We start from the raw sequence: 40,841 nt of genomic DNA, 5'->3' as shown, positions 1-40,841 counted from the left end.
CCGACGTTCCCCGCTCGCAGCAGCGCCAGTGGCCTGGTTTTGCGCCGCCCAATGGCCGGTTTTTGCTCCGCCGTTGACAGCTTCCGGGCTTCCCGCGATCGGCTTTAGCCGCTGCCCTGGTGTCAACGAGTTGATCGTCGACGGCGTTAATGGCTTTCTTGCCGAAGAGAGCAGCGCCTCCTCGCTCGCCAAGACCTTGCGGCGGGCGCTCGAAGACGAGCAACGCCTTGCCCAACTCGGCAAAAATGCCGCGGAGATAGCGGAAACTTACTCTGTCGAGACGTCACTTCAGAAATGGCGCCAGGCCTTGGAAGATCTGCTTAACCCACAGCCAAATAGGCTGTGGGGCTACCTCAGTCAGATATGGCGCCGCCTGAACTTGTTCTTCCCGGCGTTTCGCACGAGGGCCTAGGCGCGGCGGCGGCGGGGCACAATGAAGCGGGGCGTCACGGATCCAACGGCGTCTTGCTTCCCACATCCCGCCAGGGTTGGCCTAAACGACTCTCAAAGCGATCACGGAGCGCCCACATCAAAGGTATGCGTCGGAAGGCAATACCTGGTAGGCTTAGAGGATCGAGACCCGTCCAGGGATAGAATGGGTTCCTTCGGCCATAGGCCCAGATCTCCACGCGGCGGCTGGGCCTAGTTGCCGGCCCCCGTGCATGAAACCTCCCGGTATCCGCCACTACAAGAGTGTTGGCAGGAACGGCCAGAGCGCGAGGTCCAGGCAAGCCCAGTGCCGAAATTTCTGCGCGAGTGATCCGCATAGACCCTCGGGCAGACAATCGATCCATGGCCTGCGCACCCTGCAGGCTACGTTCTCGTTCCCATTCGATGCGTTCGCGGGTCAAGCGGTGGGAGCCGGGGACATAAACGAAGGGACCGTCCTCCTCCGTCACGTCATCCAGAAAATACCACGCCTTCACACAGGGGTGAAACGTATCCGCATGAAGATGGGTCTGTGGATCGACCTCTTCGTCGCGATGGGTGAGGATAGTCTGAATGTAGTAAAGCGGCTCGCTGGCATAGCTGCCCACATAACGCATCAGCCCCCGCCACCGGGGCGAGGAGAGAAGGTGCCGGACGGACGGCACGGCCGTGCAATAGGCCGCATCGAGCGCAATCCGCCGCGTGATCGTACCGCCCTGCACCATTTCGCGAGCCGGAGCCGAACGCCCAAGCAGCATCGCCCGCAACTGCGCAAATTCGGCATTCGGTAGAAAATTCCGAATGGCGACAAAACCCTGTGCGTCGAACTGGGTCCGATCCGGTTCGGAAACCAGTTTCTCGAGCCGCCGCCGTCGCTGCCAGGCGAGGCCGTGCGCCAGCTTCATCCGCCCGACATGCAAGCCAAGATGGTTGAGCGTGGACGAGCCGATAAGAGGATTGTCCAGAAAGGATTTGGCACCTGTGCCGAGTTGCGCTGCCCAATACATATATTGGACCGGCGCGAGGAGAGAGGCGATTTTCATTCAGCGCCTCCTCCGCAGGATCGAACCCGGTCGCGCGAGAGCAATCCCGTCATGATGCCGACCGTCCGCATGATCCTATGATGCTACCGTTGCGGCCATATCGTCGATCGCCATAGAGAGGTTCCCTTTTCCACAATATGCCCGTCACAGCTCTGCCAACCATCGATCCACGACGACGAAATGCCCCCCCCAGCTGGGCGGGACATAATCTAGCAGCCGCCGGAGCTGCGCCGCCCGCAGGCTGCTGTCCCACAAAGCATAATCGAGAATGATGTTCCGCCAAGCCAGGCCGTCGAGCGGGTCCGCATAATGCGGTATTCCAAGGCCGACATCCCGAAAAACACCGATATCGCTTGCAATTACAGGAAGGCCCGCGGCCAGCGCCTCAACGAGAGGCATGCCGAAACCCTCGACAAAGGACGGAAAGAGCAGGGCCCGCGCATGCCGCATATAATGGCGGACCACATCATCACCGGCACCTCCAAGCTCCACGACATGCCCGCGCAGCATCTCACAGCGATCCAACATGTCGACAGCCTGCTCGCATTCCCAGCCGCGCTGGCCGATGATGACCAACGCCGGCGCAGAATCCCCCATGTCCGCGATCATCGAACGCCATAGGGCAAGCATCAATGCGTGGTTCTTGCGGCCCTCGATCGTTCCCAGCATGAGGAAATAAGGCTTTGCCAGCGGCGGATCGCAATCCCCACCAGCCGCAAGGGCACCGGTAACCGGATCATCCGCCCCGAGCGCGACGGCGAGCGCCGGGGGCATGGAAAGCTGCCTGCTTCCGGCAAAGCGAGCGAGCGCCACCAGCGTATCATCCGAGTTCCCCAGGATGGCCGTTCCTGCTTGCAGCACATTCATCATCCGGCGGACGTGGCGCTCCTTTTCGCCGGCGCGACAATATTCAGGATGCGTGATCGGGATAAGATCGTGGACCATGAACACCGGCCGGACATCCAATCGGGCAAGCCACGCGGGTAGATCCTCAAGCTCAAGCCCGGTATGGCCGACATTGAGATAGAGCCGATTTCGTCCTTCCTGCCCGCCCAGAAGGCTTGGTGCCGCTCGCAATGCGAGGGCGCCGGCACGGCGGACGAAATCCCCCCCCCCTTCCAGCAGGAGCGAGAACAATTCGGTAGAGATCGCCGGAGGCAATATCCGTCGAAACCCCCGGCGTTGGACAACCGCCTGCGCACGATCGCCATAATGCGCCACATAGGCCATGCAGACGCGATCTATGCCCGTCGGCCGCCCACCGCGCGCGACGCGCCAGATCAAACGGCTCACATCAAGCAAGATCTCGCGGTGGGCGATCACGTCGGCCAATAGCTCTGCTCAGTTGTTGCTGACCGCATTGTCTACCGCCACGAGCGGGAGGATCGTCTGCGCGACGATGGTTACGAATTTCTGCAGTTCCGCAAACGGCGCCGTGGAAACGTAAAGCACGTCCTTGTTCCGCACCGGAAAATTCTGGGCAATGAAGAAGGTCTTGGGGTCCTTGAAATCGAGCCGGTAGATAACCGGCACCTTGCCATCCGGCGTAGTGCGCAACGGGGCATCCGTGGGATAGCCCAGCGCGGCAGGATCCTCGAACCGGAAGATGAAGACGCCCCGTGGGTTGGCACGTTGATTCTGGAGACCACCCACACGCCCGATGGCCTGCATGAGCGTGATGCCCTGCGCCTCGAAATTGACCTCCGCATTGCGCCCCGCGGCGCCCAGCACCGTGAATGCATAAGGCTGGAACAAGGCGGTCAGCACATCATTCGGCTGGAGAATGATGTTCTGCCTCGGATCCTTGATCACCTGTTCAAGCGACATCGTGCGGACGAGATTGCCGCGCGTCAATTGAACCGTCGTCTTGCTTACTGATTGCGGCGCGGCGGCAGTTGCCGACAGGACATCCAGAATGCGTTCGCCCTTGGGGGTCAGGGGCACGCGCGCGCTCCCCCCCCCCTCGCTCACCACTGTCGCCGTGGCCGACTGATTGCGCGCAATCCGCACGATCACCTGGGGTTGATGCGCCTTGCCCTGAAGCCGCTGAGCGATATCGGCGGCGACCTGCTGGGGGGATCGCCCGGCGGCCCTTACCGCACCAAGAAAGGGGATCCTTATATTGCCTTCCGGGTCGACGACCTGTTCGGGCAGGGCCGATTGGGTCATCCCTCCAGGCAAACCTACCATCGGCGCCATCGCCGCAGCGCCGAACAGAGCAGCCGGCGGCGCCTCCCATATCGCGACATCCAGCACGTCACCCGATCCCACTATGGTAGCCACCGGATGCCCATCCCCGAAAGTTTCGGAAAACAGGCTCGTCCGATCGAGCGACTTGATCCGCCGCGCCACTGCATCGTCGACATCGATCAGCTTGAGGCCGTAGGTGTCCTCCGCGGCCGAAGCTGCAACGGCATTCACCGTTCGGGAGGAGGGCCCGTCCGATCCCATCATGGAGCACCCCCCCAGCAGCGAGGCCAGCGCCATGCCCCCGAAAATGCCAGTGCGGCGCAACATCACCCGATCAAGACGCCATTCGGGCACCGCTCGACCTTCCATGTATTTCAATCCCTCTATCCTGGATGGCCGCGCGGCCCGCCAATCTACGATACACCGCCACCGTCCCCGCGACGCAATGCGCCCAGTCATACGTGCGGGCAACGGCTAATCCACGGATTATAGCGCCTTTGCGCCAAGCTTCGTCGATAAGGCCTTGCTCGATCGCTACCATGAATCCCGCTATGTCGTCCGGCTCCACAAGCATGGCCGCACCCTGCGTTACTTCCGGCAGGCAGGAGGCGCTTGCTACCAGCGCGGGTACGCCAGATGCCATAGCCTCGACGGGCGGCAGGCCAAAGCCCTCATATGTCGAAGGGTAAATGAACAATCGCGCACCGGCATATAAAGCCGGCAGCATATCTTCCGGCACATAACCCAGATAACGAACCCAGCCTTCGCGTTCCCCGATCGCGATAACATCGCGCAGGGCACCATTCAGCCATCCGCTGCCACCCGCCAGTATCAGCGGCCAACGCGAGCGCAAGCCAACCGGCAGGGCACCCCAGGCTTCCAGAAGACGGCCGATCTTCTTGCGAGGTTCCAATGTAGAAACACATAACGCGTATGCATCGGGCATGAGACCGAAGCGGGCCAGCAACGGTGCGAGATCCCCCGAGGTTCGCGGATGAAACGCATCGGCTACGCCGAGCGGCACAGCCGTGACCCTATCCTCCGGCAAGCCCGCGAAAGCCATCAGCTCCGCCCGCACCGTCTCGCTGTCGGTGATGACATGAGCCACACGTGCCATCGAACTGGCGAATTCTCGTTCGAACTGCGCGATCCTCGCGGCGGGATGTGTTTCTGGAAACCGGAAAACCGACAGGTCATGCACGGTGACTATGCCGCCTTCGACTTCCGGCGGAAGAAAGAAATTGGGGCCATGGAACAAGCTGTCGCGCAGCCTGCGGCCATGCTGGCGCCCGTGCCACCAGCGCATGAGCCGACCGCGACGGCGCGGAGATGAGGGCGCATCCGCCTCCAACAGCCGGGCTGGGTCCGATATCCACTGCCGTGCCCGATAATAATGCAGTTCATCGATCTCGGGACATGATTTCAGTCCTTTGCAGAGTTCCCAAGTATAGCGGCCGATACCGGAAAGATCAGGCGCGAGCGCCTCCACGCCCAAAATGACGCGCACAGCTACGCCTCCAGCATCCAGCGTAACGTCTCTTCGAATGGAGGCATGGAGACAGATCCGACAACCGCCTCCAGCCGAGCGCGGCTGCCGCATAGCGATTTAACCTCGTTCGCCCGCACGTAGGCCGGGTTGACCCTCACCTCCATCCGATGCCCAGAAATCTCCTCAAGCATTTCGAGAATTTCCGTCAACGATCGCGCGCGCCCGGAACAGATATTGAGCGTCCCGTTCGGCCCCGGCACGTCAAGCAGCCGCATATAAATATCCGCCACGCCCCGGACATCGGAAAAGTCGCGTGCCACGTCGAGATTACCCAGTTCAATGAAAGGCGCCCGTCGACGGACATGGTCGACGATCTTGGGCACGAGAAAATCAAGCGACTGTCCCCTTCCCGTATAGTTGAAAGGCCGAACGACGGTAATAGGCAGCCGCCCCTCATAAAGACGGGCGACATATTCCATGGCGAGCTTGCTCACGCCATAATCGTTCGCGGGGGCTGCTGGCGCCGCCTCATCCAATACGCCTTCGGTGCGATTGCCATATATGTTAGCGCTGCTTGCAAGCAGCACAGATCCGGGCTGGCCATCGCGATTCGCCAGGGCTTCAAGCAGATTGCGCGTTCCCAGAATATTGGTGCGATACATACCGTCGACATCGCCGTGCGCCACGAAGGCAATAGCGGCCAGATGGATGACCCGCTCGGGCGCGAGAGCCTCGACGATCCGATGCACGGCTTGGCGATCGCCAAGATCGACGATGTGGGCCATCCACCCTGCACCGGACGGCGGGGTATGCTCCGCTGCATGGATCAAGCCGTGCACCTCATGGCCGGCCGCAATCAGCCTGCTGGTGACATAGCTTCCTGTGAAACCGGAAGCACCGCTGACAAGCACCCGACTCACCGACACATCCTCCGCCATGAACGAGCCGGACCGATAGACCCGCCATAGTGCGTCGCCACATCGGCAACACTCAAAATGAGCCGCCTCCGGCATTTCGCCGCATATCGGCCTCCACCATCATATAGCAGAGCTCCTCCAGGTTGGTCCTGGGCTGCCAACCGAGCTGGTCGCGCGCCTTGGTCGCATCGCCAATTAGCAGATCCACCTCGGCGGGACGATGGAACTGGGGATTAATGCGCATCACCACTCGACCCGACGCCTTATCTACGGCTACCTCGTCATTACCTTCGCCTTCGAAGGCGATATCGAATTCCGCAGCCCGAAACGCCATTCTCACGAAATCGCGTACGGTTTCCGTCCGCCCCGTTGCTAGGACATAGGTATCCGGCCTGTCCGCCTGCAACATCTGCCACATCCCCTGCACATATTCCCGTGCAAAACCCCAATCGCGCCGAGCATCGATATTACCAAGCTCGAGGCAGGCGAGTTGGCCAAGCCGAATCTTGGCCACTCCGTCCGTGATCTTCCGTGTAACGAACTCACGCCCCCGCAAAGGGCTTTCATGGTTGAACAGCACTCCGCTGCATCCAAAAATACCGTGGCTTTCCCTATAATTAACCGTCATCCAATGTGCGTAGAGCTTGGCGACACCATAAGGGCTCCGCGGGTAAAAGGGTGTCTCCTCGGTCTGCGGCACCGCCTGCACTTTTCCGAACATCTCCGAAGTGCTTGCCTGATAGAAGCGGATCGAAGGATCGACGATGCGAATTGCCTCGAGAAGGTGGACCGCGCCCAAGCCGGTGATCTGTGCGGTTGTCATTGGCTGATCGAAGGAGACCCCAACGAAGCTTTGCGCCGCAAGGTTATAGACCTCCTTCGCCTGCGTCTTGTGCAGCATACGGATGCTTGCCGAAGGATCGGTCAGATCATATTCTAGAAGGTGTAGATTCGGGTGACCAAGAACCCCCAACTCCCCCAATCTCCAAAAATTGACGGAACTCGTCCGGCGATATGTCCCGTAGACTACATACCCCTTCGAAAGAAGGAGTTCAGTGAGATACGCGCCATCCTGCCCCGTCACCCCGGTTACTATAGCCGCAATCATGTTAATTCACCTTAGTATATATCCAACAATCACACCATTACGGCCGAGCTATCGCCATTACTTCAGAATATTTTTCCCGCCAGCTTGAGCCAAAGGTTTTATTAACGAAACCCAGAAAGGAATCGGTTTCGCTCTCGGAAAGAGAAATTTCCCATGGGGTGCATAGAACTTCCAAAAGAATGGAGAGATATTCTTCCGGCTCTCTATCCAGGCGTACCGCACCAATCATGGTAGGAACCTGCGTCGAATGGAGCTTGGTGTCAGGCCACAGGTAGAAAAGATAATAGGAGCCACGATTCCTGTGCTTGTGGCGTTCATAGGTACAGAGATTGAGATCATGCATCGCAACCCAGTCACCTCGTCGAAGCACTGATAGAACACTGATCATGTCGATCGTCGCCCAAGGATGCATGTGATGCCCGTCGATGAAAGCAAAATCGCATCGGCCGACATCACTGATCGCCTCATAAGCCGGCCTTCCGGTAAGCAGACGATAATGCGGCAATAATTCGGGCAAGAGGTCATCCACGACGCGTCCGGTAGGGATCGAGCCATCGAGATAGAATGTTTCGGAAAGATCGATCCCGGAGAGACGAAAATCGTCTTTCCGAGCAGCCAGCGCCTTCAGAGTAACGGCCGAACTCCACCCGCTAGCCACACCAATTTCCGTGACATGGCGAGCACCGACCAAATGCACCAGCCCTGCAAGAAAGCGGACGTCATGAGCAGAAATCGCCCCCCCTGCCCATTGTGGCCTGGAGGCGACAAATGAACGGGGACACAGGTCAGCGCCGACCACTTCCACATCGGCACTCGACCAGCCGACAGCCGCAGATTCTGTCGTCACCCTCTTCTCCCGCAAGGAAATGCCGTCAATCCAGCCATTCTGGATCAGCCCTCTCGCACAAACAAAATATTCACCGCATCGCGCCAACTGGCAGATCTAAATTTCTTCGCTTCTTCGCAAATTTTAGTTAGTGCGGACTCATCTGCGATCAGTTTTAATATTGCCTCTCGCCACTCAATATGATCATCCGCAGGCAAGCGGATCAATCCTTTGCTATTCACCTCTTCAGCGGATGGTATTATGTCGGATACTATGCAGGCTTTGCCAAAATACAGGCTTTCGACAGGAGGCATACCCCATCCCTCGGCCCGAGGTGGGTAAACCGTAAACATCGTATTTCTGTATAGATAGGCAAGCTCTCGCGACGAGATATCATTGAGGACCGATATGCCCTCTTCCCGAAGATCGTTCTTGAAAGAGTCTTCGCCATAGCGCTCAAAACCGCGCTGGGCTGTGCCGACGAATATCAGGCCGACATCCGAATACCCACCCCGTTCTGCAAGATCGCCCCGCACATCGCGCCACACTTCGCGGATGAAATCATGCCGCTTTCGGGCGTTCATGGAGGACACATACAGAATATATCGGGACGGAATTGCGAACGCAGGTGGCGTTGGGTCCGCCTCGACAAGCTCCTCATTTGGACCCAACCGTATCCGTTTTGTCTTGACCGATATTCCGCAGAGGGCAGTGAAACATGCTATGTCCCTGGCGGCCTGATCTGATATCGTGATTACCGTATCGGCGATTCCCAATAGCCTGGTCACATTCTCCCTAAAGCGTCCTCTGGTAGCTTCATCAAAGGAAGTTCTGTCAGTTACATACAGAATATCGGGAACATGCGCCCATAATAAAAGTCCGTTTGCGCGAACCAACGCCGAGAGATCGGAAAGCATGCGCGCGTTCGATATCCAAGGCTGCCCCAACAGCAGCAATCGCGTGCCGGGCTCCAGTTCCGGCCACGGGCGCACGGAATCCGCCGTCAAGCTCGAGGCAACCGCAAATCGCTTACGTGCAGGTGAAGGAACGGCCACGGCTCCACCGATGCCGAGCCTCTTCCTCAACCCCCTGGGCAGAAGGGTTCGGGGATTTTTAGCCATATGACGAAGCTTGCGTCCAAGCCTGCGCCAAATCCGGGCTTTTACAGGGCGTGCCACGATCGCAACTTGCGCTTGCACCGCCCTGGAATAGCATCCGTCTGGTAGACGGTCCGACTTGGCGACGTTCGCGATCGAACCGTTCGCCACGTCCTGGATCAAGCAGGGCACATAGGCCCGGTGCACGGAATTCCACACGATTACCGGCGTATCCGGCCGGGTTTCCGCCACAGCCTTGAGGACGCTGTACTCGACAGCGGTAACGCCCGTGAGGTGCTGCCCGTTCGCGAGTTGGTGGGCAAGATGGGTCGCGTCGACCACTATCGAAGACTCGGCAGGCATCTCTAGCGGTTTGGCGTCCACATCCCGCAAGACCCTGGCATAAAGATTCAGAGTGTCGCGCGTGTGGCGCGAGATGTCGTATCGTGCCACCGCAAATGCCGAGCGTTCGGCACGTTGAGCTTCCGGCTCCGGGCAGTCGATTTTCGCCTTTACCAGAGTTGCCAGCCCGGAAACGTCGCAGGGGTGGACATAATCAGCGAACGAGCCGAAATATTCCCGTTCCGATGCCATGTTCGACAGGATCAGCGGCGTGCCGGCGGCGGCGGCTTCCAAGGCGGCAAGAGGAGCCCCTTCGGCCCAGCTATTGAGAATGAAGCATGCCGCGGCCTTATAGGCGGATGCGAGCAATTGCCGATCCTCGATCCTGTCTATGTGGATGAAGTTAGAGCCGGCCCACTTCCTTACCTGATTGAAATAATCTGGATGCCCGACATGCCCGATGCAGACCAACGGAATCTTCAGGTCGCGGAGAGCCAGCGCGAGTATGGCCTGATTCTTCCGGGGTTCTATCCGCCCCACTGACAGAATGAAGCGATCAAGGCCGAATTTCTCCCGAAAGAGCGAGGCATCGCCATCCGCCATGGTTTGCGCGTCGACGCCGTTTCGAACGATTGACAAGGCCGCCGGTCGACAGCCCACCGCCTCGAGAAAGGCTTTTTCATACTCGCTGAGGCAAATGATATGGTCGGCCAACGCCACACCGCGCCGCAGAGCATCGAAATGCCCGGGCACGCCCTCTATCAGCGGCTCGGCCGAGTCAGCCGAGAAGGGCGGCGTGAGTGCCCTTATTTCAGCAATCCCCTGCTTAGCATCGGCAACATGCTCCGCCTCGTGCAATATTTGGGGAAGCGCCTGCTGATAGAAGTTCATCGCGCTGAGATTGAGCGCGATCGGCGAATATACCGTCCGGATACCGCGGCGCTTCGCACCGATGAGTTGCTCGATCGCCGAGTGGAGCGGCCACGAGTTGAAGATGTGGGCGATATCGGGGGAAACGGGCTCGCAAACCGAATCGATACCGAAGCCCTGGATGATATCCTCACCCATATCCGCCGCAGTCGCGACGATATTCGCCACGCGCGAGGTAGGCCCGCCCTTCGCCGATCGTTCCGAGCCATGGATGACGATTGCGGCCCTGTAGGTCGCATGCGTCACCGCGACGGACGTCCTCGTCCCGTGCCAGATGCGATCGAACAATTCGTCATGGCTAGCAGCCCAGCCCTGCCAATTGCGTTCCTCCACGAACCGCCGCGATTCCCGACGCTGTGCGACAAGGTCTTCCAAAACGAGGCGAAGCGACGCTGCATTACCATTATCGAACTTAATATGGGGAAAATCCTCCATCCACCCCACATCGGAAGCGATGACCGGAATGCCGCAGGCCAGCGCTTCGAGCACGCACATCGGCCCGCCTTCATAAAGGGCCGGGACGAGCACATAATCGAGGTCATTATAGAAATTCGCCATGTCTCCGTCGGGCACGTGGACCGATGGCCCTGGCCACCCCCGCCCGGTGAACCGCCATTCGATCCCGGGCACATCCATCACGGCGGCCACCAGCGCTTCGCCCTTCCGGCCGGTATGGTATGTGCGTCCAACCACGCCGATGCGAACCTTCGGAACGAAATGATCCAGGTCCACGCCCGGGGAAATGGTCGTTATATCGCCAAAGCCGGCCTGGACGAGCTCATGCTCATAGCGTCGTGACATGCACACCCGATGGTCCACTTCGGATGCGACATCGAAATATCGCTGGCGAGCGGCTTCCTCCCGCTCGGAATGGGTGAAGAAAGCCAATTCTATCGGGCTCACCCGCTGACGGCGAGCCGAATAATTCATATAATATTGGATATAAGCACGCGGATCGTCTTCCAGACCATATGTTATGCCTTTGCATCGCGAAGATATTTCCCGAGCACATTTTTCAAGGATCCAACCGTTATCGGCGATCTTGATGTGGACTCTAGGCCGCATTCGAGATTCCATGCAGCGGAATAGCTTCGTTCCGCCGCCCCGTTGCCGGCGATGATGTGGCTGACAAGGCATTGGCAAGCCGGCGCGCCGCCTGATCCCACCCTTCCCCTACACCGACGGTGCAGGCTCCGGGCACTTCGATCCAATCCATTATCGTCTTTGCAAGGGCTGCGGGCGAGTCGTTAGTAAAATAGGTCACCCGAGATCCACCGATCTCGCGAAATACCGGAAGATCGCGCGCCAGGACCGGCCGACCAATGCGGAGGGCTTCCACAACCGGCAGGCCATAACCTTCACCCAGGCTGGTGATCAGCAGGCCTTCGCAACGGCCATAACAGCGCGCCAGGACAGCATCGTCAGCGTCGGCCAACCAGAACAGCCGCCGGCCGGCTTCAGGATGCCGATGCAGGCGCGACTGCAATTCTTCGGTCTTCCAGCCTGACCGTCCGACGATCACAAGATTCGGCGCGTCTTTCTCATAGACCGACCAAACGCGCTCGAAGGCATCGAGCGCGCGATCATAGGCCTTTCGCGGCTCGATCGTTCCGACCATTAGTATATAAGGCTTGGCAATCGAATCCTCCGGCAACGCCTCGATTCCATGGCCGGATACGGGAACGGGAATATCGGTTCCCATCGGCAACCGGCCGATGGACATATGCGCGGAAGCATTTGGATGATGCTGTGCCAACCAGCCGCGCAGGCGATGCTCCACATCCGCGGATATGCAAAGTGCCGAATCCGCTTCCCAAGCCAGAAAATGCAGCCATTGCCGGAAATTGCGCGTCATCCGTTCGCTGAACCAATCCGGGCGCAGGACGGGTAATAGATCGTAGACGACGAGTTGCATGGTCACGCCCCGCCGCCGCCAAGCCCGCAACCGGCGACGGTGGCGAGGCAATATGTGGGCGCAGAGATCGAGCCCGAAGAAGATGTCTCCCGATCGCGGCCGAAGCGGCTCCCCAGGGTCAAGTCGCTGGCCGGGCTTTCGCCAGAGAAAGTCGGGATCGGCATAACGATAAGAGCGCGTTTTCGTGGCATAGACCGGGCGCACGCGAAAACCGGGGGGCGCATTCTCCCCCAGCGCAAGCAGCAGGGAACGGACCACCCGCTGTATACCGGTTCCGGCATCCTGCTGGTACAGGACCGAAACGTCCACCAGCAGCTCCGCCAGCCGCCCCGCGTGGCCGCCGACAGCGAGGCCGCTAAATCTGCCGAGCCAATGCAGCAGCGACCGCATAGCTATGCGACCGATCTGCCGTAGAACTCGTAGGCCTCATCGACATCGTCGAATGCGGTCATCACGCCGTCGATAAGGACCGCAGCCTTGTCGCAATGGCGTTTCACATATTCGCGATTATGGGAAACGATGATCATGGCGCGGTCGCCGCGCTTTTCGAACAGTTCCGTATGACATCTTTCCCGGAAGCGGCTGTCGCCAACAGCGACCACCTCGTCGATCAGAAAGCAATCGAACTCGATCGCCATGGAAATGGCGAAAGCAAGCCGGGCGCGCATGCCGGCCGAATATGTGCGAAGCGGCTCCCGAAGGTATATGCCAAGTTCGGAAAAATCCTCCACGGCGGCAATCTTGTCTTCGGCATCGACACCGTAGATGCGGCAGATGAACCGCAGATTGTCCAGACCCGTAAGGGCATTCTGAAAGGCACCGCCGAATGCCAGCGGCCAGGAAACACTCATCTTCCGTTCGATACGGCCCGCGCTGGGCTGCTCGGCCCCGCTTATCAGGCGCACCATCGTGGACTTACCAGCTCCGTTGCGCCCGAGTATGCCCACCTTCTCATGCCGCTCGATCCGCAGCGAGGCATTGCGCAGCACCGTGCGCGCGCCTTGGCGGGTCTCATAGACCTTGGTCACATTCTGAATATCAATCATTCGGGCACCACAGCGCGGCCGATCTTCCGCAGTTGCGCCAATCCCAGCAAGGTCAATCCCAAGCAGACCAAAGTCATATAGGCGATATCGTGATGCGCGGTGAACTGGGATCCGAAATAGCCATCCCGCAGATACTCGATCCCGTGCACCATCGGCAGCAGCAGCACGATATTCTGCATGGGAGGCGGAAGAGCGTCGACGAGAAATGCAGCGCCGGACATCGGAAAGAGCAGATAGGACAACGGATGCCAAAGCTTGTCGACCAGCTCATATTCTTCCGACAGCGAGCCCATGAGCAGCGCCAGGGCGGCACCGAACCAGGCGAGCATGAGCCAGCCGCCCACGACCTTGAGCAGGTCCTCCGGCATCTGGATCCATCCTATCGACAGAAAAACGATGGACAGCACGACGAAGGATACCGTCGCCCCTGATGCCTCGAGCAGGATGCGGGCAATGTAGATATCCATTGCCTTGACCTGGCGGTGAAACATCAGGGACAGATTCGGCTGAAGCGCCCCGATGCAACGGGCGGGCATGTTCCGCCACAACAGCACACTGGAATAGCCGGTGATGGCGAAAGTTACGATCGAGAGCGACGAACCATGGAGCGACTTGGTGGCCGTCCACAGCGCGGTAACCCCTAGCGTGAACAGCATCGGTTCGACGAACAACCACAAAAAGCCGATATTATGGCGACCGAAGCGGGTGAGCACCTCACGCAAAAACAGCGCACCAATAACCCTCCGCTGGATCACCCAGGCTTCCCGAAGAGCTGCGACTGAATCCATCATTCCACCCTTAGTCGCGATGCTCGCGCACGCCAGCCAGAAGCATCGTCAAAATCCCCCAGGCGACGAGACCCAGCACGAATGTGGCCGCGATCGACCGCAGGCGGCGGGGCTCCAATGCCTCGTCGGGCAGATTCGGCTGCACGACACGATCCAGATAAACCTGTTTCCTGCGCGCTTCGTTCCGCGCCTGTTCAAGCGAGGCCATGGCGCCCGCCAACATCTGATCGGCAAAGCGACTGTCGAGCAACAAGCGCTGATAGCGTGCCGCAGCTCCCGCCAGCGATCCATTGTCACCTGCGATTTTGCCGGTTTCGACTGCCACCTCGCGCCGCAGGCCCTCAGCGCGACTTTCGAGGACCGCGATCTGAGGATTGTCTGGCGTGAATGCCCGAAGCTGACGCAACTGGGCACGTGTCGATATCAGCTCATCCTGCAGCTTGGACACGAGCTGCAACTGTAGCGACGCTTGCTGTTCCGGATCGACCAGCCCTTCCTTGTTCCGATATGCCGAAAGAGCGAAGGCGGCATTGCGGGCCTGGCGTTCGGCATCTTCCACCTCAGCGGTGGCGAAACGGATCAAATCCTGCCGACCGCGCTCATTAAGGCGATTGACCAGTGCCTCGCTGAGCTCCAGCAACCGGTTGTTGATATGATAGGCGTCTGCTGGCGCATATGCCCGAACCACCAAACCTGTGACAGCCGTGGTTGTATCATATTCGATCGAAACCTTGCCGCCATAATATCTGTAGAGCGCTTCGAAACTGCCATCGTAACCAACAGGATTGAATCTATCGAAGATATTGACCTTATGATGCCTATATATATTTTTGATATAATCATTCTTGTTCAGCTCGCGGAGCGCATCGCGCGACGCCGCATAGGTCTGGACAGCATGAACCTCGCTGCTGGCCGTCGAGAACCCGGAAGAGATAGTTGCAGACTTGAGAAGCGCGCTCAGTCCGACGGATTCCGATTTACCTGCGCTGCGAACGACAAACCTAGACTCAGATATATATACGTCCGACGCGAGAAAGCCGAAATAGACAATAGAGAGCAATGTCGGAACGATAACTGTAAGCAGAAAAAGCCGATCAACGCTCTTAATACGATTAATCAAATCAACCACCATATTAAAAGCGCATGTTCATCAGTATTTTCGGCAACATCGTACACCTTGATCCGATAGCGATGATTTCCATTGGAATCCGCCCCTGCCCCGTCCGCACGTCGACGCCCGTCATAGCCGTCAGATTGCCCGGTGCACCGCTGGAAGGAGCTTGGCAATGGCAGGCTCCTTATGTTTCCATCGGTCTTCGGTCAGCAACCGCTCAATAATCGACGAAACGAGCGTATCCGTCGCCGACTTGCTGGCGAGACCACCGCGCACGAGACAGCGATCATGCAGCACGCGACGGAAGGCATCGTAAATTTCCGGATCAGGAGGCTGCGGTTTTGTCCAGAACTGATCGAGTGGGCCCTGATGGGTGATGCCGGCGATATCGTAAATGGCGCGTCCCAGCACGATCACCGGCGTACCCGCGGCAAGCGCCATCGTGGCGGAGGTGCTGTTGGCACAGATCATGCCTCGGGATCCGGCCGAGAGCATGCCGAGATCGCCGCCGTCGATATGCAGGATCCGATCGTCCACCCCGAAAGCCCTGGCGCGGCGGCGCAGATATTTCTTCCAGTCGAGAAAGCCCGAATAGAGGGGATGCTCTTTAACCAGCAACCGGCTTCCTGCGGGCGCATGCCGCACGAAACTTTCGATCACATAGTCCACCGCCGTCTGCATATCGGCAAAGGGCGAATGGGCGCGAATCTGATAATCGGAGCTTAGCTGAAGCGGGAACAGGAAATAATCCGTGCCGGCGATGCGCTGAAGCGCCCCTTCCGCGTCCCGGGCACGGCGATGGCGGCGGAAATATTTGCGCACCCATCCGAAGCCTTCAACGATGATCGAACCCGGACGATGCGCCCGATAATAAGGAAAACGCAGCTGGCCGGTCACGACATGATGATAATAGCGGTAGGAATCGCGGACGCGACGCCGGAAGCTGGCCGTGATCGGCGGAAGCGACGGCAAGGGAGGCAAGGTGCGCGCTTCGGCGAGGAACCATTCCGCATCGCGCGAGAGCGTGGAGTGACCGTTCACGCCGTCCCGCTCCAGCGTCATCCAGTCCGGCCGGATATAGCCTTCCTCCAGTACATGGGTGGGAATGTTGCGGAGCTTGGCCATGCCATGCGCAGCCCGATGCATCGGCCGGCAGTCCCCGAACAGCAGCACATCGGTGATGCGGTGATCACGCAAGAAGCGATCGAAGAACAGCGGCCATTCGGCATGAGCACCTCGATAATCCGTGGCCGGGCCAGGCCAGTCGCCGCGATCCCCGCCGTTGAGGTTGATGCGATGCACCTCCCAGCCGCGAGCGGCCATTTCCTCGCCCAGCATAAAGAATAGCGGCCCGGGAGGGCCCTGGAGGAAGACGAAGCGCCGTTGCCGGCCGAGCGGAGTGATCATCGTGTTCCCCGCCCTTCTGTCCACCGCCGCATCACCCTTCCCTGAAGGCGCCGCATGCCCACTATCCAGGGATTTCCGAAATCGATGTTGCCCGCAAGATGCCGAACCAGAATTTCAGGCGGACAGGGCAATCGAGTCACCGGATCAAGATAGCGCGGATAAAGCAGGAGCACTGCCGCGACAAGTTCGTCAATAGTCCGCGGCACGCCTCTTCGGGACGGCACAATTCCGAGGTCTGTCGTCAAGCCCCAGCCGGCATAGAAGGGCACACCGTGCGTCGTTACCGCCTTACCACGGAGCAATGCCTCAAAGCCTGCCAATGACGTGAGGACATGGACACCATCGACCATCGCGAGCAGCGCCGAAATCGGAACGTCCCGCACAACCCTGTCGGCATGGGCCAGCGCATCGCGATCCTGCACATGGCCCTTGCGATGCCCCGCTTCGACATCGGGATGGGGCTTATAGAGGATGAAGGCATCCGGTTCGTGGAGGCGTACGCGACGCAGGAGGTCGAGATTGCCCCCCACATCGCCACCACCGCACTGAACGGAGCGATCATCCTCCACCTGGCCGGTCACAAGGATGTGGCGTCGCTCGCCGCCGGGGCGATCCAACGCACCGCCGCCCGCGCCATATTTGCCAATGCCGGATTCGACGATCCGGGACCGGAGACGCGCGGCCCGCTCCAGTAGCGCTGGCGGGAAACCTCCCGCTCGCAGCATGTTCTCCAATTCGGTCGGGCCGGCGGGATCGAAATGGGCGCCCAGGGCATCGACGACGATAGAAAGCGGCGGCACGCAATCCGCCCCGAGACCGGCGGACCGGATGAAGCCATCCTCCACATCCCGCGCGACCAGCCCGGCCCGGTCCATTTCCTCGATCAGGGAGGGTGATGCCTTTGATCGCCACAAGGCCACGGCGCTTCCCGCCGGCAGCCGCCGCAGCATCGCGGGATCGGACACGAACGGGATGTCGCCGCCGCCCCAGAGAAGGGGCGCCACCGCAGCCCGTTTCCAGAAAGCGAATCCGACCGCCGCCCGCAGCGGGCGATTAGCATCGATCAGCCGGCGCCAGAAAGCGAGAAGCTCGATCGCTTCGACCAGCGGGATATCATCGCCCGTAAAAGGGTTGCGATAGGCGAAACCAGCGATGAGGTGGGTGGAGACGGCATCTTCAAGATCACCTGACGCTTGCGCGGTTCCGAGTGCTCCGAAACGCCCCTCCCCGAAGCAGACGACCTGTCGACCGGCCATACGCGCCAACAAGGCAAGTTCGTCGCCCGCATCGCACCATAGCATATCCGCCTGATCGAACAGGTACCATGGATCGCTGGCGTCATCGATCTTGGGAATATCGGCGGCAATGGTTGAACGGGCTGCCCTCATCGGCCCGTTGAGCCAGATGGCAGCCTCATGTTGCAGCCCCATGTCCTTGACCCGCGCGAGCATCAGGCGCACCTGGGCGACGGTGGCGGGCCTCAGCAGGAGCGACCGGCCGGCCAATGCCGGCTGCGCGCCCCAGAAGCAGCCGCCCACACGGCCAGCACGTACGGCCTCGATACACGATTGCGCCATATCGTCGGAATGCGAGGGAGCCGCCGCCCGATCAACCACCGGCACAGCAAGCGGCAAGGTCCGCGCGCCCGGAAAGGGCGGTATGCACAACAGGGCCGGCGCAGCGGAACCCGCCGGAAGATTCCGCCATGCTCTAATGCCCGACATCGCCTATCGTCACCTGCGGAACGAGCCATGACGGCCGATTGCAAGCCGTCCGCAATCCTTTTGGAAGCAAGAACGATGTTGGACGGAGCCGGTTGCGTCGTCTGGCATCGAAACGGCGTCAGGCAATGCCCCGCTCCATCAGAACGGCCTCAATAGGCTGGAGATCGGTGGGATTGTTAAGTTCGATCACGTCCCACGCGGGGGAAGGGGCTCGCACGACATGGACCGGAATGCCATGCGTAAGGAAACGAAGCTGCTCCAGTCCCTCAAGAACCTCCAATTCACAGGGACCGAGCACAGCATAGCGACGCAACGCCGCACGACGATAGGCATAGAGGCCGAGATGAAGCCAGACCGGCGGATCGCCTTCTTCCTCCGATCCGGGCAGGATGTGGGGCAGAACGCGCTTGGAGAAATAGAGCGCACGACTGTCGACGCCCAAGACGACGGTCGTGCCCCCGCTGCGTCCGGCCGTCTGATCCGAGATGAGGTGACGATAGGCACTTGCCGAACAACGCACGGCCACCGTCGCCACCTCGCAGGCGGGATCTGCACGCATATGGTCGAGCAGCGCTTCCACTAGATCGGGCGGGGTCAGCAGAGCATCGCCCTGGAAATTGACGAGGACGTCGATGTCGTCGGCCAGTTCGCTGGCTGCCTCAGCCAACCTTTCCGTCCCGTTCGCGCAAGCCGGCGAGGTCATTATCACATCGACATCCAGCGCGCGCACGGCTTCCGCGATGCGAGAATCGTCGGTCGCCACATACAGGCTGTCGACTCCCGCCACCTGTCGCGCGGCATCGATGCTGCGGGCGATCAACGGACGCGCCGCGCCCGATGCGCCACGAACAGGGGCGAGCGGCTTGCCCGGATAACGCGTGGACGCATAGCGCGCCGGAATGACGATCGCGGCGCGGCAATGCACGCCAACCCCCTGAGCCACGCGCCGCCTCAGACGGCCATCGCCAGGTCATGGATATGAACGAGCCCGATCGGCTTGCGCGGCCGAGCCGGATCCATGACGAAGACGACCGTGATCTTGGCATCCTTCATCAACTCTAGCACGCTTTCGATCAGCGTTCCGCTGAGGACGACATAGGGGTCGCTCGTCATGATATCGCCGGCGACAGCCGTGAGAACACGGTCGAAGGCACGCCGCACATCGCCGTCGGTGACGATGCCGATCAAATCGCCTTCCGCATCAACCACCCCGGCGACACCCTTGCCGGTCGACGTCATCTCGAAGACGAGGTCACGCATACTGGTTTCGGGCGTTACCAGGGGAAGCTGCGCATCCCGGCGCAGAAGCTGGTCGACCAGCTGATTGCGCCAGCCGATCGCGCCGCCGGGATGCCATTGCACAAGATCGGCGCGGGTGACGCCTCGTGCCTGCATCGCCGCGATCGCGAGGGCATCGCCCAAGGCGAGCATCATCGTCGTCGTCGTCGTCGGTGCGATCTGTTCCGGACAGGCCTCACGGACAAGCGGAAGCCGGATGCGGATACCGGCCTGCCACATCAGCGGCGAATCGGCCTTGGATGCCACGCCGATGATGGGAATCCCCAGCCGCTTCGCATAAAGAATGATCGGCCGCAGTTCCGCGCTGGCGCCGGAATTCGAAAGAATCAGCAGCGCATCCCCGGAACATAGCATGCCCAGGTCGCCATGCGCAGCCTCGCCGGCATGGACAAAGAAGGCCGGCGTTCCCGTAGCGGAAAAGGTCGCCGCGATCTTACGGCCGATGTGACCCGACTTTCCGACACCGGTCACGACGATGCGGCCTTGTGTGGCGACGATCTGCTCGACAGCCTCCTCAAAGCTGTCCCCCAAATGCTCACCCAATTGCAGCAGCGCCTGCGCTTCCTGCCAGATGACCGACCGGCCTGTCGCCAAACGCGTCGTCGCATCGGCCAACGCCGTTGATTTCACCAAGCGCGTCAACTCACCCCTCGCACCCAAGCACCCCATGGCCGCCCGACCGATGCTCCCCGACGCATCAGCCCACCATCCAATACACCCGTTCACTGCTTGCGAAAAAGCCGTTCTATCGAAATCCATAGGGCATAATGCTTCAACTCGTCGCAAGCAGCTGAAGGATAGCCCCGGTTATCACGAGGAATTTGCCCCTGCCAATTATTTTCCTGTGCATCGCAAAAACTCTTTCGTCCCCAATATTGGGGCCGGACGATGGTTGAAGATGGCATCGCGGCATGGGCGGCGAAACGCCGAACCTTCCTGACGCACCCGGTTGTCCTTCACCCCACCCGATACGGCACCACGTCCCGCACGTCGGGGTCGACCTGGATGGCGCGGTCGGAGGGGGGGAAGGCGCGCTGGTCGCAATCGGGGCGGGGGCAGAGGCGGCAGGATATGCCGATCGGCGTGGCGGCGGCGGCGCGCGCGGTGTCGAGGCCGTCGGCATAGATGAACTCGGCGGCGTGATCGGCCTCGCAGCCCAGCGCCACGGCGTAGCGGCGGGGCGAGCGGGCATAGCTGCCCGACGGCTTCACCAGCCCCTTGGCCATCTGGACATAGCGCACGCCATCGGGCGTCTCGGCGAGCTGGACGAGGATGCGGTCCGGGATCGCCACCGCCTCGTGCACGATCCACAAGGGGCAGGCGCCGCCGAAACGGGCGAATTGCAGGCGGGTGGCGGAATGGCGCTTGGTGATGTTGCCGGCCATGTCCACCCGGCAGAAGAAGAAGGGGATGCCGCGCGCGCCGGCGCGCTGCAAAGTGGACAGCCGGTGGCAGGCCTGTTCGAAGCTGACGCCGAAGCGCTGGCACAGCCGGTCGATATCGTGGCGGAGCGCGCGCGCCGTCTCGCGGAAGCGGGCATAGGGCATCAGCAGCGCGCCGGCAGCATAATTGGCGAGGCCGACCGAAAGCAATGTCTTCGCCTCGCCGGTGCGGAGATCGGTCGCCCCGGCGACGGCGGCGATGGCATCGCGGAATTCGAGCAGGGCGAGCTGGTGGGCCAGCGCGAACCGCCGGGTTTCGGGCGGGAGGGCGCGGCCGAGGGTGAGGAGGCCGCGCGCGCGATCGAAGCGCCGCATCGCCGCCGCCTCATCGCCGGAGGACAGGACGTCGACGCCGTGGCGCTGCTTCAGGATATGGGCGATCAGCCCCTCGCCCAGCGGCTGGGCGTCCAGCTCCTGCGCCAGCCCCTCGGCCGCGCGATCGATGCTGTCGACATAATTGCCGGCGAGGTGGAACCAGTCGCGCACCTCCTCCCACGGCAACCGCCCGCCCCGCGCGGTGCCCGCGCCGATCGCCTCGTCCGCCATCTGGAGCCGTTCCTCCGCGCGGCGCCAGGCGGCGTGGAGGCGCAGGAAGCGATCGGCGAGGTCGGGCTGCTGCTCCACCGCGCGGTGGAGCGCATCGGGCGGGCCGAGATCGGCGAACAGCGGATCGGCCATCGCCTCGCGCATCGCCACCTGGCGCGTGCCCGCGGCATCGGCCTGCTCCGTCCAGTCCAGCGGGAAGATGCGGGCCAGCGCATCGGCCACCGGCCGCGTCACCGGGCGGTCATCATTTTCCAGCTGGGAGAGATAGCTCACCGAAATGCCGAGCCGTTCGGCCATCGCCGCCTGCCCCAGCCCGTGCCGCCGGCGGAGGCCGCGCAGCTCGCCCCCGGCGAACAGGCGCGCGCGGAGAGGCCGCCTTTCCGCTGCGTCCGCCATGCGCGCCCTCCTCCTCTTTCGCCGGCATTTGCAAAATCCGGCTTCGCAATTTCGCAAATTCACATTTGCCATGGCGCGCCAAGCTTGGAAAGGGAAGCCTCGAAAGCCCATTCGAACGAAGCGAGGAACGATGCTGGCGATTTTGCAGAAGCTCGAGGAGAAGCGCGCCGCCGCGCGGATGGGCGGCGGCCAGGCGCGGATCGACGCGCAGCACAAGAAGGGCCGGCTGACCGCGCGCGAACGGATCGAGGTGCTGCTGGACGAGGGGTCGTTCGAGGAAGTCGACACCTATGTCGAGCATAATTGCGTCGATTTCGGCATGGCCGACCAGAAGATCCCCGGCGACGGCGTCGTCACCGGATCGGGCACGATCAACGGCCGCCTCGTCTTCGTGTTCAGCCAGGATTTCACCGTGTTCGGCGGATCGCTTTCCGAACGGCACGCGCAGAAGATCTGCAAGATCATGGATATGGCGCTGAAGGTCGGCGCGCCGGTGATCGGCCTTAACGATTCGGGCGGCGCCCGCATCCAGGAAGGCGTCGCCTCGCTGGGCGGCTATGCCGAGGTGTTCCAGAGGAACGTGCTGGCTTCCGGCGTGGTGCCGCAGATCAGCGTCATCATGGGGCCGTGCGCGGGTGGCGCCGTCTATTCCCCGGCGATGACCGACTTCATCTTCATGGTGAAGGATTCGTCCTACATGTTCGTCACCGGGCCGGACGTGGTGAAGACCGTGACCAACGAGGTGGTGACGCAGGAGGAACTGGGCGGCGCCGTCACCCACACCGCCAAGTCGGGCGTTGCCGACGTCGCGTTCGATAATGATATCGAGGCGCTGCTCGCCACCCGCGACTTCTTCGATTTCCTGCCGCTGTCCAATCGCGAGCATGTGCCGGTGCGGCCGAGCGACGACCCCTGGGACCGGATCGAGGAGAGCCTGGACACGCTGATCCCGGACAGCGCCAACAAGCCCTATGACATGAAGGAGCTGATCGCGAAGGTCGTCGACGAGGGCGACTTCTTCGAGGTCCAGCCCACCCATGCCGCCAACATCATCACCGGTTTCGGCCGGATCGAGGGCCGCACCGTGGGCATCGTCGCCAACCAGCCGATGGTGCTGGCGGGCTGCCTGGACATCAATTCCTCGAAGAAGGCCGGCCGCTTCGTCCGCTTCTGCGACGCCTTCGACATCCCGATCGTCACCTTCGTCGACGTGCCCGGCTTCCTGCCCGGCACCGCGCAGGAGCATAACGGCATCATTAAGCACGGCGCCAAGCTGCTGTTCGCTTATGCCGAGGCGACCGTGCCGAAGATCACCGTCATCACCCGCAAGGCCTATGGCGGCGCCTATGACGTCATGTCGTCCAAGCATCTGCGCGGCGATTATAATTATGCCTGGCCCACCGCCGAAATCGCGGTGATGGGCGCCAAGGGCGCGGTGGAGATCATCTTCCGCAAGGATATCGGCGAGCCCGAGAAGATCGCCCAGCGCACCAAGGAATATGAGGACCAGTTCGCCAACCCCTTCGTGGCCGCGAGCAAGGGCTTCATCGACGAGGTGATCATGCCGCATTCGACGCGGCGGCGGATCGCGCTGGGCCTCCGCAAGCTCCGCAACAAGAGCCTCGAAAATCCCTGGAAGAAGCACGACAATATTCCGCTGTGACGGCCGTCGAGCCGTCATCCTGACCAAAGTCGGGATGACGGGCGGCTCGACGACCGGCCATTCTCCCTGTCGCGGGAGATGCCGGCCTTCGCTGGCATGACGATTGAAGGATCGGAAGTGATGAAACTCGGCCGTTTGAACCATGTCGGCGTCGCCACGCCGTCGATCGAGGCGGCGATCGCCTATTGGCGCGACGTGATGGGTGCCGTGAAGATTCACGAGCCGTTCGACATGCCGAGCCAGGGCGTGAAGGTGTGCTTCGTCGACACGCCGGGCGAGAACGGCACCGCCGGCACCCAGATCGAGCTGATCGAGCCGCTGGGCGCCGACAGCCCGATCCACGGCTTCCTCGCCAAGAACCCGGCCGGCGGCCAGCACCATATGTGCTACGAGGTGCCGGACATCCACGCCGCGCGCGCGGAATTCCTGGCGATGGGCAAGAAGGTGCTGGGCGAACCCCGCATCGGCGCGCACGGCACGCTCATCTTCTTCGTCCACCCCAGGGACATGGGCGGGGTGCTGACCGAGATCATGGAAACGCCGAAGGGCGACGGCACGCATTGAGATGAATATATCCGCTTATCCTGAGGAAAGGCTGAGCGGTTCGGGGAGCAGCACATGACCTACGCCACCATCCGCTACGACCTGGCCGACAAGGTCGCGACGATCACCCTCGACCGGCCCGACCGGCTGAACGCGATCTCGCTCAAGCTGTTCGAGGAGGTATCGGACGCGCTGGACAAGGCGCTGGCCGAAGGCGCGCGCGCCATCCTGCTGACCGGCGAGGGCCGGGCCTTCTGCTCGGGTGCGGACCTGCAGGATGCGGGCGGCCTGCCGGAGGACCCGGGCGAGCTGCTCGACAGCCATTATAATCCGCTGGCGGAAAAGTTCGCGAGCCTGCCGATCCCGGTGGTGACGGCGGTCAACGGCCTCGCCGCCGGCGCCGGCTGCTCGGTGGCCTTGTGGGGCGATTATGTGCTGGCGGCGCGATCGGCCTATTTCCTGCTGGCCTTCGTCAATATCGGCCTCGTCCCCGATGCCGGCGCGACCTGGCTGGTGGCCCGCGCCGTCGGCCGCGCCCGCGCGCTGGAGATGATGCTGCTGGGCGAGCGCGTGCCCGCCGAGAAGGCCGAGGCCTGGGGCCTGATCAACCGCGCGGTGGACGACGAGGCGCTGCTGGGCGAGGCCCGCGCCGTCGCCACCCGCCTCGCCAACGGGCCGACCAAGGCGATCAGCCTGATCCGCAACAGCGTGCGCCGCGCGCTGGGCGAGGACCTGACCGACGTGCTGGCCCGCGAACGGGCGGACCAGAAGACGGCCGGCCAGTCCGCCGATTTCAAGGAGGGCGTCGCCGCCTTCCTCGAAAAGCGCCCGGCCCGATATGAAGGCAAGTGAGATGACCGACAGCAAGCCGACCCTGGCCGACTGGCAGGCCGCCGCCGCCAAGGAAGTGAAGGGCAAGGACCTCATCTGGGCGACGCCCGAGGGGATCGACGTCAAGCCGCTCTACACGGCCGAGGACGTGGCCGGAATCGACCCCGGCCTGCCCGGCTTCGCGCCCTTCACCCGCGGCGTGCGCGCATCCATGTATGCCGGCCGGCCGTGGACGATCCGCCAATATGCGGGCTTTTCCACCGCCGAGGAATCCAACGCCTTCTACCACCGCAACCTGAAGGCCGGGCAGAAGGGCCTGTCCGTCGCCTTCGATCTTGCCACCCACCGCGGCTATGACAGCGATCATCCGCGCGTGACGGGCGATGTCGGCAAGGCGGGCGTCGCGATCGATTCGGTCGAGGACATGAAGATCCTGTTCGACGGCATTCCGCTCGATCAGATGTCCGTTTCGATGACGATGAACGGCGCGGTGATCCCGATCCTCGCCTTCTTCATCGTCGCGGGCGAGGAGCAGGGCGTGCCGCAGGCCCAGCTCGACGGGACCATCCAGAACGACATCCTCAAGGAGTTCATGGTCCGCAACACCTATATCTACCCACCCGAGCCATCGATGCGGATCATCTCGGACATCTTCGCCTATACGTCGGCGAACATGCCCAAATTCAACAGCATATCCATCTCCGGCTACCATATGCAGGAAGCCGGGGCGACGCAGGTGCAGGAGCTGGCCTTCACCATCGCCGACGGCATGGAATATGTGAAATATGGCGTGGCCTCCGGCCTCGACATCGACAAGTTCGCCGGCCGTCTCAGCTTCTTCTTCGCGATCGGCATGAACTTCTTCATGGAGATCGCCAAGCTGCGCGCCGCGCGCGTGCTGTGGCACCGGGTGATGACGAAGCTGGGCGCGAAGGACGAACGGTCCAAGATGCTGCGCACCCATTGCCAGACGTCGGGCGTCTCGCTGACCGAGCAGGACCCCTATAACAACGTGATGCGCACGACGATCGAGGCGATGGCGGCGATGCTGGGCGGCACCCAGTCGCTCCACACCAACGCGCTCGACGAGGCGATCGCGCTGCCCACCGATTTCTCCGCCCGGATCGCGCGCAACACCCAGATCGTGATCCAGGAAGAGACGGGGATGACCAAGGTGGTCGATCCGCTCGGCGGCTCTTATTATGTCGAGGCGCTGACCCAGGAGCTGGTCGACCGCGCGTGGGAGATCATCGAGCGCGTCGATGCCGAGGGCGGCATGGCCAAGGCGGTCGCCGCCGGCTGGCCCAAGGCGATGATCGAGGAAGCCGCCGCCGCCAAGGCCGCGCGGATCGACCGCAAGGAAGAGATCATCGTCGGCGTCAACAAATACCGGCTGGCCGACGAGGAGCCGATCGACATCCTCGAGGTGGACAATCACGCGGTGCGCGAGGCGCAGATCGCCCGCATCAACCGCGTGAAGGCCGCCCGCGACGAAGCCGCCGCCCAGGCCGCGCTGGATGCGCTGCGCAAGGGTGCCGCGGCCAAGGAGAATCTGCTGGCGCTGGCGGTGGAGGCCGCGCGCAAGCGGGCGACGCTGGGCGAGATTTCCGCCGCGATGGAGGATGTGTTCGGCCGCTACGGCACCAGCCCGACGCCGGTGAAGGGCGTCTATGGCGGGGCCTATGGCGACGATGCGCGCTGGGCGCAGCTGGTGGACGGCGTGGCCGCCGTCGGCCGCCGCAAGGGGCGCCGCCCGCGCATGCTGGTCGCCAAGATGGGCCAGGACGGGCATGATCGCGGCGCCAATCTCGTCTCCTCGGCCTTCGGCGACCTCGGTTTCGAGGTGGTCGCGGGGCCGCTGTTCCAGACGCCCCAGGAAGCCGCCGACCTCGCCATCAAGTCCGACGTGGACGTGGTGGGCGCCTCCAGCCTCGCGGCCGGGCACAAGACGCTGATCCCCGAGCTGATCGGCCTCCTCAGGCAGGCAGGCCGGTCGGACATCAAGGTCGTCGCCGGCGGCGTCATCCCGGCGCAGGACTATCAGTTCCTCCGCGACGCGGGCGTGCAGGGCATTTTCGGCCCCGGCACCAACCTGGTCGACGCGGCGGGCGAGGTGCTGCGCCTGCTGGGCCACAACATCCCGCCCGAGGGCATAGAGGAAGCCGCCGAATGACCGCGCACCGGCCCGAGACGCTGGCGATCCACGCCGGAACCGCGCCCGATCCCACCACCAAGGCGCGGATCACGCCGATCTACCAGACCAGTTCCTACGTGTTCGACGATGTCGATCACGCGGCGGGGCTGTTCAACCTGGAGGTCGCCGGCAACATCTATACCCGGCTGATGAACCCCACCAACGGCGCGCTGGAAGGCAAGATCGCCGCGCTGGAGGGGGGCGCCGCCGCGCTCGCCACCGCATCGGGCCATGCCGCGCAGTTCCTGGCCTTCCACACGCTGATGGAACCGGGCTGCCAAATCGTCGCGGCCAAGCGGCTCTATGGCGGCTCGCTCAACCAGATCGGCCACAGCTTCCGCAAGATGGACTGGCATGCGAGCTTCGTCGATGCCGACGATCCCGCCAATGTCGCCGCCGCCATCACGCCGCAGACGCGCGCGGTGTTCATCGAGAGCCTCGCCAATCCCGGCGGCGTGGTGCAGGATATCGCCGCCATCGCCGATGTGGCCCATGCCGCGGGCGTGCCGCTGATCGTCGACAACACCATGGCGACGCCGCTGCTCTGCCGCCCGATCGATCATGGCGCCGACATCGTCGTCCATTCGGTAACGAAATTCCTGAACGGCCACGGCAATTCGCTGGGCGGCGTGATCGTCGACGCCGGCCGGTTCGACTGGGCGGCATCGGGCAACTATCCCTATCTCAGCCAGCCCAACCCGTCCTATCACGGCAAGGTCTTCACCGAGGCGTTCGGCAACGTCGCCTTCATCCTGGCGTGCCGGGCGCTGGGCCTGCGCGATCTCGGCCCCGCCATGGCGCCGATGAACGCCTTCCTGACGCTGACCGGCATGGAGACGCTGGCGCTGCGCATGGAGCGCCACTGCGCCAACGCGCTGGCGCTCGCCACCTGGCTGAAGGCGCATCCCAAGGTGGACTGGGTGTCCTATGCGGGCCTCGCCGACGATCCCTATCACCCGCTGGCCCAGCGCTATCTGGGCGGCAAGGGCGGCGCGGTGTTCACCTTTGGCCTCAAGGGCGGCTATGAGGCGGGCGTCAAGCTCGTCTCGGCGGTGAAGCTGTTCAGCCATCTGGCGAACATCGGCGATACGCGTTCGCTCATCATCCACCCCAGCTCCACCACCCACCGGCAACTGGCGGTGGCGGACCAGGAGCAGGCGGGTGCGGGGCCGAACGTGGTGCGCGTCTCCGTCGGGATCGAGCATATCGACGACATCATCGCCGACATGGCGCAGGCGTTGGAGGCCGCATGACCGATTACCGTACCGACTGGACGCGCGAGGAAATCGCCGACCTGTTCGACCTTCCCTTCATGGACCTCGTGTTCCGCGCCGCCGAGGTGCATCGCGCCCACCACGACGCCAATGCCGTCCAGCTTTCGACGCTCCTGTCGATCAAGACCGGCGGCTGCGTGGAGGATTGCGGCTATTGCAGCCAGTCCGCCCATCATGAGACGGGCCTGAAGGCAAGCAAGCTGATGGACCCGCGCGCCGTGCTGCAGGCGGCCGCGCAGGCCAAGGATCACGGTTCCTCCCGCTTCTGCATGGGCGCCGCCTGGCGCGAGCCCAAGGACCGCGACATGCCCGCCATCATCGAGATGGTGAAGGGCGTCCGCGCGATGGGCATGGAAACCTGCATGACGCTGGGCATGCTGACCGAGAAGCAGGCCCGGCAGCTCGCCGAGGCCGGCCTCGATTATTACAACCACAATATCGATACCTCGCCGGAAAACTACGCGAACGTCATCTCGACGCGCAGCTTCCAGGATCGCATCGACACGCTCGATCATGTCCGGTCGGCGGGCATCAACGTCTGCTGCGGCGGCATCGTCGGCATGGGCGAAAAGCGCGAGGACCGGGTGGGCTTCCTCCACGCGCTGGCGACGATGGAACATCCCGAAAGCGTGCCGATCAACGCGCTCGTGCCGGTGAAGGGAACGGTGCTGGGCGACATGCTGGCCGATACCCCGCTGGCGAAGATCGACGAGATCGAGTTCGTCCGCACCGTCGCCGTCGCCCGCATCGCCATGCCGCGATCGATGGTGCGCCTGTCCGCCGGCCGCGAGAGCATGTCGGAAAGCACGCAGGCACTCTGCTTCCTCGCCGGCGCCAATTCGATCTTCACCGGCGACAAGCTGCTGACCGCGCCCAATGCCGGCGACGACAGCGACGCGGCCCTGTTCGCCAGGCTGGGCATCCGCGCCATGGATGCCGAGGCACCGCGCGTGGCGGTCGCCGCCGAATGATCGCGGCGGCCTTTCTGCTGCTGGCGGCACAGGCCACGGCTTCGCCATCCCCGGCGAAGCCCGCGCCCGCGCCGTCGCCGGTGGAAAAGCTGAAGACGATCGACAGCGCCATGGCGATCGAGACCTTCAAGGCGACCTGCTGGGCGGGTTTCCGCGACCCGGAGATATTCCACGCCGCCATCGCCATGGCGCCGGTGCCGCTGGCCCTCCAGCCGCGCGGCCCCGGCCAGCCGGGCGAAAGCTACAAGGCGGATGAGGCGCTGCTGACCTATCTGGCCGACGACCGGCTGCCCGCCAACATCCCGGCGCGCCAGTGCACCTTGCGCGTGCGGCTTTCGGGCGCCGCCGATCAGCTGGCGCTCGCCGCCCGCATCCAGCAGGCGCTGGCGCTCGGCCCCGGCCGGACGCGGACCAGCCCGGCCTCCTCGCAGACCGAATGGAACGTGGCGGGCGCCGGCGCCCGCACCACGCGCCTGTTCGCATCCACCCGCGCCGCGCCCGGCGGCACCACGGAGCTGCGGCTGGCCGCCCTGCTCCTCGCGTAGAAATAGACGGAGAGACGACGACCCCATGTTCAAGAAGATCCTGATCGCCAATCGCGGTGAAATCGCCTGCCGCGTGATCCGCACCGCCCGCGCGATGGGCATCAAGACGGTGGCCGTCTATTCCGACGCGGATGCCCGCGCCAAGCATGTCGAGCTGGCCGACGAGGCCGTCCGCCTCGGCCCGCCGCCGGCATCGGAAAGCTATCTGCTGGCCGACGCGATCATCGCCGCCTGCAAGCAGACCGGCGCCGAGGCGGTGCATCCGGGCTATGGCTTCCTGTCCGAACGCACCAGCTTCGCCGAGGCGCTGGAAGCGGCCGGCATCGCCTTCATCGGCCCGCCGCCGAACGCGATCGCCGCGATGGGCGACAAGATCGAATCGAAGAAGCTGGCCAAGCAGGCCGGCGTCAACGTCGTGCCCGGCTTCGTGGGCGAGATCACCTCCACCGACCATGCCGTCGAGATCGCGAACGGCATCGGCTATCCGGTGATGATGAAGGCGTCCGCCGGCGGCGGCGGCAAGGGCATGCGCCTCGCTTTCTCCGAAAAGGACGTGCGCGAGAATTTCGAAAGCGTGAAGCGCGAGGGCCTCGCCAGCTTCGGCGACGACCGCGTGTTCATCGAGAAGTTCATCGAAAGCCCGCGCCACATCGAGATCCAGGTGCTCGGCGACAAGCATGGCAACATCGTCTATCTGGGCGAGCGCGAATGTTCCGTCCAGCGCCGCCACCAGAAGGTGGTGGAGGAAGCGCCCTCCCCCTTCGTGACGCCGGAGATGCGCAAGGCGATGGGCGAGCAGGCCGTGGCCCTTGCCCGCGCCGTCGGCTATCATTCGGCCGGCACGGTGGAGCTGATCGTTTCCGGCGCCGACACCACCGGCCAGGGATTCTACTTCCTGGAGATGAACACCCGCCTGCAGGTGGAACATCCCGTCACCGAATATGTGACCGGGCTGGACCTGGTCGAGCAGATGATCCGCGTCGCTTATGGCGAGAAGCTGGCCTTCACCCAGGACGACGTGAAGCTCACCGGCTGGGCGATCGAGAACCGCGTCTATGCCGAGGATCCCTATCGCGGCTTCCTGCCGTCCACCGGCCGCCTCGTCCGCTATCGCCCGCCGGCGGCGTCGGAGAATGTGCGCATCGACGACGGCGTGACCGAAGGCGCCGAGATATCGATGTTCTACGATCCGATGATCGCCAAGCTGATCACCTATGGCGACACGCGCGAGGCGGCGATCGACCGGCAGATCGACGCGCTCGACCGGTTCGAGATCGACGGCATCGGCCATAATGTCGATTTCCTGTCGGCGCTGATGCAGCATCCGCGCTTCCGCGAAGGGCGGCTGACCACGGGCTTCATCGCCGAGGAATATCCCGAAGGCTTCACCGGCGCGCCGACCGGCGAGGGGCTGACCGCGCGGCTCGCCGCCGTGGCGGCGCTGATCGCCACCGAGGATGCCACCCGCGCGCACGCGATCGACGGCCAGCTCAACGGGCGGACGCCCGCCCCCACCCGCTGGGTGGTGAAGCTGGACGGCGCCGAGCATCAGGTGGAAGTGGCCGGCGACGCGGTGACGGTGGACGGCACGGCCGTGGTGGTCGACGCCCCCTATATTCCCGGCCAGCGGCTGGTGGAGGCGATCGTCGACGGCGAGGAGCTGGCCATCCGGGTGGAACGCCGCCGCACCGGCGCCTGGCGCTTCACCACGCGCGGCGCCAGCCATGCGCTGTCGGTGCTGCCGCCGCGCATCGCCGATCTTTCGCACCATATGATCGAGAAGGTGCCGCCGGATCTTTCCCGCTTCCTGCTCTGCCCGATGCCGGGCCTGATCACCGCCATCCATGTGAAGGCGGGCGATCGTGTCGAGGCCGGCCAGCCGCTCGCGGTGGTGGAGGCGATGAAGATGGAGAATATCCTGCGCGCCGAAAAGGCGGCCACGGTGGCACGCGTCGCCGCCGCGCCGGGCGAGAGCCTGGCGGTTGACGCGGTGATCCTCGAGTTCGAATAAGCCGCCCGGCCGCCCGCCCCGATGGTCCGGGGCGGGCGGGAGGGATGAAAGGATTTCCATGCTGTCGCGCCTGTTCGCGCCGCTGGCCCCGGTCTGGTCGCCGCTGGGGCGGCTCGGCTGGCTGCGCGCCTGCCTGGGCGCGCTGATCGGTATCCTCGTCACCGGCACGGTCTGCCGGCTGTGGCTGGGGGCGGATTCGGCGCTGCCGATCCTGATCGCGCCGATGGGCGCATCGGCCGTATTGCTGTTCGCGGTGCCGGCCAGCCCGCTCGCCCAGCCATGGTCGGTGATCGGCGGCAACGTTATCTCCGCGCTCATGGGCGTGGCGGCGGCCAGGCTGCTGCACGATCCGGTGCCGGCGGCGGGCCTGGGCGTGGCCGCCGCGATCGGGGCGATGAGCCTCGCCCGCTGCCTCCACCCACCCGGCGGCGCGGTGGCGTTGACGGCGGTGATCGGCGGCCCGGCCATCTGGGCGGCCGGATGGTCGTTCGCGCTGGTGCCGGTGGGCCTCAATTCCGCGATCCTGCTGGCGATCGCCTGGGCCTTCAACAACGCCACCCGCCACCGCTACCCCCATCGCGTGGCGCCGCCTTCGCGCAATACCCACGGCACCGCCGATCCGCCGCCGCAGGAGCGCGTGGGCTATACCGCCGCCGATATCGATGTCGTGCTCGCCCGCTATGACGAGCTGCTGGACGTGAGCCGCGACGATCTCGACGCGCTGTTCCGCCAGGTCGAGGCGCAGGCGCACCGCCGGCTCCATGGCGAGATCGTCTGCGGGCGCATCATGTCCCGAGACGTGGTGCAGGCGCGGCCCGGCGAAGGCGTGGGCCAGGCGCGCGACCGGCTGCTGGAACGGCGGCTGGCGGCGATGCCGGTGGTGGACGAGGACGGCCGCGTGACCGGCATCGTCGGCCATGCCGAGCTGCTCGCGGGCGCGGGCCGCACGGTAAGCGAGGTGATGGCGCGCGACCTGTGCCTCGTCGCCCCCGAAACCCCGATCGACGAGCTGCTGCCCGCGCTTTCCGGCGGGCTCCACCACATGGCGATCGTCGCCGACGGCGACGGCCGCCTGATCGGCCTCATCAGCCAGACCGACCTGCTCGCCGCCCTGTGGCGCGGCCATGTCGCGGAGCGGGTGGCCGGCGCGCTGGGCTGAAAGGGCGCGCGCGCCCGTCGCTACGGATTCGCCGTCAGGTCCAGGCGCCACGTCTCGCCCTGGACCGGCTCGCCGAACGCATGGTGGACCTCCGTTGCGATCCGTTCGAAGCCGTGGCGCGCATAAATGCGGCGCGCGGCATCGAGCACGGTGTGCGTCCAGAGCATGATTTCCGCATAGCCATTTTCCCGCGCGAAGCCGATGCACTGGCGCACCAGCGCGTCGCCGATGCCGCGCCGGCGGGCGAACGGCTCGACATGGAGCAGGCGGAGGCGCGCCGTGCCATTATCTTCGTCCGTCAGGAACACCGCGCCCGCCGTCACGCCTTCGATCTCGGCGATCCAGCACTGCTCGCGCCCCGGCTTGAAATTGCGGAGGAAGGCGGCGACCGTTTCCGCCTCCACCAGCTCGAGCCCGTGGCCCCAGCTATGGCTGGCGGCGTAGAGGATCGACTGGCGCGCGGCGATATGGCTGACATCGCCGGTCCGGAACGTCCGGATGCGGAAATCGGCGCCGGCATCGGGATCGAGCAGCAGCCGCGCCTTGGCGAGCGCCTGGACCAGATCGTCCCGCTCGACGGGATCGAGCCGGGCGAGATCCGCCGCGACCGCCGATCGCTGCCTTTCGTCCAGCATCTCGAACGCCGCGCGCCCCGATGATGTGAGGCGGATCGGCCGGGCGCGGGCATCGCCTTCCACCCGATCGCGCCTGATCCAGCCCCGATCCTCGAACCGGGCGACCATGCGGCTGAGATAGCCGCGATCGAGGTCCAGCGCGTCCTGCAGCCCGCTCGCCATCACCGGCTCGCGCATCGCGATCTCGAACAGCAATCGCGCTTCCGGCAAATTGACGTCCATATCGAGGAAGCGCGCGTCGATCGCGCCGACATGGCGGGTGAAGAAGCGGTTGAAGCCGCGGATCGTCTGGATGGCCTGTTCCATAGTTGACAGGGACAACATATAATGTTGCCTTAGTCAACTATATGCGGCGGGCACCCGGTCAGTGCATCGCCACCGGCGCCACCATGCCGTCACGCGAGGGCGCCCGGCCCCGCGTGCCGCTGGCGGCGAAGAGCAGGATGCCGGCATAGGCGATGGCGGGCAGCAGGAAGGTGGCGCCGATATTGCCAGTGGCGTCGGCGACATGGCCCGACATCCACGGCAGCAGCGCGCCGCCGACGATCGCCATGCACAGCAGGCCCGACACCGAGGCGTGCGACGCCTTCGACCGTTCGAAGGTGATGGTGAAGATCGTCGGGAACATGATCGAGTTGAACAGGCCGACGCCGAGCGCGGCATAAGCGGCGGCCGGGCCGCTGAGCAGGAAGGCGGCGGCGGTGAGGCCGGTCGCGGCCAGCGCGGCGATGGTGAGCAGGTAGCTCGCGCGGATGCGGGTGAGCAAGGCGCTGCCGATGAAGCGGCCGGCCAGCGCCCCGCCCCAATAGAACCAGGTGAGATAGAATTCGCCCGCCTCGCGCAGCGAGACGCCGAGCACGTCGGGCCGGTTGAGGAAGTTGATCATGACGCTGCCGATCGTCACTTCCGCGCCGACATAGAGGAAGATGGCGAGCGCGCCGAACAGCGCCCAGCCCGAACGCAGCGCCTGCAACGGCGATCCGCTTTCGACGGCGCTGTCGGTGGCGGCATCCTCGATCCGGCGGCGGAAGGCGAAGATCAGCACCGCCAGCGCCGCGATCGCCACCGCGATCAGCACGAAGGCATGGTCCACCACGCCCAGCGCGGTCGCGCGCGAAACGCCTTCGGCGACATGGCCGCCGGGCGCGAACACATCCTCGCTCAGCATGATGCGCGATCCGATGGCGGTGCCCAGCACCACGCCCAGCGAATTGAACGCCTGCGCGAAGGTGAGGCGGAAATGGCTGGTTTCGGCGGCCCCCATCGACGCCACCAGCGGGTTGGCCGCCACCTGCAGCGCGGTGATGCCGCTGGCCATCACGAACAGGGCGACCAGCACCATGGCATAGGTTTCGAAGCGGGAGGCGACCAGCACCAGCAGGCAGGCGCCCACCATCACCAGCAGCGCGGCGATGATGGTGCGGGCGTGGCCCAGCCGGGCGAGCAGGCCGGCGGCCGGCAGGGACATCACGAAATAGGCAAGGAAGAAGGCGAACTGGGTGAGCATGCCTTCGGCGACGTTGAGCGTGTAGATGCCGCGCAGCGCCGCGATCAGCGGATCGTTGTTCGAGGTGATGAAGCCCCACATGAAATAGAGGCACGTCACCACCACGAAGGCGGCCCGCGTGCCGCCATTTGCCTTGCCGGTCATCCTTCTTCCTCTCCGTCGGCCCGCTTGTTCGATCGGGGCCCGCCGCGTTAGATCACGCTTTGACCAACGTTATCAATCCCGATTTTTCGCGAAAATCGATCGAATCCGGGGAAGACGGAAAGATGGGGCGACGGGCACCCCCGCAGCGCGTTCAGCGCGGCGCGGGGCCGGTCGACTGGCGCGGGATCAGCGTGAAGGGGTGATCCACCACGTCGGGATAGGGGTTCTTCTCCAGCATCGCCAGCAGCGTGTCCGTGGCCGATCGGGCCATGTCGAACACCGGCTGGTGGATGGTGGTGATGCGCGGCCAGACAATGTTGGCGATGGCGCTGTCGTCGAAGCCGGCGATCGAAAGCTCGCCCGGCACGTCGATGCCCAGATCGTGCGCGGCCATGATCGCGCCGGCGGCCATGTCGTCATTCTGCGCGAAGATCGCGGTCGGCCGGTCCTTGCGCGCCAGCAGGCGGCGGGCCGCCTCGAACCCGCTTTCGAAGGTGAACATGCCCTGATCAATATCGTCGAGCCTGGGGGGCAGGTGCGCCGATGCCAGCGCGAGCGAGAAGCCCAGCAGCCGCGCCTCGCTGGACGGGTGGCTGGGATCGCCCTTGATCACGCCGATCCGCCGGTGGCCCAGCGATATCAGATATTCGGTCATCGCCCGTGCGGCGGCGACGTCGTCGGTGATGTTGCGCGGCTGGATCTCGGGCGATCGGGTGGGCGCGATCCGCACGAAGGGAAAGCGCGCCGCGCTCAGATGCTCGAGGATCGCGGGATGGTCCGATGCCGGCGGGGTCAGGATGATGCCGTCGAGCGCGGCGGAGCGGACGAAGGACAGGATATTGTCCGCCACCTGCGCCACCTGCTCCACCGGCAGCACGATGAGGCGATAACGCTCGCCGCGCAGCCGGTCGACAGCGCCGCGCTGCAGCTCCACCACATAATTGGGGCTGGGATTTTCGTAGAACAGGCCGAGCAGGTAGGACCGCCGCCCCACCAGCCCCTGCGCCACCACGTTCGGCTGGTAATTCAGCGCGGTGGCGGCCTTGACCACGCGGTCGCGCGTGTGCGGGCGAACGTTCGGCGCGTCATTGAAGACACGCGAAACGGTCTTGATCGAAACTTCCGCCTCTCGGGCGACATCGACGATTGTTGCGCGACGACCGGCATCCATGCGGCCCCCGCTAGCATGACCGGAGGAACATGGGTAGTAGATGATAACGTTGGTCATCCGCGGAAGGTTGCGGGCCGCCGATCACGCGCCCTCGGGCCGCCGACCGGCTTGTCCCGCCCGCCCCCGGATATGGCCGCAGGGGACAAGAAGCATCCGGGGGCGGCGGCATCCCGGAACCGTGGGGGACGGTATGGCGATGGAGGGGCTCCGCAAGGGCCGGATCGGGATGGCGGCCGCACCGGCAATCGTCGGCGCGAAGCCGCTGGATTCGCGGCAATGCCTCCCCGCCTTGGCCGGCTGCTTGTCCCGCGCGGGGCGGGCGGCGGCAGGCCCTATGTCCCGTCCCCGCGCAAAGCCATCGCCCGCCGGCGCCGGGGCCTTGCGGCGCCCGGCCCGGCAGCGGCCTCCGCGCCGCGCCGCCATTTCATGACAACGCTGGAATATCCGATCGAACCATGCCCGGCGGCGATGGATCGCCCGGCAACCGACAGGGGGGAATAGCAGCCACATGCACACGGCCATGAGCACGACCGAAATCTTCCTGATCGCGATGCTGATCATCTTCACTGTGCCCTATCTGGTCTGGCGGATCGGCCGGACCGATCATTATGCGCCGCTCGTCGTGGTGCAGATCGTCGGCGGCATCCTGCTGGGGCCGGGCATATTGGGCGCGGCCTTCCCCGAATATTACCGCTTCGTCTTCAATCCCCAGGTGGTGACGGCGCTGAACGGCATCGCCTGGTGGGCGGTGATGATGTTCGTCTGGGTGGCGGGCATCGAGCTGGACCTGCGCGAAACCTGGCGGCGGCGGCGCGAAACCGGGGTCACGGCCGGTCTCGCCCTTGCCGTGCCGTTGCTGTTCGGCAGCCTGGCGGCGATGCTGATGCTGCGCTTCGATGGCTGGGCCGGGCCAAACGGCCAGCCCTGGCAGGTGATCCTGGGCATCGGCATGGCCTGCGCGGTCACGGCGCTGCCCATCCTCGTCCTGCTGATGGAGAAGCTGGACATCCTGCGCCAGCCGATCGGCCAGCGGATCCTGCGCTATGCCAGCATGGACGATGTGGCGATCTGGGGCGTGCTCGCCTGCATCCTGCTCGACTGGGACCGGATGGGCCGCCAGCTCGGCTTCCTCGCGGGCTTCGCGATCGCCGCCTTCGCCATCCGCAGGATCATGACGCGCATCCCCGCGTCGGACCGCTGGTATGTCGGGCTGATCTGGCTCGCCGCCTGCGGCTTCGCCGCGGACTGGGCGGGCCTGCACTTCATGGTGGGCGCCTTCCTTTCGGGCGCGGTGATCGATGCCGACTGGTTCGACCAGAAGCAGATGGACGAGTTCCGCGGCAACATCCTGCTCGCGGTGATGCCGGTCTTCTTCCTCAGCACGGGCCTGCGCACCAACTGGGACGTGGGCGGGCTGGCCGTGTTCGGCGCCGCCGCGCTGCTGCTGGTGGCGGCGGTTGCCGGCAAGCTCGCCGGCATCCACCTCGCCGGCCGCCTGCTCGGCTGGGAGAAGGGGGAGGCATCGATCGTCGGCTGGCTGTTGCAGACCAAGGCGCTGATCATGATCATCTTCGCCAACATCCTGCTCGACAAGCAGATCATCACCAACGAGACCTTCACCGCCCTGCTGCTGATGGCGGTGGGCAGCACGATGCTGACCATCCCGGTGGTGAAGCCCCGGCTGGCGCGGCTGGCGCACCTCCGCGACAAGAAGGGCTGACGGACAGGCGCCGCTCCGCCGGGGAGCGGCGTCGCCATCTCAAGCTGGCAGGGGAAGGCGGGAAGGGCCGGCTGCTCCTTCAGCGGAGCCGCCTGCCCTGTTCCTCATTTCGAATGGTGCGGTCGAGAAGACTCGAACTTCCACGGCCTTTCGGCCACAACGACCTCAACGTTGCGCGTCTACCAGTTCCGCCACGACCGCACATCGAGAAGGGCCCCGAGAGCGGGGCGCTGGCAGGCGCGTGCCTCTAGCAAAGCAATACGGGGGTGGCAACGGGCGAAATCGCTTTTCTGCACGGAATCTGCCACGCCTCAATTCTTGAGCCAGAGGGGCAGCCCGGCGACCACCAGCGCAACCCTGTCGGTGGCGGCGGCAACGGCCTGGTTGAGCCAGCCCGCCCGATCGCGGAACGCCCGGCCCAGCGGGGTTTCCGGAACGATGCCGAAGCCCACCTCATTGCTCACCAGCACCAGCCGGGCGGCCGGGCAGGCCCCGATCGCCGCCACCAGCGCGCGCGCCTCGGCATCCAGATCCGCGCCGGCCAGCATGCGGTTGGAAAGCCAGAGCGTCAGGCAATCGACCAGCATCGTCGCGCCGGGATCGACCCCCGCGATCGCCGCCGCCAGATCGTGCGGCGCCTCCCGCGTCGTCCAGCGCGGACCCCGATCGGCCTGGTGGCGGGCGATGCGATCGGCCATCTCGCCATCCAGCGCCTCGGCGGTGGCGACATAGACGAGCGGCCCCGATTCGGCCTCCGCCAGCGCCTGGGCAAAGCGGCTCTTGCCCGATCGCGCGCCCCCGATCACCAGCGTCGAAACCCGCATGCCACGCCCCTTTTCCCGTCCTTCCGGCGAGGCCGCCATGCCCCGCGCACGCGCGCCGCGCAACATCGCTCCGCCGGGGTTGCAGAAGCCGAAAGCCTCGTCTATCAGGCGCCCTCCCGCGCCGTGGCGCAGGGTTCCCGGCACGCCAACCACGTGCACAAATGACGGGAAAACGCGCCATCGCGATGGTGTGGACAGGTGGCCGAGTGGTTAAAGGCAGCAGACTGTAAATCTGCCCGCGTGAGCGTACGCTGGTTCGAATCCAGCCCTGTCCACCACCGGCTCCTAAGTCCTTGAAGGGCTTAGAAAACATTGAAAGATAAGGACATTTCACCGGTCGTCTGTTACATCCGTAACAGTATGGAACAGCCCATGTCCTATCTCTCCAAGCGCGGTGCGACCTACTATTTCCGCAGGGTCATTCCCGATGAGTTGCAGCCCGTCATAGGTCGGCGGGAGTTCATGGTTTCCCTTCGGACCAAGGACAAGGAGGAAGCCAAGCGGCTCATCCCTCATCACGTCATTGCCAGCGACAAGAGGTTGCAGGAGGCGCGGCAGGCTCTGGCAGCGGCATCCGTCCCCAAGCCGAAAGCCTATGTGCCCAGCCGTGCGGAAGTCGAGCAAGAGGAAGCGCAGGCCGAGCATGATGCACAGGCCGAGGCAGAGCTAGAGGCGCTTGAGCCGATCATGGAGGCCATTGAGGCGGGGACGGTGCCCGATGCCCCTGCCGTTGATCTCGTCCGCGCTGGGCAGCTTCTAGCACGCCATGAGCGGCAGATGGCTGCGATCCAGCTAGAGGAACAGGCCAACGCCCGGATTGCCCGCTATGCCCCCAAGGCCGAAGCTGTGGAAAACTCACAGATGCCGAAGGCGGGAGCCGCCCCGGTCCTCCTTGCGCCCGGCATCTTCGATCAGTGGAAGGCCGAAGGGAACAAGCGCGCCAAGACTATCGCCATGGTGGAGAAAACCGCCGAATGGTTCCATGCCCGTGTCGGCAAGCTGCCGGTGCAGGACATCACCAAGGCCCATGTCCTTGACTTCAAGAACAAGCTGATTGCCGAAGGGCAGTCCGTCGCCAACATCAATGTTCGGCTGTCGCATATCAGCCTGTTGCTGGGCTGGGCTGCCCGGAATGCGATAGTGCCCGACAACGTGGCGAAGGGGACGGCGATCCCTGATCCGCAGGCGAAGAAGAAGCGGCGCAAGCCGTTCGATCTTGCTGCGCTCAAGGCGATCTTTGGTGGCCCGGTTCATGCGAAGGGCGACAGGCCCGAGGGCGGGAAGGGCGAGGCAGCATACTGGTTGCCCGTGCTGGCGCTCTACACCGGGGCGCGGGTTCGGGAGCTTGCTCAGCTACGGCGCAGCGATGTTCGGGAAATGGAATACCCCGATGCCGAAGGCGAAATGCACAAGGGATGGTTCCTCAACATCACGGAGGATGAGGACGACGAGGGCCTTGCCAACGCGATCAAGAATGACGGGAGCGAACGCCTTGTGCCGGTGCATCCGAAACTGATCGAACTAGGGTCGGGACCCATAAACAGGATTCCCTTGGCGTCGGGAATGTGATTCATATGTGGACGCCCCCTTGGCAAGGGCAT

33 protein-coding genes and 2 tRNA genes are annotated in these 40,841 nt (G+C 63.9%); 13 read left to right on the top strand and 22 right to left on the bottom strand.

Going from position 1 to position 40,841, the window contains the following annotated elements; all coding sequences use genetic code 11:
- The coding region (locus CV103_RS20280) for a glycosyltransferase (RefSeq protein WP_146163464.1) at positions 1-412 on the top strand (412 nt) is incomplete at its 5' end.
- Between the two features lie 34 nt (positions 413-446).
- On the opposite strand, the gene CV103_RS20275 is transcribed toward CV103_RS20280, so the two are convergent.
- The 17 genes from CV103_RS20275 to CV103_RS20195 all read right to left on the bottom strand — a co-directional run bounded on the left by CV103_RS20275 (position 447) and on the right by CV103_RS20195 (position 22,048).
- Positions 447-1,472 carry a phytanoyl-CoA dioxygenase family protein gene (locus CV103_RS20275; protein WP_107396002.1) on the bottom strand — a complete coding sequence of 342 codons (1,026 nt, stop codon included), beginning with the start codon at positions 1,470-1,472 and terminating at the stop codon, positions 447-449.
- A gap of 144 nt (positions 1,473-1,616) precedes the next feature.
- Entirely contained in the window at positions 1,617-2,795 is a 1,179-nt protein-coding gene (locus tag CV103_RS20270) for a glycosyltransferase family 4 protein (RefSeq protein ID WP_211314435.1), read from the bottom strand.
- 18 nt (positions 2,796-2,813) lie between these two features.
- Positions 2,814-4,031: a polysaccharide biosynthesis/export family protein gene (locus tag CV103_RS20265; RefSeq protein WP_245896985.1), complete on the bottom strand. Its 1,218-nt coding sequence runs from the start codon at positions 4,029-4,031 to the stop codon at positions 2,814-2,816.
- Positions 3,997-5,169 (bottom strand): glycosyltransferase family 4 protein, encoded by a 1,173-nt coding sequence (locus CV103_RS20260; protein ID WP_107396000.1) that lies wholly within the window; start codon positions 5,167-5,169, stop codon positions 3,997-3,999. Before CV103_RS20260 ends, CV103_RS20265 begins: the two co-directional genes overlap by 35 nt.
- Before the next feature lie 2 nt (positions 5,170-5,171).
- Entirely contained in the window at positions 5,172-6,089 is a 918-nt protein-coding gene (locus tag CV103_RS20255) for an NAD-dependent epimerase/dehydratase family protein (protein WP_245896984.1), read from the bottom strand.
- A 52-nt stretch (positions 6,090-6,141) separates the two neighbouring features.
- Positions 6,142-7,176, bottom strand: coding sequence for a GDP-mannose 4,6-dehydratase (gene gmd, locus CV103_RS20250; protein ID WP_107395999.1), 1,035 nt, complete (start codon positions 7,174-7,176; stop codon positions 6,142-6,144).
- Positions 7,177-7,213: 37 nt separating this feature from the next.
- Positions 7,214-8,023, bottom strand: coding sequence for a class I SAM-dependent methyltransferase (locus CV103_RS20245; RefSeq protein WP_170112685.1), 810 nt, complete (start codon positions 8,021-8,023; stop codon positions 7,214-7,216).
- 44 nt (positions 8,024-8,067) lie between these two features.
- Positions 8,068-11,436, bottom strand: a complete 3,369-nt coding sequence (locus CV103_RS20240; RefSeq protein WP_170112684.1) for a glycosyltransferase family 4 protein — start codon at positions 11,434-11,436, stop codon at positions 8,068-8,070.
- On the bottom strand, positions 11,426-12,676 hold the full coding sequence (locus CV103_RS20235) for a glycosyltransferase family 4 protein (protein ID WP_107395996.1): 1,251 nt from the start codon (positions 12,674-12,676) through the stop codon (positions 11,426-11,428). The genes CV103_RS20240 and CV103_RS20235 overlap by 11 nt, the downstream gene beginning before the upstream one ends.
- A 2-nt stretch (positions 12,677-12,678) precedes the next feature.
- A complete protein-coding gene (locus CV103_RS20230; RefSeq protein ID WP_107395995.1) occupies positions 12,679-13,332 on the bottom strand; it encodes an ABC transporter ATP-binding protein in 654 nt (217 codons plus the stop codon).
- A complete protein-coding gene (locus CV103_RS20225) occupies positions 13,329-14,123 on the bottom strand; it encodes an ABC transporter permease (protein ID WP_107395994.1) in 795 nt (264 codons plus the stop codon). The genes CV103_RS20230 and CV103_RS20225 overlap by 4 nt, the downstream gene beginning before the upstream one ends.
- Before the next feature lie 7 nt (positions 14,124-14,130).
- Positions 14,131-15,252, bottom strand: coding sequence for a KpsE/RkpR family capsule polysaccharide export protein (locus CV103_RS20220; protein WP_107395993.1), 1,122 nt, complete (start codon positions 15,250-15,252; stop codon positions 14,131-14,133).
- A 117-nt stretch (positions 15,253-15,369) separates the two neighbouring features.
- Entirely contained in the window at positions 15,370-16,641 is a 1,272-nt protein-coding gene (locus tag CV103_RS20215; RefSeq protein WP_107395992.1) for a capsule biosynthesis protein, read from the bottom strand.
- Positions 16,638-18,275 (bottom strand): capsular polysaccharide export protein, LipB/KpsS family, encoded by a 1,638-nt coding sequence (locus CV103_RS20210; protein ID WP_245896983.1) that lies wholly within the window; start codon positions 18,273-18,275, stop codon positions 16,638-16,640. The genes CV103_RS20215 and CV103_RS20210 overlap by 4 nt, the downstream gene beginning before the upstream one ends.
- A 208-nt stretch (positions 18,276-18,483) precedes the next feature.
- The gene (locus tag CV103_RS20205; protein WP_245896982.1) at positions 18,484-19,308 is read right to left on the bottom strand and encodes a 3-deoxy-manno-octulosonate cytidylyltransferase; all 825 of its coding nucleotides are present in this window, start codon (positions 19,306-19,308) and stop codon (positions 18,484-18,486) included.
- Between the two features lie 8 nt (positions 19,309-19,316).
- Positions 19,317-20,306 (bottom strand): KpsF/GutQ family sugar-phosphate isomerase, encoded by a 990-nt coding sequence (locus tag CV103_RS20200; protein ID WP_245896981.1) that lies wholly within the window; start codon positions 20,304-20,306, stop codon positions 19,317-19,319.
- A 314-nt stretch (positions 20,307-20,620) separates the two neighbouring features.
- Positions 20,621-22,048 carry a helix-turn-helix domain-containing protein gene (locus tag CV103_RS20195; protein WP_107395988.1) on the bottom strand — a complete coding sequence of 476 codons (1,428 nt, stop codon included), beginning with the start codon at positions 22,046-22,048 and terminating at the stop codon, positions 20,621-20,623.
- Positions 22,049-22,178: 130 nt separating this feature from the next.
- On the opposite strand from CV103_RS20195, the gene CV103_RS20190 reads away from it, so the two are divergent.
- The 9 genes from CV103_RS20190 (at position 22,179) to CV103_RS20150 (ending at position 33,239) form a co-directional block, all read left to right on the top strand.
- Positions 22,179-23,711 carry an acyl-CoA carboxylase subunit beta gene (locus CV103_RS20190; RefSeq protein ID WP_107395987.1) on the top strand — a complete coding sequence of 511 codons (1,533 nt, stop codon included), beginning with the start codon at positions 22,179-22,181 and terminating at the stop codon, positions 23,709-23,711.
- 120 nt (positions 23,712-23,831) lie between these two features.
- A complete protein-coding gene (gene mce / locus CV103_RS20185; protein WP_070935347.1) occupies positions 23,832-24,275 on the top strand; it encodes a methylmalonyl-CoA epimerase in 444 nt (147 codons plus the stop codon).
- 54 nt (positions 24,276-24,329) lie between these two features.
- The gene (locus CV103_RS20180; protein WP_107395986.1) at positions 24,330-25,106 is read left to right on the top strand and encodes an enoyl-CoA hydratase-related protein; all 777 of its coding nucleotides are present in this window, start codon (positions 24,330-24,332) and stop codon (positions 25,104-25,106) included.
- Between the two features lies 1 nt (position 25,107).
- Positions 25,108-27,258 (top strand): methylmalonyl-CoA mutase, encoded by a 2,151-nt coding sequence (gene scpA, locus CV103_RS20175; protein ID WP_107395985.1) that lies wholly within the window; start codon positions 25,108-25,110, stop codon positions 27,256-27,258.
- Positions 27,255-28,532, top strand: coding sequence for an O-acetylhomoserine aminocarboxypropyltransferase (locus CV103_RS20170; protein ID WP_107395984.1), 1,278 nt, complete (start codon positions 27,255-27,257; stop codon positions 28,530-28,532). Before scpA ends, CV103_RS20170 begins: the two co-directional genes overlap by 4 nt.
- Entirely contained in the window at positions 28,529-29,524 is a 996-nt protein-coding gene (gene bioB / locus CV103_RS20165) for a biotin synthase BioB (protein WP_070931844.1), read from the top strand. The genes CV103_RS20170 and bioB overlap by 4 nt, the downstream gene beginning before the upstream one ends.
- Positions 29,521-30,069: a hypothetical protein gene (locus CV103_RS20160; RefSeq protein ID WP_107395983.1), complete on the top strand. Its 549-nt coding sequence runs from the start codon at positions 29,521-29,523 to the stop codon at positions 30,067-30,069. The genes bioB and CV103_RS20160 overlap by 4 nt, the downstream gene beginning before the upstream one ends.
- Before the next feature lie 25 nt (positions 30,070-30,094).
- Positions 30,095-32,080, top strand: coding sequence for an acetyl-CoA carboxylase biotin carboxylase subunit (locus CV103_RS20155; protein ID WP_107395982.1), 1,986 nt, complete (start codon positions 30,095-30,097; stop codon positions 32,078-32,080).
- Between the two features lie 58 nt (positions 32,081-32,138).
- Positions 32,139-33,239 carry an HPP family protein gene (locus CV103_RS20150; RefSeq protein WP_107395981.1) on the top strand — a complete coding sequence of 367 codons (1,101 nt, stop codon included), beginning with the start codon at positions 32,139-32,141 and terminating at the stop codon, positions 33,237-33,239.
- Between the two features lie 20 nt (positions 33,240-33,259).
- Here the strand turns inward: CV103_RS20150 and CV103_RS20145 are convergent, their stop codons facing one another.
- The 3 genes from CV103_RS20145 to CV103_RS20135 form a co-directional block, all read right to left on the bottom strand.
- Complete coding sequence (locus CV103_RS20145) at positions 33,260-34,180, bottom strand: bifunctional helix-turn-helix transcriptional regulator/GNAT family N-acetyltransferase (RefSeq protein ID WP_107395980.1); 921 nt, start codon at positions 34,178-34,180, stop codon at positions 33,260-33,262.
- A 58-nt stretch (positions 34,181-34,238) separates the two neighbouring features.
- Positions 34,239-35,525 carry an MFS transporter gene (locus CV103_RS20140; RefSeq protein WP_107395979.1) on the bottom strand — a complete coding sequence of 429 codons (1,287 nt, stop codon included), beginning with the start codon at positions 35,523-35,525 and terminating at the stop codon, positions 34,239-34,241.
- Between the two features lie 151 nt (positions 35,526-35,676).
- On the bottom strand, positions 35,677-36,696 hold the full coding sequence (locus CV103_RS20135; RefSeq protein ID WP_015458907.1) for a LacI family DNA-binding transcriptional regulator: 1,020 nt from the start codon (positions 36,694-36,696) through the stop codon (positions 35,677-35,679).
- A gap of 520 nt (positions 36,697-37,216) precedes the next feature.
- Here CV103_RS20135 and CV103_RS20125 point away from each other — a divergent pair.
- Positions 37,217-38,416, top strand: a complete 1,200-nt coding sequence (locus tag CV103_RS20125; RefSeq protein ID WP_245896980.1) for a cation:proton antiporter — start codon at positions 37,217-37,219, stop codon at positions 38,414-38,416.
- 114 nt (positions 38,417-38,530) lie between these two features.
- Here the strand turns inward: CV103_RS20125 and CV103_RS20120 are convergent.
- Positions 38,531-38,617: transfer RNA gene (locus CV103_RS20120), tRNA-Leu, on the bottom strand.
- Between the two features lie 110 nt (positions 38,618-38,727).
- Positions 38,728-39,240, bottom strand: coding sequence for a bifunctional adenosylcobinamide kinase/adenosylcobinamide-phosphate guanylyltransferase (gene cobU / locus CV103_RS20115; RefSeq protein ID WP_107396003.1), 513 nt, complete (start codon positions 39,238-39,240; stop codon positions 38,728-38,730).
- Positions 39,241-39,432: 192 nt separating this feature from the next.
- Here cobU and CV103_RS20110 point away from each other — a divergent pair.
- Both CV103_RS20110 and CV103_RS20105 read left to right on the top strand, forming a co-directional pair.
- Positions 39,433-39,518, top strand: a tRNA-Tyr gene (locus CV103_RS20110).
- A 94-nt stretch (positions 39,519-39,612) separates the two neighbouring features.
- The gene (locus CV103_RS20105; RefSeq protein ID WP_146163462.1) at positions 39,613-40,809 is read left to right on the top strand and encodes a DUF6538 domain-containing protein; all 1,197 of its coding nucleotides are present in this window, start codon (positions 39,613-39,615) and stop codon (positions 40,807-40,809) included.
- The last annotated feature ends 32 nt before the right edge of the window (positions 40,810-40,841 follow it).

Origin of the sequence: Edaphosphingomonas fennica (genome assembly GCF_003034225.1) — a bacterium.
In the GTDB taxonomy this organism is placed as follows: Bacteria; Pseudomonadota; Alphaproteobacteria; order Sphingomonadales; family Sphingomonadaceae; genus Sphingomonas_E; species Sphingomonas_E fennica.
This window is presented reverse-complemented; position numbering and strand designations above follow the sequence as displayed.

What these genes read in the sequence shown, in the direction of transcription:
- CV103_RS20155 (WP_107395982.1), top strand. Translation starts at nt 30,095, where the DNA reads ATGTTCAAGAAGATCCTGATCGCCAATCGCGGTGAAATCGCCTGCCGC.
- CV103_RS20160 (WP_107395983.1), top strand. Translation starts at nt 29,521, where the DNA reads ATGATCGCGGCGGCCTTTCTGCTGCTGGCGGCACAGGCCACGGCTTCG.
- CV103_RS20105 (WP_146163462.1), top strand. Translation starts at nt 39,613, where the DNA reads ATGTCCTATCTCTCCAAGCGCGGTGCGACCTACTATTTCCGCAGGGTC.
- CV103_RS20215 (WP_107395992.1), bottom strand. Translation starts at nt 16,641, where the DNA reads ATGATCACTCCGCTCGGCCGGCAACGGCGCTTCGTCTTCCTCCAGGGC.
- CV103_RS20145 (WP_107395980.1), bottom strand. Translation starts at nt 34,180, where the DNA reads ATGGAACAGGCCATCCAGACGATCCGCGGCTTCAACCGCTTCTTCACC.
- cobU (WP_107396003.1), bottom strand. Translation starts at nt 39,240, where the DNA reads ATGCGGGTTTCGACGCTGGTGATCGGGGGCGCGCGATCGGGCAAGAGC.
- CV103_RS20125 (WP_245896980.1), top strand. Translation starts at nt 37,217, where the DNA reads ATGAGCACGACCGAAATCTTCCTGATCGCGATGCTGATCATCTTCACT.
- CV103_RS20235 (WP_107395996.1), bottom strand. Translation starts at nt 12,676, where the DNA reads ATGCGGTCGCTGCTGCATTGGCTCGGCAGATTTAGCGGCCTCGCTGTC.
- CV103_RS20135 (WP_015458907.1), bottom strand. Translation starts at nt 36,696, where the DNA reads ATGGATGCCGGTCGTCGCGCAACAATCGTCGATGTCGCCCGAGAGGCG.
- CV103_RS20220 (WP_107395993.1), bottom strand. Translation starts at nt 15,252, where the DNA reads ATGGTGGTTGATTTGATTAATCGTATTAAGAGCGTTGATCGGCTTTTT.
- CV103_RS20180 (WP_107395986.1), top strand. Translation starts at nt 24,330, where the DNA reads ATGACCTACGCCACCATCCGCTACGACCTGGCCGACAAGGTCGCGACG.
- CV103_RS20170 (WP_107395984.1), top strand. Translation starts at nt 27,255, where the DNA reads ATGACCGCGCACCGGCCCGAGACGCTGGCGATCCACGCCGGAACCGCG.
- bioB (WP_070931844.1), top strand. Translation starts at nt 28,529, where the DNA reads ATGACCGATTACCGTACCGACTGGACGCGCGAGGAAATCGCCGACCTG.
- CV103_RS20255 (WP_245896984.1), bottom strand. Translation starts at nt 6,089, where the DNA reads ATGGCGGAGGATGTGTCGGTGAGTCGGGTGCTTGTCAGCGGTGCTTCC.
- scpA (WP_107395985.1), top strand. Translation starts at nt 25,108, where the DNA reads ATGACCGACAGCAAGCCGACCCTGGCCGACTGGCAGGCCGCCGCCGCC.
- CV103_RS20190 (WP_107395987.1), top strand. Translation starts at nt 22,179, where the DNA reads ATGCTGGCGATTTTGCAGAAGCTCGAGGAGAAGCGCGCCGCCGCGCGG.
- gmd (WP_107395999.1), bottom strand. Translation starts at nt 7,176, where the DNA reads ATGATTGCGGCTATAGTAACCGGGGTGACGGGGCAGGATGGCGCGTAT.
- CV103_RS20240 (WP_170112684.1), bottom strand. Translation starts at nt 11,436, where the DNA reads ATGCGGCCTAGAGTCCACATCAAGATCGCCGATAACGGTTGGATCCTT.
- CV103_RS20225 (WP_107395994.1), bottom strand. Translation starts at nt 14,123, where the DNA reads ATGATGGATTCAGTCGCAGCTCTTCGGGAAGCCTGGGTGATCCAGCGG.
- CV103_RS20140 (WP_107395979.1), bottom strand. Translation starts at nt 35,525, where the DNA reads ATGACCGGCAAGGCAAATGGCGGCACGCGGGCCGCCTTCGTGGTGGTG.
- CV103_RS20265 (WP_245896985.1), bottom strand. Translation starts at nt 4,031, where the DNA reads ATGGAAGGTCGAGCGGTGCCCGAATGGCGTCTTGATCGGGTGATGTTG.
- CV103_RS20275 (WP_107396002.1), bottom strand. Translation starts at nt 1,472, where the DNA reads ATGAAAATCGCCTCTCTCCTCGCGCCGGTCCAATATATGTATTGGGCA.
- CV103_RS20195 (WP_107395988.1), bottom strand. Translation starts at nt 22,048, where the DNA reads ATGGCGGACGCAGCGGAAAGGCGGCCTCTCCGCGCGCGCCTGTTCGCC.
- mce (WP_070935347.1), top strand. Translation starts at nt 23,832, where the DNA reads ATGAAACTCGGCCGTTTGAACCATGTCGGCGTCGCCACGCCGTCGATC.
- CV103_RS20230 (WP_107395995.1), bottom strand. Translation starts at nt 13,332, where the DNA reads ATGATTGATATTCAGAATGTGACCAAGGTCTATGAGACCCGCCAAGGC.
- CV103_RS20150 (WP_107395981.1), top strand. Translation starts at nt 32,139, where the DNA reads ATGCTGTCGCGCCTGTTCGCGCCGCTGGCCCCGGTCTGGTCGCCGCTG.